We start from the raw sequence: 57,671 nt of genomic DNA, 5'->3' as shown, positions 1-57,671 counted from the left end.
TCAATGGCTTGCCAGAAAAGAAGGCCTCATCCCGGCCTTTGAAAGCGCCCACGCCTTTGCGCCGCTTCTAGAGAAGGGAAGGTACGCACCCGGTACCCGAATCTTGGTGAATCTCAGCGGTCGAGGCGACAAAGACATGGAGTCTGCCGCCCGTATCCTCAAACTGTAAGGTGCATGTGGGGCTCTACTGAGGAGCCCCATTCATCTCATCCGGCTCTAACTTCCTGTAAAGCACGTAGCTGTGTACAACAGGCGTAAGAGCGATAACAAACAACAGCAGGATAAGCGCCACCATAGGAACGCCAACCAGCCCCAAAAGCGCTCCCACAATCCCGCCCACAAACCACAGCCTGCCCGCCGCCCGATGCGTAGCATGCCAAACCTTCTCGCTGCTCAGAGTCCAAGGTGTCCGAACCCCCATATAGTAGTTCTGCTTCACCTTGCCAATCACATTGCCCAGTAGCGCAAAGAAAATGAACATCACAGGCATGGTCAGTCTCTTGATCTCCATCTCAGAGCCGCTCGATCCCCGCATGATGATCACATGTAGGGCGGCCATCATCAGCGAAACCAACACCATCACATAGCCATAGGTCGATTCAAAACTCTCGATCTTAAACTTCTTGGGAGAGATCTTGGGCAGCAGCAATGTAAACCCTATGTTGAAAACAAGCACGAGAGGCATGATCACCACGGATTCCCACTTGCTCCCATACCGATCTGGCTTCCCATTGATGCCCCAGTGCACCGGCACCACGTCAGGCATCCTGCTCGCGATCACAACGGAATAGATCACAAGCCCAAGCAGAATCGCAAACTGAACAATAATCGATTTTCGTAGACTCATTTTTCTTGCTCCACAGAGCCGAACATGTCCATGAACACGGTGATCAAGTCCTGCACCACCGTCGTGTTAAGCGAATAAAGGATCTGCTGCCCCTCGCGTCGGCCAGAAATGAGACCACCCTGCTTGAGAACCCCAAAGTGGTGAGACATCGAAGGCGCGCTAATGTCGAACTGCGCGCTGATCTCGCCAGCAGTCATCTCCTTGTCTCCGAGCATCCGCAAGATCTTCCTACGTGTAGGGTCTGCGAGAGCCTTAAATACTTCGTCGTTCAATATAGACATTTAGCCAACAATCTAAATAATACAACACAAATGGAAACGAGATAGGAAACAAGCCCTATCTCGCTAATAATTGCTATTCGCCAAAATCAATGGCGTCAGGAACGGAGCGGAGCTCACTCGGAACAAGCCCCAAATACTCCTTAACCGATTCTCGTAAGCCCTGGGTGGTTCCAAACCCACATGTGCTCGCAACAAGATCAACTGCGTTATCGGTCGTAACCAACTGCTCAACAGCCGACTCCGTCCGACATCGATCCACATACTCGTGGAATCCGTACCCAACAAGATTCTTGAAAACACGACTGAAGTGGAACGGCGAATATCCAGCCATATCAGCCGCATCCTTAAGAGGCCAAGGGTGCGCCGGGTTCGATCGAACCTTGGCAATCAAGTCCTTAATGGTCTCAGGGAGATCCATCGGCACCGACGCCAACTGAACCTGATCCCCACCACTCACCAACTTGGAGCAAACCTCGTACAGGAACGACACAACCAACGGCTCCATCATCTCTGCCGGACCAGAAATGGCCTTGTCAAAGCGATCGTAAGCGTCCTTAAAATAAGGATCAATCGGACGGCAAGCAATCGAGCGTGGAGGATTAACCGATCGATTCCCGAACTTAATCTGGATCCAGTTCTCCATCAACTGCGTTGCCGGCGTTGGCCAAGTCAGGAGAATCGAATGGTGCTCACCGCGAGCGCACTGCACAATCAGTTTGGACGTGCGTAAGTACGTAATGCTTCGTGGCGGAATCAGGACAAGCTTGCCTTGTGGCGCTGTCCTGGCAAGGATGGTCCCTTTAAGGTTGATGACGAGACCGTTAACACCCTGCGGCACCACGCAATATCCAGTAGCTGTTTTATTAACACTTCCTGTGATATTTTCGAGCCGTACATAGGCCATGCCTGTGCTTTCAGCCCGCTTGAGCGCGGTGGCGGAGGCTGCACAATCAAAATTGAGCTCAATCTGTGGTTCGTTTCCCTCGGATCGCACGCTTTTTCGCCTCCTCAGGCGTTGACTATACAACAATGCATAGGGGTTTTGCGGAAAGTGTCTCTCACCGGGTACACCCTACATGTGAAAAAAGATTTGCACGTTGCGATTGTAGGCGCAACGGGAGCGGTCGGAAATGAGTTTCTTCGACTGTTTGAAGAGCGTAATTTCCCTGTTGGATCATTAAGACTCCTTGCGAGTTCCCGATCTGTTGGCAAGACTGCAACATTTAAAAACCAATCCTTCACGATTGAGGAGGCCACCCCAGAGTCCTTCGAAGGTGTGGATGTTGCGTTTTTCAGCGCAGGAGCCACACGGTCTCGAACTCTTGCCCCGGCTGCCATAGCCGCGGGAGCCTTAGTCGTAGACAATTCTAGCGCGTTTCGCATGGATACGGGTGTTCCTCTTGTAGTTCCTGAAATAAATGCGGATGCCATCACTGATTCTCAAAGATTAATTGCAGTCCCTAACTGTACAGCGATCATCCTCTGCATGGCAATTGCCCCCTTACGAAAGCTAGGATCAATTAAAAGACTCATCGTATCAACGTACCAGAGTGCGAGCGGTGGCGGTGCAGCCGTGATGAACGAATTGGAAGAACAAACACGTGCTGTCCTTGCAGGTGACAAAGCAACTCCATCTGTTCTGCCACACCCTTACGCTTTCAACCTCTTCAGCCACAACACTCCCATCGGAGAAGGCGGCTACAACGAAGAAGAGCTCAAGGTAATGGAAGAGACCAAGAAAATTCTTGGGATGCCCGATCTCAAGATCAACGTCACGTGCGTCCGGGTCCCTGTTCTACGAGCCCACTCCGAGTCAGTCACCATCGAGTTCGACGGTCCAGCACCAAGCGAAGATGCAGTGCGAGCAGCCCTCACCGGCATCGATGGCGTCAGAGTCGTGGATGATCGACAGAAAAACCACTTTCCAATGCCCCTAGAAGCAAGTGGTCAAGGAGACGTCCTAGTAGGTCGAATCCGTCAAGACAAATCCGACCCCAACTCCATCTGCATGTTCATCGCAGGCGACCAACTCCTCAAAGGCGCCGCCCTAAACGCCGTCCAGATCGCCGAAACAGTCCTCGCCAGAGGCTAATTTCGGAACTTAGGAATCCGTGGGCTACGCCGCAACGCGTAGCCCAAAGACTCAGTTAAGGTCACTCCAAAGATTCCATTAATTTCCGAGTCTTTCAGCTTCTCGTGCTGGAACAACCGGGTCAGCACGTCTAATGACCGAACGGCTGCACCACGTAGAGCAATAAAAATTGTGAGTGCAAGAACAAGGCACCAAGGAACGAAAGGATAGGACCCTCGCCAAAGCGTCATCACAAGCCCTACGCCAGACCCAAAAATCGATAGATCCATTGCCCCCAACAATAACCAAGGCTTTACAAACGCTTCTGGATGCGGCGTCGAAGGGAAGTAAAACGGACTGTTGTCACGAGGGAAGTAACCACGTCTAGGCCAGTTGCTGAACTCATTTTCAAGTCCATTGACGGGGTATTCAATATCTCTTCCATCGGAGTTAATCGATTCATACGGCCAAAGGGCGATATCAAACTTATTCCCGTCGATCTCCGCGCTGAACGCGTAATCACACAGCGCAGCCAGGGGGACATAATGCCCGCGTTGGTTCCTCTTCTTAATGATCGCTGAAGTCTCGGATTGCTCCAGGCTAAACGAAGTCCTAAGCCCCTCAAAGTGAATCCATCCACCCTCAAAGGTAACAAAACCGTCGTCAGAGCCATAAAAAAGTGTTCCAGCCCAAATCTCAATCTCCACAGGAAGCTGGGGCCGCGACCCAGAAATCTCTGCCACGTTTCCCAGTTCTTTTCTTCTTATACATCTTGGGGTTTTCATGAAGTGAACAGGGAGAAAGACCAAGGGAAAGACGAGTGACCTTGCCGAAATAAAGAAAAGGGACGCAATTCCCGCTGCAACCAAAAGCGGCCACATTCGAAGCGGTCGCTCTCGGGCGAGTCGTAAGGTGCACCAAAAAGGGCTGTAGCGAGTCCCCGGATGAAGCTCCCACCGCCCCATCACATGCTGAGGCAACCGAGAGTCAGCTTCGCTTCTTGTGGGTGCGTCCGTAGTGAATCTATGCATAGCCTCGTCCCTTACCCAGGCGCCTTCAACTGCGCCCGATCCTTCCGACGCCTCCAAGCCGTAACGCCGATCCACAACATATCCAACACGTCAGGATGACGAATATCCAAAGGATCTGCTTCATCCTTCATCCGCTCCAAAGCCTGTACCTGGAACAAACCCATCCCGCGAACATAAACCCCCGCCACAAACATGATCAAAGCAACAAGGTAAGTCCAAGGTGTCACCGCCATAAACTGATCGCAAGTAAATAAAAACACCAGAGAAAGGAATGAAAGGAAGGTGCCAAAGTTCACACCAAGCCAAGCTTGGTCAACCATAACCGGTGACGGATCCTTCGGCGGATACACACAGATATCGCCGCCCCGAGGCTGAGGGCGATCAATCCACTCCAAGAGCACCTCGCGAAATCTCGCCGTCAACCCGGTCTCAACCAGCTCCTCGTTCTTGATCGCATTGTATGACCAAACTGTAACTTGAAACCGTTGATCATCGTCGCTAGATTCAAATATAAAGGCGTTGGACTTAGAGAGTTTCTCGTGGCTATCGAGAGGCTGCACCCCCAATCCACCATGCCTCAAACTGAAAGAGGTGCGAGCACCCTCAAAGTGAAGCCAGCCATCTACAAAGGAAAGAACACCTTCATCGTGGCCGTATTTGATGAGCGCACGGCGACCACGAGCTAAACGAACGTAGACAGGAAATTGCGTTGGAGGACGAGGCAAGTCCATCAATCTGGTCACACGTCCCCGAGCTGAGGCTCGCACTCCTCCAGAGAAGATAGGCAAAACGGCAAAAAACAAAAAGGTCTGGTGAGTGAAGTAGGCAATAGCCACAAAGACAGGAATTGCCAACGCCATCCCAAAGTACGGCCCCAACACCCAATCACGAATCCCAGCTAACAGAGCAGAGCGCTTGTCCTCAGGCAGTTCTTTCCACTCTGCGTACCGTGTATCCGCCACCCTCTGGGCATCAATCTGCCTCATCGTGCCCTCTTCTTAGCAAGCCTGTCCAGATTCCTGACGCCTGAGAGTCCTCGGGAGGCAAGAAACGCCCCAATAACTAATCCCCAAAAACCTTAAAACGACCCATACATCGCCGACACCCAAGTCAAGATCACCGCGCCCGTCGTCGCGATCACCACGGCTATCGCAACCAACCACGGCAACACGTAGGCATCCGGGTGAGGTCGAGTAGGGAAGAGAATCGATCTACCCTCTGGGGCATCTTCACTCGTACGCGGCCAAAGCCCCACGATGCGTCGTAACTCACTGTCAGGATACGAGAATCTATTGCTACCAACCTGCAAAGCGTGAATCAGCCAAACATCGACGGCGAAGTCCCGCGAATCGATCTCCTTAGAAAACGAATAGGGTGCCTCCGAGGGATTCGTATTACGCCTATCGGGCCAATAGTTTGAAGCGCATAGCTCGCACTGCTTCATGGCAAACGACGTCTGAAGCCCCTCAAAATAGACCCACCCATCGACAAACGTCATCAGACCCCGATCTTTCCCGTAGCGAGTCTTACCTTGCCGAAAAACGACACGCACCGCGAACTGATTCTCCAGCCGAGGCACATCGGCGATACTCTGAACAGATCGAGGTGCGTACGGTGTTCACCTTTTCGCCGCCGCCTATTCCACAAAAGGAACGTTAAAACAGTCACAGCGATGGGTAACTGCAACTCGTGATTCAAGAAGAGGCTCCCGATGAACAATGGGATTAGGAGCGAAACGACAGTAGCGACCAAATAGTCCGACAGCAAATAGCACTCAAAAGGTGTATACGACCGCTTAGGGTCAAGCTGCCAACCCGCTTCCTCCGGAACTTGAGCGACCTTCTCCGTTCGAATATTTGAGATCTGGTTCACATCAAACTCCGAAGATATTAAACACGCAAACTCAACAACACGTTTCACCTTCCCGCTAAACTAAAGCCGCATTCTTAATGCGGCAACCTATGAACGGCGAAGAACTCACCCCCTGGCTCATCCGCTACGCCTATGAACGCGGGGCGTTTCCAATGACCATGGAAGACGGCAAAGTCGAGTGGTTCCAACCCTATCACCGGACGCTTTTCCCAATCACGGGCATCCACGTAAGCCGATCCCTCGCCAAAACCCTCAAGAAAGGCAAGTTCGAAATCCGCTTCGACACCGCGTTCGAACAAGTCATGAACGGCTGTCTTCGCCCCGGCGATAACTGGATCAGCGACCACTTCATCCGTGTCTACACCCAAATCCACCTCGACGGTTGGGGCCACTGCAGCGAGTGCTGGCTCGATGGCGAACTGGTCGGCGGAGTCTACGGAATCGCCCTTGGTTCATGCTTTTGTGCAGAATCTATGTTCCACACCGCAACCGATGCCTCCAAAGTCGCGTTATGGGCATTAGTGAACCACTGTAGAGAACTCGGATTCACCATCTTCGACGCCCAACTCATGAACCCCCACCTCGAATCGCTCGGAGCATTTGAAGTCCCACATAAGGAATATATGCGGATGCTGGAGAGGGCCCTAAAGGACACGACGGAGTGGAGCGTGACAGCTTGATAAGAATCGTCTCAAGAAACTGGAAAAAGAAGCCCCAATTTACTTGGAGTGCTACCAAGCCGTTGGAGACGATCTGGCCGGATCCCGCTGGTAACGAAGAGATCTACCCGAGGAGGCGAAAGAAAGACTTCAGTCCAGAACACCCGTGCGCTGACGCTACCTACTTGCAGCTCAAAGATATCCAAATGACATTTACTGCATGTGTAGCAGACGGGGCGTCTCGCTCAGTTGAGGCGCTCCTTCGAATAGCCGACCAACAACTCGATTTTCGCGAAAAAGAACATACGACTCTTATCCTGATTGCTGCCGCGTTGCTAACTCTGCATCGAGCAATGTTTTATTTCGTATTGAGGGGTGAACTCGTCCGGGAGTGGCTAACCCTGGTCGGTTTGGGACTCGTATTACTAGTCGTATCATTCCATCCAAGTTTTAGGCGGCTGAGAGAAAAGCTCAATCCAAAGGATGAAACAATTCCAGACATCGAAACGATGCTATGCGAGAGCCTATCCCAGATTCTACAGGCTCGACCGGATGTCACTTTCAAGCTAAATCGCCGATCCCGATACCTTGTGAAGAGACTAGGCAAGAATCATCCAGACTTTACGGAAACCGCGGTAAGAATCCTCAACAATGCAATCTCAACTTAACCCTGAACAAGACGGCACCGGAGGTGGATACGGTAAGTTCCCAGGCATCCCCGTCGCCCAAATCGTCGAGACCTTCCAAACCGCCCTCGATGACGCATCCATGCGCTCCGTCTCCCTAGTCCTACGCATCACCCGAGAGCAGATCGAAGCCCGAGGCCACCTAGGCTCCTACCGATGGATGGCAGGCGTCGCAGGAGTCATCCTCGTCGTCGCCCTACCCCTATCGTTCATCCTCAAAGGCCCAATAGCAGACGGAGCACAAAAGACCGCAGGCGCCGGAGCCATCGCCTGTCTCGCCCTCTCAGCAGGCATCTACAGCACCCGTCACGCCACAGCAAACGCCATGGCCCAAGAGCAAGAGATCCGGAGACTCGCCATCGAAGCTCTAACCCAAATCGTTGCCTCAGAGGGCTTCAAACCCAAACCCCTCAACAACGATCAGCACCGAATCCTACAAGAACTCCTCAAGAAGACCAAGTGCCAAGACCCCGCCCTTCACGCCTTGCTCTGAACCGGCCATCCCATATATCGAGCATTCGGTTGGATCAAAAGCTCCTGATCACTCCGCAAAATATCCAACCAATTCTCATAAACATGATCGACCTCAATCTCTAACCCCGGCCGATAGCTCACCAAGAAGTTGGCAGCCATCGAACAGACCGGCCCACTCGCCACCACCCGAGCAAGCGGTGCCTCATCATCCTTCCCACCCACCAAATTGCGCACCGAAGCAATCAGCGTAGTCAGCCCATCCGCATTCAACCCAGTCGTTTCCCACCCAGAAGGGATCCCCGGCGCAGACAAGTGGATCAACTGAGCCACAACCTCCGGAACAGACAGCCCCAGAGCAAAGCACAGATCCTGCTGAATGCTCTCAAAATCAAAGTCCGAATCCGAAATCCGAAACTCCGCTCCCTCAAAAGCAAACTCAACCTTCCCATACTTCGCCCAAGGCGCCAGCCGACCGTGAGCGTCATAAGGCTCCGGATAAGGCTGTAGCAGAGCCTCCGCCAGCAGGCTATCCATCGAAACCGACTGCCGATCCCAAGTCGGAGTCACTAACATATCCTCCCGCTCGGCAGGCTCCGTATAGCCCACAGCCGGGTTATGCTTGCCGTCAGTCAAAGGCAGTTTCTCAGGCACATAAGTCCGCCGAGGTTGCCCCTGCAAGTGCTCGCAGAAGAACGCCAAAACCCCCTCGCGCATCCGCCGGTTGTAGTCGTGCTCCCCCTCCACAACCTCAAACCGAACAAGCTCCTCCTGCCGATGGTGCTTATAAATCGACTTCAACTTCTGAAAACTCTTCTCACATGCCGCCAGGGGATACTCCAAATCCTCGCTCGCACACACGATCATCACCGGGGAAGGTGCCCGCAAAGCCAGCAAGTCCGACCGATCTCCCAACGCCATCTGACCCGGTATCCGCAACCCACTCACCGGAGCCGTCTCCAAACTAGCCGCCCAACACACAACAGCCGCACAACCAATCCGCTCATCCAACGCAAACGCCACAGCAGAAACCAGCGCCCCATCGTCCTCGCCCGTAATCCCAACCTTCGTCAGATCCACCCGGGCGTCCCCTTGCAAAGCATCCAGCCCCCGGATCAAATCCCACGCGTAAACCCCCGCCACCGAAGACCCCATATGTAGCCAAGCGTTATCCTGCCGACCAAGAACCGCCCGCTCATCCAACACCGTATCCTCAGGCGGCTGACCAGGTGAGTCAACAACCAGCACAGCAAACCCAGCCAGCGCCAACCCAATCGCCGAAGCCTGCACCAACGGCTCCATCTTCTTGCCAACCCACTGCCCGTGAGGCCGCAAAATCAACGGAAACGGCCCCGCGCCCTCCGGACAATAGAGATGAGCCGTCACCAACAATCCAGGCCGCGACTCATAGCTCAACCCCTCCACCGAGTACCCCGGTTTCTGAAGCAACAACCTCGATTGCAAGTTCAAATCCGGGTGCGGAGGCAATGGCTCCAGCCCCAGCGACTTCATCAGAACAGACCGATCCGCCTCGACCCGTTGCCGATGATGATCCGGCGATCCAGCGCTCCTCCGGTTGGCTAAGTCTCGGATCCGTGCTAGCAAAAGTTGGTTGATCGCCTCAGAGTTCATGGCATTTCTATCCGTTCCTTGGGCAGTGTATTCAACAACGGTACAATTAGACGTGGATCGTATCGTTTTGGCAGCACCGCGGGGCTTCTGCGCCGGAGTTTCCTACGCCATCGAAGTGGTCAGTCTCGCACTGAAAATTCATGGAGCACCTATCTATGTGCGCCACGCAATCGTTCACAACGAGTGGGTCGTCAAGAGCTTCGAGAGCCAAGGCGTGATCTTCGTGGAAGACATCGAAGCCATCCCAGAAGGTGGAGTCGTCGTCTACTCCGCCCACGGCGTCTCCCCAGAGATCCGCACCCAGTCCAAACAACGCGGACTCACCATCATCGACGCCACCTGCCCGCTCGTCACAAAGGTCCACAACGAAGCCAAGCACTTCGCCGCCAAAGGCTATCTCATGATCTACATCGGCCACAAAGGCCACGTAGAAGCCGAAGGCACCATGGGAGAGGCACCCGACCGCATGATCCTGGTCGAGACCCCTGAAGAAGCAGAGCAACTCGTCCTTCCACCCCACGAAAAGCTCGCCATCCTCACGCAAACCACCCTCAGCGTAGAAGAAGTACGCGCAACCATGGCCGTCCTCCACCGACGTTTCCCACACATCGAAACGCCAGGCAAGGAAGACATCTGCTACGCCACCACAAACCGCCAGCTCGCCATAAGAGAACTGGCAGCCCAATGCGATCTAGTCCTCATCGTAGGCTCCACCACCTCCTCAAACTCCAACCGCCTAAGAGAAGTCGCGGAAACACTAGGTGTCGAAAGCCACCTACTCATGACCCCTGATCAAGTCCATCCCAACTGGAAAACCGACTACAAATCTATCGGCATCTCCAGCGGAGCCTCCACCCCCGAGCAACTGGTAGAAGACATCATCGGAGAACTCCTCCAGGGCCGCTCAGACGTCCCCGTAACCGTCCTAGAGACAGTCAAAGAAGACATGAGCTTCAAACCCTCCCGCGACCTCATCCAACTCGCTTTAGCGAAGGGCTAAACGCAAAAGTGCCGCGCAAAAGCGCGGCACCACAAAGAAGATTAGTTAGTCTTCTGGAAGTCAGGTCGGAACGCAACCGGATAGCAGTCCGAGGCAGTCTGAGCAGACTTGGTAGGAGTTCCGTCTGCAAGGTAGTTTGTCCAAGGATCAAGCTGCTGGTTGTTACCAGTCGGTGAAGCACCCAGCTGGCGGAACTTAGCATGACCGTCAGCAAATGCCCAGTTCTCGCCTTTACCAAAGCACCAAGCGGTTTCCTGGATGTTAGTCCCAAGCCCACCGTAGCTACCGTCGCCGGTGCAAGTGGTCGACGCGTTAAAAACGCAAGGCGTGTTGCTGTCACAACCAAGCCAAGGGTTCGAATAGTTCCATCCCTTATTAGCAGCCTGACCAAATCCAGGCCACCACATAGGCACGTCGGTTGGAGAGTTAAGCCCAGTCGCTGAGAATGCGTTCAACAGGCCGTTATAGGTGTAGCTAATAGCCTTGGGAGCAACGCCGGTCTTCGATGTATATCCGTTGTTGTAAAGCGTCTGATTAGCAACTTCCTTCGAAGCGCCAGGCATCAGGAACATGTCAAGATTCTTGGTGTAAGGCTGAGTGCTGTTGACCGGTTGGCTAACCGCAGCATAAACACGCGAATCAGTGTCGGGGGCAGTGGACCAGTCCGCTGGAACCAAGATTCTAGAGTTGTACTTCCACTTTCCAGTAGGAGATGACAGACCGCACTGAAGAGGGAACTGGTCGTCCACATCGCCCTGATACATCACGGTACTAAGGCCAATCTGCTTCAAGTTGGAGAGATCAGCAGTCTTCTTGGCTGCAAGCTTAGCCTGCGCAAACACAGGGAAAAGGATAGCCGCGAGGATCGCAATGATCGCGATGACAACCAAAAGTTCGATAAGGGTAAATGCAAGTCGGTTTCGTTTCATTTATTGGGTAAGACCTACCTTCTTAACATTTTTCAACACAGATGTGTTAAGAACCGAGGCCTTACCAGAATGTGGGCCAAAACATGCCTCCCATCAAGGCGAAACGTTCTCGTAAGTATCAAATGGATCCGGCATCTCCACATACGTGTGCCGGTCCAACGCCACCCCGTTCCAATCAAACATATAGAACCGAGCATTCTTCTTCTGAAGAACCTGCTCCACCAACTTGGACCGACCCTTAGCACGCGTATTCTGGGGCGGATCTGTCATCGCCATCACAATGTCCAAATCGTCCAACATCCGCTTGGTATTCCCCATCTGCTGCCAAGCGTGGAACAAACTGCTCTCAGGGTTGATGTTGTGATACTCCAAGTCCACCGACTGCAAGGCGTCATCGCCCCACTCCAACCCCTCCTCGCTCATGTACTGCTCAACAATCTGCCGCTTTGCTACCCAGTCAACACGGTCCCCAAGAGCCATCGGGTCAGATTCTAAACCATCCAAAATAGACGCCCAGTTATCCAAAATCCAGTCGGTCTGCTGACTCTCGCCCCGGTAAGCCTGAGCAATCTCCAAATACTTCCGCTGAAGATCAACTGCCCGAATCGTCGATCCATCCGACATGGTCACAACCCACTGGTAGCTCTCATCCCGTGAAACATCACGCAGAGCCTGCAATGGATGCTCTAACATGAAGCTCTCGGGAACCAAGAAGTCCTCCAGCATCCGGATCACTAACAACGTCGTACCAACTTTCAGCGCATACGCATACTCGTTCTGATTCGACTCGCCAAACAGCAAGTGCAACCGAGTCATCCCATTGTGCGAGTAGAAATGTTCCCACTTAGGATTGATCAAAGCACGGTTAAACCGAACCCGAGACGCAATGGTCTTGACAATATGATCCGCGCGCTGACTCAACTGGAACTTCACGCGCTCATCAGGAAACACGGAATACATCTGCGAAACCCAAATGAAGTCAACCGGGTTTTCCATCACCTCTTGATAGGATGGCTTCTTCCCGTCAGTAGATAAGATGTGCCCACCAACACGCCCCACCCCAGCAAAGATCTGCCGAGTAACCAAGAACGGATAGAACATGTGAACGGAGATGTTCAAGAAGTCATCATCCGCCCTCACCAGATAGTTCTCATGGCACCCAAATGTATGACCACCAAAATGGTCCACGGAGTTGTTGTAGATGCTCACCGCATCGTCCAACCCTAACTCCTTAATCGCCCGAACAATCTGCCGCTGTCCCGCCCGGTCGTTCGCCACCAAATCCTTAAGATCAATGCACTCGGCAGTCGCATACTCCAAGTGAGACCCCACGGCATCAATGTAAAGCCGTGCCCCGTTCATCAAGAACCCACCCGACTGGGCAGGCTCAAACACGTCGTCACGAGCATGCAGGTCAAGCGCACCCAACCGCAACTCGTAGAAAAGGTAGTCCTTAATAACCTCTACTGCCGCCTCGGGAGACCCAAGAGCTTCGTCCGAAACCAGACAGCCGAACTCCGTCTCAACTCCAAAAATGCGATCACCCGGATTACGCGCCATATGTTTGTTAGTCTACGTTTCTTGAACGCACTTGTTCAGGGGATTTAAGAGTTTGTATCTGGCTCGTCCACAATCTCGGTCGTCATCCGTGTATTTCGACTCAAACTGCCAGGCACGTAGGTCGCCTGAAACCGCTTCGGCGTCGTTCCAAAAGCAATACGAAACGCCCGCGTGAACTGACTCGGATCATGGATCCCCATCGACTCCGAAACCTCACGCACGTTGTATCCCATCAAAAGCCGATGCGCAGCCGCCAACATGCGCCGCTCCTGAATAATGTCCTTGACACCCTTGCCCAAGTGAAGCTCAAATCGCCTCAGCAAACTCCGAGGAGAAAGATGAACATGATCCGCCACATCCCGCACGGAAATCGCCTGAGAAATATTCGCGTGAATGTACTCCAGAGCGCGCACCACATCATTAGGCACAGGAGCGTCAACCGGCTGCTCATTGCTCGATTCAAGCGTCAAGCACTCCATCGCCTCCAAAGTAAACAACGTCACCAAACTCGACTGAGCCAACTGGTTCAGCCCACGCGATCGAGCTTCATTAGCCAAAAGCGTTGTGTAAGGAACCAACCGAGACGCATCTCGTGCCAACAAGCGATGCCCCGCGAGAAAAGAAGACAAAACGCGGTCAGCAGTTCCTTCAATCTCCCGATTGGCAAGCGGCTTGATCGAAAACGATACAAAGAAGATGACTAGATCCCGAGTCTCAAAAGAACTGATCTCGTGAAGCACCCTTGGGTCCGACACAAAAACATCGTTTGGCTGCAACTGGAAATCTTCACCGCCATGCGTGAACCGCCCAGTCCCCGAAGTAACAATGCTGATCTCATAAAAGTCGTGCTCATGACGAGAGTTCGTGGGCTCGTGCTCAAAGTGGCAGAAACCACCAAGCCCAATATTGACGACGTAGGCGTGCGACTCCGTGAGTAACATAGATGTCCGTTTTTATCAAGATACTGGCGGTTTATTTAGTTGGAGAATGCCAATCGAGTAGCTCATTATGTCTACAACAGAGTTGATTATGACAAGTGTTTTGCACAATGATAGCGCATCGAAAATCCATAGCGAATTTTCCGAAAACGGTTACTACATCGCAAAGGCTGTCTTCTCCCCAGAAGAAGTAAAAGAGCTCGAACAAGACTTCAATCGAATCGTCAATCAGATCACCAGCACCCAGGAAGTCACCAATGCGCGCTGGTCAGGGCCAGAAATGGACCGCATCGGCGCGAGCAACACCGTCGTAACCCACACGCATAACGTGCAGATGTATTCAGCAGCCTGGCACCGAGCGCTCATGAACGACAAATTCCTCGACATCGCCGAAGCGATCCTCGGACCAGACATCGTCCTCCACCACACCAAACTCTTCCAAAAGCCGTCCGAAATAGGCGCGCCGTTCCCCATGCACCAAGACTGGAACTACTTCCCAACCATCAAAGACACCATGATGGCGGGCATCATCCACGTCAGCCCAGCCACCGATGAGATGGGCTGCCTCCGCGTCTACCCTGGAACCCACAAACTCGGCCGCGTGGCCGGAACCCACGGCGCAGCCGAATCAGAGCTGCTCGCCCAATACCCACTCGAAGGAGCAACCCCATTGGAAGCCGAACCAGGAGACGTAGTCTTCTTCCACTACTTCACCATCCACGGCTCCATGCCAAACCGCTCAAACGCCACCAGAAAGACGGTCCTGGTCCAATTGCACTCCGGTGACGACCGAGTGGAAGACGGAATTCAACACCCCAACGAACGCCTCGTCCTACGCGGTTGGAACCATCACATCACCCGAAACTCGGCAAATGCCGACTAAAAATAGAGTCTGGGACGGCTGCGTTTTGAGCAAAACGTCAAATTTGCCGTCCCTAAAAGCCCCTACGCGGTATCCTTCTCATCTTGAGCAAACGTGAGCCGAACCGAACGGAAAACTTCTTGCAGTGCGCCGGCTGCAAAAAAATCGTGTTTTCTGTCGATTTCGAGCAGAACTTGCGGGTCTGTCCTTACTGCGGACACCATAGCCGCCTGCCCGCCCGTCTGCGTATCGATTTAACTTTCGACCCAGGGACATTTGAAGAGCTGGACGCCGATCTCAGATCGCTCGACCCCCTCACTTTTCCCGAATACGACCAGAAGCTACAGGCTGCCATCTCCAAATCTGATGCGCACGATTCCATGCTAAGTGGATTCGCTCAGATCGATGGCCTCCTCACTTCCGTCGCCGTAGCCGACTTCAGCTTCATGGGCGGATCCATGGGCTCCGTAGCAGGCGAGAAAGTCACACGAACACTGGAAAGAGCAGTAGAAATGAACTGCCCAGCCATCGTGTTCTGTGCCTCAGGAGGCGCGCGAATGCAGGAAGGTCTCCTGTCGCTCATGCAGATGGCAAAAACCACGGCAGCAGCACAGCGAGCAAGCAAAGCAGGCGTCCCCTACATCGCAGTCTTCACAGACCCAACGATGGCAGGAGTCCTTGCAAGCTATGCCAGCATCGCCGACGTCATCATTGCAGAACCCAAAGCACTCATCGGCTTCGCCGGTGCACGCGTAAGTAAGCAAGCTGGCGTCAGCCGAGTTCCAGACAATTTTCAGAGTGCAGAGTGGGTCTACTCACACGGAATGCTCGATCGCATCGTTCCGCGTAAGGAGATGCGCTCGACCCTTTCTACCCTGGTTAAGACCCTCGGCCACGGAGCACGCTCCAAGGCCGCCCTCTAACCAACCTTAATCGGAGAGACTTAAAAAGGCATATGGCTAACAATCACGACGGGTGGGAAGAACCTTTAAGAATCCTCGAAGAGGGCATTGATAAGCTCAAGGAGCGGATCAAAAAAGAGTCCGACCCATCAAAGCGAGCAGGCCTTGAAGACAAGGTCATCGAGTTTGAGAAGAAACGCGACGAATACATCGAAGTCGTCTACTCAAACCTCGGCCCCTGGGAGCGAGTGCTGGTCGCAAGAGCCAAACTCCGTCCCTACACCCTAGACTACGTTCAAGCGCTCTTCAGCAACTTCGTAGAACTAGACGGCGACCGCCGTGGCTACCAAGACCACGCCATCGTCGGTGGCCCTGCCATCTTCGAAGGTCAGCCAGTGATGATCGTCGGTCACCAAAAAGGCCGTAACATCCAAGATCGTCAATATCGAAACTTCGGAATGGCCAAGCCCGAGGGCTACCGAAAAGCCATCCGGCTCTTCGACATGGCGGAGCGGTTCCGCCTCCCAGTCATCACCTTCGTAGACACCCCCGCCGCAGACCCAGGCGTAGAAAGCGAATCCAGAGGAATCGCTGAAGCCATCGCAGCAGGAATGTTCAAGATGTTCGAGCTCACCGTCCCAAGCATCACTGTCGTCATCGGCGAAGGTGGCTCAGGCGGAGCGCTTGGTATCGCAGCCAGCAGCCGAATCCTCATGCTAGAGCACTCGGTCTACTCGGTCATCCCACCCGAAGGCTGTGCAGCCATTCTATGGCGACAACCCGAGCGAGCAGCCGACGCGTCCAAGGCGCTGAAACTCACCGCGCAAGACGCCCTCCAACTCGGCCTCATCGATGAAATCATCGAAGAACCAAAAGGCGGCGCACATCGAGACCTAGCCGAAGTCACAACCAGCGTTCGAGAAGCTCTGGTAAGACACCTCGACGAACTAAGCATCCAAACGCCAGAAGAAATCCAGTCACGCCGCTACGAAAAATTCCGCGACATGGGCGTCTTCACGACGATTTGACCTTAACCGAAGCGTTCCTCTGAAACAGCCAGTAGATGAGGGCGCTTCCCATCATTCCAAAACACGCACCCGCCATGGCATCCGTAGGCCAGTGAACGCCGCGATACACTCGGCTAACCCCCACCAGAGCCGCCCAAACCATCGCCAAAGGCCCAACCCACCGATACCGCGTGTTCCAAGTAAACAGCAAGATCATCGTCGCAACCGCAAACGACGTCGTGGTGTGCCCACTAGGAAAACTCTCCGAATGGAAATCTTCCAGCACATACGCGACACTCAAATTGCTGGGCCGATCGCGAAAAGTAGTCTTCTTCACCGCCTGAGCCAGTAGAAGCCCTGTCACCGGAATCGTCACCATCAAAGCGATGGCCAGCTTCTTAGTCTCTTCCTTTCGCAGTAGAAGCGCACTCAGAAGAAACTGAACCTGCCCCAAACCCGAATAGCTCAACGCCCAGAAGATCGGCGTCAGCAGGGAAGAGTGCCAGCCCACATTAATCGCCCGAAAGGTGTTCAGGTCGAAGTCATAGAGCCACTGCACGGTTAGATCCTACCTGCGCAGATTAACGCTTGTAGAAGATCACCTTCAACAATTGCTGATTAGGTTTCAACGTCAGCACTAAAGACTCAGTTGCCATCGCCGTCGTTTCCTTATCGTAAATCTCCTGGGCACTGGGCGACAACTGCGGTTCCCACCCCTCTTCTTTGAGCGAATTTCGGTCGATCTCTAAATCGTCGACAGACCGTTTGACCACACTGTCTTGACCCAGTGCAGCAAGACGCCCGGCGATTCGACTCCGCTCCTGAGCACTGACCCCATAAAATGCGACCACATACCCATCCAAGGTAGTCACCTTCAAGGGCTGAACCCCAAGAGAACCACTCGCCTTCTTGGCAAATTCGAGGCTACGTACCTCCACCAAGTCTACATATTTCACGCTGACTGTGTCCGGCCCATAGAAGTCCTGAGCCCCAGAAACGCTCGCAGACTCCTGTGAGCGTTTTGCAGGCAAGCCAAAAGTCTCGGTACTCCTTGCCTTCGCAGTGGCCCTCTCAGACTTCATTTCCATAACAGAGTCAGCAGACGGCGCAGTTGCACTCTTACTCGCCGAAGCAACCTCACGCTCCACAGAATCCGGCCGAAACGCCGCAGTCTTCGCAGCCATCTTCGCCTGACTAAACACAGGGAAAATAATCGCCCCAACAATCACAACGGAAGCTGTAGCAAGAGACAAGCCCCAAGCGAACCCGAGATTTCCAAACACCCAGTTCCCACGACGCTTCTGGAGGGCCTTCAGCGTATCGCCCAGACCCTCCACAGGAATCTCGGCGTGATGCCGCAGAGAGGAAGAGATCGCTTGATACAACTCAGCTTCAGAAGCTAACTCAGGGTCAGCCGCAAGCGCCGCCTCCATCTCCCGCATCTCTTCCTGAGAGAGCTCGGCATCCAAAAATGCCTTAAGGTTTTCGCGAGGATCCATCACCCCTGCACCTCCCCAACAACGAGATCGGCGGGGAACAACATCTTTCTCAAATTAATAAACGCATGGTGCAGCCGACTCTTCACCGTCCCGACAGGGACCCCAAGAACAACAGCCGCCTCCTCGTAAGTTAACCCCTCAACCTCATGAAGCCAAACAGCCTCACGGTGCTCTTCACTCAACCGACTCATCGCCTGAGAAAGAGCCTCCCGATCCACAATCTTAGATTCAGATGCAGTCTTGGGGTGCTCCAATTCAACATCAAGTGAACAGACTTCCATGCGGTTCTTTCTCTCGATGCGTCGACACTCGTTGAGCGCAATCCCAATGAGCCAAGTGTTCAAACTGGATTCGCCGCGGAACCCCGAAATGGACTTCTGAGCACTCAGAAAAGTCTCCTGAGCCGCATCCGCAGCCCGATCAACCCCTATCCTACGCGCACAAAACCGATACACCCCATCGTAATGATCGCGGGCTATCTGCTCCATATCCCACCCTTTCGGGTTTCCGGCACTACTCCGTGCTAAACGCATCTTGTTGTAGGCATAGGTGACCGACCGGACTTAAACCGTTCAAAGAACTTTCAAAAACTTCTAGTGAGCGTTCTGTACAGCCTCTTGGACCTTCGCCCGAGCCTCCGGACTCACACCCAACCCACTCAAAATCGTGTGAGCCATCACCTGATTCCCAGCGCCATTCATGTGCACACCGTCACTGGTAAGCAAGTTGTTCCGCCCACCCGTCACGCGCTGATAATCCGAAATCAAAGTCTTAAACGGCTTCTGAAAGTCGATGAACAACGCATGGTGCTTCTTCGCAATGTCCCGCAACGCAGCATTGTACTTCACCAACCGCTGATTCGGAGAACTCTTCAAATCCTCGTAAATCACCGTCGTCGAAAGCATCACCACACGAATCTTAGCCGCCTCAGCCTGGCTCACCATCGCTTCGACATTCTTGATATAAGCCTCAAGCGGCACCCGACGAGGCCCATCCCCCGAAGGAATCGGCGCGTAGCCATGGTCAAAGTCCGTATAGCCGTGCCAAACGTCGTTCACACCCACACTAATCGTCACAAGGTCAGGCTTCTTGTCCAAAACATCCCGTTTGAACCTGGCTAACATGTCGTTCGACTTATGCCCACCAATCCCAGAGTTCAAAACCTCAAACCCCTGCTCAGGATAGATGTTCTTCAAATAAGTGCGAAGTAGCCAAACATAGCCGCCTTTCGACTCACCACCCTGAGTGATGCTGTCCCCAAGGCAAACAATGCGCTTGACACCCTGCAGAGATGCCGGAAGAGGCTCGCCAGTCTGGGCAACAGCCCCGGCAGCGATGACGGAGAGAAGAGTAGTGGTAAGAATCATTTTCATTTCAGTAACTAGGAATGCAGTGTAACGTTGATGTAACTAAGCTTTTTCGATCGAACCTTCATGTCCGCAAGCTCCTTGGTGGCTCTGTTCAGCTCCTCATCAAGGTCCTTAATAATCGGAGCGTCATCGGTGAAATCTCGCAGGGCAGCGGTTCGCTTCTTCTTCAACTCCAGAACCTGCGCCTCCTTCTTGGTGATCTCCACCTCATCGTCGGTCACGTCATCCTGAACGTTCACAAACCCCGGATCAAACGACTCACTGACCGAAGCAATAGGCCCCATAGACGTCCGGATCTTCGTCGCCAACGAAGAACTCTTCTCCTTGGCAATCCGAATCAACAAAATCCGCCCGCTTGGCCCACCACTACTCTCAGAGTCCGCAGCAGAAACAATCCGCCCACCCGCATCCGAAACCAAAACCCGGATCTTCGCCTCCGCAGAGTGAAGATCTCCCCCAGGCACATGAACACCGGAAGAGTCAGGACGAAAAGGCTCCAGCGATCCCTGAAGCGGACCAGGAATAGGTAGTCGAGAAACACTCGGATCGTTGGGAGGGGTCTTGGCAACAGGTGTCGTACCAGATTTAGCTGCTTCAACTGGCTTCGGCGTGGTAACAGGAGCCTCCGGCGCACGAAGAGGAGCCTGAATGGGCACATAAGTATCCGCCACCAAGTTCGACTTAGAAATCTGCGCACCGCGCAAGTTCCATCCAATTGCCAACCCAATAAGAATCCCCAACCCAGCCCCAGCGCCCAAAGTCACCAGGTTCACCGTATTCTGTCCGCGAGGCTGTGAGGGAAGTTCGTTCATAACACTTTCGTAAAGTCCAACACCTATCGTTGAACGGACGTGCCAAAGCCGCCATCTGCCGCGTAACATTACGAGGCAAGTTCAATCTACCGCGCCGGACCAGCATTTGATCCCTCCCATCCGGCATCATCTATCAAGTGGTGAGGCTTCTTGGACAATAACTGGCTCGCATACGGAGGCGCCTACTGGGTGATCGGAATCTCGTGGATCGGTTTCGCCATCGTCCACTACATCACGGCACACCGTCTTGGCAAAGCCACACGGCTAGAACACGATGGCTGCTTGCTAGGCATTCTCAACATCCTCCTCACATTCCTAGGAGGCGGTATCGGACTGATGGTCCTCAAATATCCCTACTTCCTCATCAGTTCACTCGCCGGGGCCGCATTTCTGCCCGCAACCGCAACATTCCTCTGGATACGACGCACGGCACGCCACTAACACGCCATAATCTGAGTCCATGCCGCGAAAAATCGCCGTTTTGCCGGGCGACGGAATTGGCCCAGAAGTTACTGCCGAAGCTGTCAAAGTCCTAAAGGCTACGGGAGCCGAATTCGAATTTGAGGAAGCCCTAGTCGGAGGTGCAGCCTACGACGCCACAGGTCACCCACTCCCTCCTGCAACCCTTGAACTCTGCAAGTCTGCCGACGCGGTGCTCTTCGGAGCTGTTGGCGGCCCCAAGTACGACGCAATTCAGCCACCCGAGCTACGCCCTGAGATCGGAGCCCTCCTCGCTCTTCGAAGAGAACTCAATGTCTGGGCAAACGTACGGCCTGCAAAAACTCTCAAGCCACTCATCAAAGCAAGCCCGCTGAAAGGCACCCACGGCATGCTCGACCTCGTCGTGGTCCGAGAACTAACCGGTGGCATCTACTTCGGTCAACCAAGAGGACGAAGCAATGAAGGCAATACCGCCATCGACACATGTGTCTATCACCGACACGAAATCGAGCGCATCACCCTCCGAGCCTTCGAAATCGCCCGCAAACGACGCAAAGAAGTCGTCAGCGTCGACAAAGTAAACGTTCTAGAAACCTCCAGACTCTGGCGAGAAGTCGTCTCAGAACTATCCGCCCAGAACCCCGACGTCAAAGTCACCCACATGCTGGTCGATAACTGCGCCATGCAGTTGGTACGTGACCCAGGTCAGTTCGATGTAATCCTCACGGAGAACATGTTCGGAGACATCCTCTCTGACGAAGCCTCCATGCTCACCGGCTCACTGGGACTCCTGCCATCTGCATCTCTCGGTGACATCAAGCAGGGCGGTTCGACCTTCGGCCTCTACGAGCCAGTGCACGGCTCAGCACCAGACATCGCCGGACAGGGCAGAGCCAACCCAATCGCTGCAATCCTAAGCGCTGCCATGCTCCTCCGCTACTCATTTGGAGACGAGCGACAAGCCGACAGAATCGAGCGGGCCGTAGAACATGCGCTAGAAGCCGGATTAAGAACACCGGACGTTTACGAAAAAGGAGCTCGCCTGGTATCCACCAGCGAACTCGGTGATGCAATCGCCTTCAAGCTAGAAGCCACTCACTAGACAAAACCGATTGGGGAAGCTCTTTTCCCCAATTCAGGCCACAAAGACCATTTCATGTCTTTGTGGCCATTATTTTGTATATTCCTCTGATCTAACAAGTCTTTCGAGACATGGGTATCGAGATGGTTCACCAGGATATGCCTTGCGTTCTTACACAGCATTTGCACTCGCTATCGGATTCGATCGGATATCTGAAAATTGTTTGAATAGTGTTAAGGCGTCAGTAATGTGAAGGTTTTTCACTAAAAGATTAATACTCATCTTTTTTGAGTACCTAAAATGGAAAAATTGATGAACTCTTGAAGGTCATGCAGCCGTCTAGAGGGTTCATCTGTATTGCCTGCGGTACCATATGTCGGATTCGTGTGATCGAGAGCTGTTCTCGAACGTAAAATCCAAATAATGGTGGGAAGGGAAGTCGTAAAAGACGCTGACTCGTTCCTGAGTAGCAAAAATAGTCGGAATGAGAGCGCCGACTATGCTGCACAAGGATTCTGTTCGCACGATGATTTGAACCTAATTGCTTGTTGTTTCCAAATTATTTTGTATTGGGCATCAACTTGAATTAGGTGGTTTCAAATCTCGAATGTGCGGCATAGCAGGATCATTAGTTACCTCGAAGGTTAACAGAAAAATAGACGTCGACGCACTGGTCCAATCTCGCGACCTGATGGCAGTCAGAGGCCCAGATGATAAAGGCCTGTACATCAGTCCAAACGAATGTGTGGGGCTGGCCCATCGACGCCTTTCTATCATCGATACATCTTCCTTAGGCCACCAGCCTATGGCTAGCAGTAATGACAGGTTAATCGTCAGTTTCAATGGCGAAATCTATAACTATCTAGAACTCAAAAAGGACCTGCAAAACCAAGGAGTTCAGTTTAGGACTGGAAGCGATACTGAGCTCCTACTACATCTCTACCAACTGCACGGCAGAGAAATGCTCAACTATCTAAGAGGCATGTTCGCTTTCGCGATATGGGATGTCGAAAAGCAAGCCCTCTTTATCGCTACGGATCCGTTTGGAATAAAACCTTTGTACTACTCATGGGATGGTTCGAGCCTTCACTTCGCATCGCAGGTAAAAGCACTCTTTCCTCACAAGAATATCGATACTAGCCCCAACCCAGCGGGCCACGTAGGTTTCCTTCTCCTAGGATCCGTCCCAGAGCCTCATACACTCTATAAGGGAATCAAGGCAATCGGAGCCGGCAGCTACATCTGGGCCGATCTTGAAGGAACCTTCGAACACGGAAAATGGCTCAGCATGGAGCGAGAAATCGCCAAGCTTGGACAGCAGCAAAACAAGCTCACTCAGAAAGAGAGTCAAGAACTCTTCCGAGAAAGCCTCCTGGACTCAGTGAAGTGCCACCTTCTCTCCGACGTTCCGGTCACGGTGTTTCTCTCGTCAGGTCTCGATTCCACAACGCTCGCATCACTCGCGGTAGAAGCCAGTGCCGGCCCAGTCAACACAGTCACGCTCGCGTTCGAAGAATTCAAAGGCAAGGATCTAGACGAAGCACCCTTGGCCGAGAAGTTCGCTGCCGAACTAGGCACAAAACACTCCACCATTTACATCTCAATCGAAGACTTCCAATCGTCCTTCGATAACATCCTGGCGAACATGGACCAGCCCAGCATCGATGGGATCAATACCTACTTTGTCAGCCTGGCAGCGGCACGCAGTGGAGCGGTCGTCGGACTATCGGGTCTAGGCGGAGATGAACTCCTCGGCGGCTACCCCTCCTTCCACCAGATCCCAGGCCTGATCAACAAGATCGGACGCGTTCCATTCAGAAACGCTTTGGGCAGAGCATTTACAACTCTGGCAGCGCCCATCGCAAAACGGTCCAGCAAGCCGAAGTCAGCCGGCCTGCTTCAATACGGGGGAGATCTCGCAAGCGCCTACCTCCTTCGCAGAGCGCTCTATATGCCCTGGGAACTAACCGACATTCTCGACGCAGACTTTGCCGCCCAGGGCCTAAAGGAACTCAACCTCATCCCAGAGATGAACTCCACCATTCACGGCAACTCAAATCAGTTCCTCGAAATCTCCGCTCTGGAAACAAGTTGGTATATGCGCAATCAACTCCTCCGAGATTCGGATTGGGCAGGAATGGCCCACTCCATCGAGATTCGAGTCCCATTTGTGGACATCAACCTCTGGAGAAGTGTGCTCCCGCTCATGGGAAGCGCGCAAGGCCCAATGCTAAGCAAACAAGATCTGGGCGCGGTGACAAGACCCGCTCTGCCAGAGTTCATCAGCAACCGAGCGAAAACCGGATTTGCAATTCCGCTCAAAAACTGGTTAGCAACCACGGTCCTGAAAGACTCTGATCAACCAGAACTCCGTGCGTGGGGAAGATATCTCTACGATCATAGAGATGTGCAACAGGATGGAACCAATCGTTCCTTGGCAACCACCCGAAGAAGCCCATTCACTGATTCGCGGTTAGTATGTTAGTCGCCCGAATTCTTAAAATCCGTTAAGCCTCCAATGTGAGGCACGGTTATCGTAGAAACTATAAGTCTGAAGTCAAACCGTGACTTCAGACCAGATAATGAATTGCCCGCACCAGAGATTCTGGAGCGGGCCTTTTTTTATGCCTACTTCCTAGGTGCTCGCCTCTCCGAAACGCTGCCATACTCTTAACTGTGATAACGGTTGTCGGCGGTGGTTTCGCAGGCGTTGAGGCTGCGTGGGCAATCGCAGAACGCGGCATTCAGGTTCGGCTTTTCGAGATGCGACCCACTCGAAACACCCCAGCCCATACCACCCAATATTTAGCAGAGCTCGTCTGCTCCAACTCCCTCAAGTCCAAACTCCCAACCTCTCCAGCAGGCCAGCTAAAGGCAGAGATGGAAGGACTCGGCTCAGTGGTTCTCGCCACCGCCTACCAGCACGAAGTCCCCGCAGGCGAAGCCCTCGGAGTTGACCGCGACGAGTTCGGCAAAGCAATCACCGAAAAGCTCGCCTTCCATCCCCTCATCGACCTCAGAAGGGAAGAGTTCACCCCCCAGATGGCCGAGGACATGCTCACCAAAGGCGAATACTTCATCCTCGCCACCGGCCCCCTCACCTCCCCAGAACTCGCCGAGTGGCTAGCCAACAAGACCGGTAGAGCACACCTCTACTTTTACGACGCCGTCAGTCCCACCGTCGAAGCCAGCAGCCTCAACCGCGACATCATCTTCGCCCAAAGCCGTTACGACAAAGGCGAAGGCGACGACTACCTAAACTGCCCCTTTGAGAAAGACAACTACTTCGAGTTCGTGCGCGCACTCGTCTCCGCCGAGCGAGCACCCATCCACGCCTTCGAAGCAGGCGGTAAACGAGACCTAGAAAACGACGGAGTAAGCCTAGAAGAGAAGCTCCTAGAGAAGATCAAATACTTCTCCGGCTGCACCCCCATCGAGGCCATCGCAGAAAAAGGCGAGCGCTCACTGGCGTTCGGAAACTTTAAACCAGTCGGCCTAACCGACCCCCGCACCGACCGCCGTCCCTACGCAGCACTCCAACTCAGACCCGAAAACAAAGAGAAGACCCTCTACAGCCTCGTAGCCTGCCAAACCCGCCTCAAGTGGGGCGAACAAAAGCGCATCTTCCAAATGGTCCCAGGAATGGAAAACGCCGAGTTCGTTCGCTTCGGAGTCATCCACCGCAACACCTACATCGAAGCCCCCCGAGTCCTCCAGGCAGACCTAGAGCTCAAAGAACACCCCAATGTCTATGTTAGCGGTCAGCTCACCGGCGTCGAAGGCTACGTCGAAAGCGCTGCCATGGGAATCTATGCGGGCATCCAAGCCGTCCGACGCTACAAAGGCCTAGACCCAGTCATCCCCCCCCGAGCCTGCGCATACGGCTCCCTGGTAGCCCACCTACAAGACGACACCCCCCGAGAGTTCGCCCCCATGAACATCAACTGGGGCCTACTCCCAGACCCAGAAGTCCCCATCCGCGACAAAGCCGTCAAACGAGCAGGCAAAATAGCAGCCGCCAAAGAAGCCTACGCCACCTGGAAGACGGAAATCCTAGCGATCTAAAGCCTCAATAGCAAGCTCACGCATCAGCCGCCTGTAGCTTCGATAGTGAAAAATAAAGCACACATTGTGGTGAAGAGCTGAAGCCAACACCATCAAAGTCGGCGTTCCTCTTAATGCCGAAAAAAACAAGAACATCCCCACCTGGCCTGCGATAATGCCAACGATGGTCCCTCTCACATAATGGTCAATCTTTGGATTGAGACGAAGGGGAACCATCTGAAGCGGCGCAGACGATGGTGGTCGCGTCTCAGACCACTTAATAATCTCTTGCCACTCAGATGGAGACCCCCTCTTAGATCGAAATCCTGACAGCACAAGAGTCACTTTTCTGCAAGGATGCAAGATTCCTATGGTCAATTGGCCGATCGGTGGTGACCACGTCTTGCCAATCCGAGACGGATTGGTAACCGTTGGTACGTGATAAATCTGCTGTCCTCCAAGGACGAACGAAGTCTGCTCGCCGCTAAAATGCAGCGCGTTATTCTCAATCCAAATCTCACCAATATCTGAGCCAGTGATAATGCCTTCCTGAGCAATATCAATCTCAACGGTCCTGCTGAAACCCTCACTAATCCGGGCCAGTTCCCGAACGCGATTGTTGCGTCGTAGATGAAGCAAACCGAGAGCCGCGAGAGAATAGGCAGTTGCGAGCCCCAGGCACAATGACATGCCAAACAGCGTGGTAACGAAAGGCACCGAGTAGATCAACGAGAAGCCATATACGGCAGCCATTGCTGCTGTCGAATACACACAATGCGACCACAACTTTCGAAAATCCCGTTGTATAGTGGCGCTTCGCTCTGTATTGAACCACTCACCCGGTTTTGCTATCTCCGTTCGGAACTCCTGCCGAAGTGACTCACTTTCGCTCTGATATTGCTGCATCAAACCACTCGATCAACAAAGGGAGGCGCAGCGTAAACCGAATGACTAGGCGGATACTGCCGCTAACTGCTAGTCGGTACGCCACTTCTCAAGAACTGCTTCAAGTTGTCTTCAAACAACGCAACCGATTGCTTTCGACTGTCCGACTGAAACACCAGCGGCCTAACATCAATAACATAGACACCCGCCGGATGACCTAGACACACTCTGCCACCCTTTCCCAAACTGCTCAAATCCTGCGAACCAATCACAAAACTACTTCGAAAGCCGTTAAAACACAGCGCATCATTCGCGAACCAAGCAACGCCCCGATCCGCACCGAGCGGCTTTCCCTGAAGCGAGTATCGCACCTCAATGAGACACTGCGTCACATCATCCGGGTTCTCAAGAATCGTTAGGTCATTGCCACGCGCCACAATCCCAAAACTCGAATAAACCAACTCAGCTACCCGAACCACACAAATCAAAGGAACAAACATCAACAAGCCAGCCGCGGGGATCCCAGAGGCAACGCCGACAACTGACAACACCCCAAAAACCAAAGCAGCCATCCCACAGAACAGGAGCACGATCCGATGGTAAGCCACAAAAGCCTTGAGCTGAACCCAATCCGAACTCCCCAGATCAGCTGCTACGTGGTGCCACTCACTCTCGCGTGGCGAAGCCATTGTTTCCGCTTGTGGCACCAATCTCGTCTCGAGTTCAAACAACCGATTCTCAAGCGACCCATCACCCATCCTGATGCACCCGCTCAAAAGCACGAATCCGCCGCCGCGTTCGAATAGCCCTCACCCGACGCCACACACGTGAAAGCAGAAGGTAACCCCCTCCAACCCCAACGCACAGAGCCACAATCTTCACAAAGTCCCCAGGCTCGTTCCATGAAACTTGTCCAAAGAAAGCGGCAACCAGACCCAAGGCCCCTACGAACAAACCCACAAAGAGCAGCTCAAGCAGCAAATGCCCCGCAGTCGTAGACAGAGTCGCAGCACCCGGACCAAGTCTTCCAGGTGGCAACTGACCGCCACCCACTTTGGAATCACTCCAGATAAAATCGTGCAAGGCCGTTTTCAACTGAGATTGATGAAACGCATGATTGCCCGGCAGCCGCTCGTCATATCCAATGCTCACCACCCTGCTGCCAACAGGACCCCGCTTATCTAACGCCAGATTGTATTGGTTGTAAACACCATAAAACGAACGGCCACTCAAAAACAGATTCGCAGCACCACCAGCAAGGTCTTCACGCGTCAGTGCAAAAGAGGAGTACTGTCCCGAAAAGTAAAGATGGTCATCCTCCACCCAAACCACTCCAGAATCCGATCCGTAAACAAAATCCTCCTCCACATAATTAATGGAGACCAGCCAGTGTTTGTCGCTCCAGTCACCCGTATCGCTCGTGTTCTTCCACTTTTCACCATCCTGGATGCGATACCCCACGGACAGACATCGCGCCAGCGCCAAGCATGCAACGACGACAAGGATGCATAAAACATCTACACGATTTGAGCCGCCGCTTCCCAACAAGCAAAACACTGCAAACAGGAGCAGAGCAACGGCAAGGGGACTTTTCGTGAGCAGTTTCTTAACCAACCCAACATTCGGCCGAGTCGCCACCCACTCCTCGTAACTCACCAACCAAGCCGATTCCGAACCAGCACTATAAGGAGCTGCAACAAACTCAACAGTCTCCTTCGGCTCGGTTCTCCACATACCAAACTCATTATAAGGTGTCCCCACCCAACACCCCTAGGACCGCCGGCGCCGATCCTTCAACCGAAAACGAACCATCGTAAACGCCGCCAAAACCCACTTAGAAGCCGCGCTCACCGCTACCACCAAAGCACCATACGTAACCCACTCAGGCGGGTAACCGAACAAGATGCAACTGACGCCAGCCACCACAAAGCCAACAAAGGCTTTAGCAACCGTGTCCAGCGTCCCATCCACCAGCATCTGACCCAACGTAAAACTCCCCGGCCCCCGACTGCTAGGCGGCAACTGCCCGCGAACACCTGTCCGCCTCCTACGCTTAAACCCCAAAATAGCCTGACGAAGAAATACGTGGTCCCCCGTCGTATAGCCAGGACACCGCTTGCTATAGGAAATGCTGATCGACCGCTGCCCAACCCTCCCACGCTCCTCCAGAGGAATATCAATCTCGTGATAAACCGCGTTGGAACAAGGGTGCAAAAAGTGAAACAACCAAGAGGACCGAGCAACATCATCCGGAGTGATCGCAAAAGACATCCGACGCCCCGAGAAATAAAGTCGCCCATCCTCCAGCCAAAGCGCCCCCATATCCGTCCCCGTCACCAACCCCGCCTCAATCAGCCGAATCTGCACCATCCACCTCTCCTCATAGATAGCGGCCTCATACATATCCCGCGTATCGCCCCACTTGTCCTTCTCACAAAGCAACACCAGCGAGGTAATGAACCGAGCAATCAGAGGCACCAAAAGAAGCACCAAGACAATCGAGAGCAAGGCGGCGGATGAAGAGATAAAGTAACACAGAGCCACAATGCCGGCCCCAGATGCCAAAGCCCATAAAGCAGCATTCGCACGACGAATCGAAGTCGACCCAGGCTCAGACCCCACCTGGAGCCAGTCCTCATAAGTGACAATCCAAGGAGCCTCCCGAGCCACCAACTCCCCCTCCTCCTGAATCTGAATCGTCTCCATCAGAACCCCTATCTTAGTCCACTCAGCCGTCGCTTCCGAGCAATGTTCATCTGGCGATAAACACGAATGAACCGAGCCGTTCCACGATTGCGCATAGTGATGACCAGATCAGTAAGCGCCGGTACAAGAGCCCAAACCACTGCGAAACGAGTAGATCCAACCCAAGACCACGATTCAATAAAGATCATGCCAAAAAACCATCCGCCAGCACGAACACCAATACGGAACACCTCTTTGGCCACAACAACCCAGAATCTGTCCGGGGTCAGAGCACCAGGCCCAAGCTCCGTTGGTGGCAACTGCCCGTGCCGTCCACGATCCCCGAGCCACAAACACATATCGATTGCCTCAGTAAGGTCGTTGGATGCAAGTGTTGTGAAATCACGACACTCCGGTCCGAAATGCAAGCTAACCATCCGCTGTCCAAACATCCCATGGTCGTTCAAAATCAGGTTCCGTTCATGATGAATCCCAGGAATCGTCCTCATTTTGCGTTGGCGTAAACCTGCCTGGTCAGAAACATCATCTCGGGTCAAAACAAAAGATGTCCGCTTGCCTGTGAAGTAGATTCTCAAATCATCAATCCAGAGAACACCAGAATCGGATCCAGTAACACACTCACCGTCAAGGAAGCTTACAGCGACGTACCAGCTTTTGCCCTTAGGGAGGACCTCGTACATGTCACTGAACATCGCCCACCTCTCAGCCTGCATCAGGTTATTGGCTTCGCTCAAAAAGTAAGAACCAAAAGCAACCACAACAAAGAATGCGAAAGTCCATGCAATCACGTACTGACCGTTTACGTGACCGATCGCAAAACCGAGCACTCCAATAGCAGCGAGACTAATGACCGCAACATGCCTCTCACGTTGAAGCGTTTTCACAATCAGTTCCCGCCTTTCCAAGGCTCTCTTCTTCAGCCACTCCTCATAGGTCAAAAACCAAGGGGCCACCTCGGAATCAACGCTCACTTCCAACCCAACCGAGTCGCATAAATCCCCCGAACCCACCGGGGTCCGTGCAAACAGCGAAACGCCAAAACCGCTCCAGCAACCCCCACAACCAAAGCAACCGACCAAGGCGTCCCACCCGAATCCAAAAACACAGGCAGGCGAGACACACCCCAAGCCACCCCAACAAAAACCCCAACTGGAATCAAAAACACGCGCCTAGCCAACACCAAATACCCCGTCGAGCTCAGAGCCCCAGGTCCAATTGTCCTCGGAGGCAACTGCCCACCATGTCCAACAGGATTCAAATTCAAAAACCGATTCAGTGCTGAACTCAACTCCAGATGATCACGACCAGAGAACCGCCTGCAACCAGGCCCATACTCAATCGAAAGAACCCGTGAATCTCTCAACTGCAAGACACGCTCAAAATGCACACCCTTAAGCCGTTGAAACGAATGTAGGAACAAACCTGCCGATTCCCCCAGATCATCCCGCGTCAGAGAAAACGAAGTGCAATTGCCGTAAAAATAAAGCTGCGAATCGTCAAACCACAGCACCCCATAATCCGAACCCGTCACGCGATCCCCATCGTGAATTCGAACCCACACATACCAGTCCTGCAACCCAGACGTGTCTTCCTGAATCCGTTCAGACAGTGCTTTGAAATATCTCGCTTCAGTAGTACGGTAGTCGCTCACCAAAACGCACGAAACCAGGAGGCCGATCAAAGGAACCGTAAATCCTAACCAATCCACAGCCAGCGAAAGACCGCCAAGCACAACCATCAAAGCAAGCAAAGGCCACAAATCCCGCAAAACCTGACGCAAGAACTGCTTCCTCAAAGCGCGCTGATCACGCCGCCAAGCTTCGTAAGAGGTAAACCAAATCCCTTCCCGAGCAACGCTCGAACTCGCAGGAATCACACTCATGAGATCTTGTGATCAGGTGGGTACTGGCGAGCACGCGAACTCTTGGGTGTCTCCGCCCTAAACTTAGCAAACGACTGCTGGAACTTCCGATTAGCCCGCCAAGAAACATGACGCCCAGAGTCAACCGGCACCAGACTAATCCAAAACTTCGCCTCAGGATGAATCAAGGGAAGCGCAGTCTCTTTCCTATCCACATAAGGACCAATCGCTAGATAGACCCGCAACATCTTGGCCCCAATCACGTCCTGACCGCCCACCACAAACGAGCACCCATGTCCACTAAACATCACGCAGTTGTCCTCGAACCAACAAACACCCCGGTCTATGCCAACAAGGTCCGCGCCACGCCAAATCTCCAACGCAACCAAGCAACACTCCGAGTCGTCCCGATCCTCAAACAACGCTAGGTCGTACTCGCTAGTTTCATTCCCGCCAATGGTCCCAATCCGCGGAGCAGCCCAAATTCCAACGGCAGATTGAGCAAGCAACCCCCACATCCACCCAGGCTGCCCATGCAGTAACAGCCAGCCCACCAAAGAGAACTCGCTGCACATTAAAAAAAGGACGACCTTCGCAGCGACGATCCGGCGTCCGTAAACATCCGCCAACTCGGTATGACGGCGCTTAGCCGGTCCATTCCACTCGCCCATCACCACGCCAGACTCATGCCGTAAAGAGCCATTCGACACAAACTCGTCGCCATCCGATAAAAACTCAAATCCAACTGGAGGCCCGCTCATCCTAACTCTTACAGCCGCCCTTTCAGAATAGCGCAAGAACCCAAAACTCCAAATCTCATAAACAACAAAGGGCTGCCGAAGCAGCCCCCGTTGCTGTAACCTTCCTCAACTCCCGACCAAAGAAGCTGAGTATTTTCAATATATCCATTCCTGGATACTTAACAGTAACAACGAGCTAAACCACCAGTTTGCTTCAACTTTTGGAAATAGACCTACGCTCATGTTAAAGTTGTAATGTGCTTGCATTAAGTATAACGGCGTGCTGGATCAGCATCATAAACCCAACTACCACGGCAAACGAAACTGTCAGTGTGAAGTCACTCCTCCCACAAATGTGGGACATGCGGTATCTCACCCGCCCACCGAAACCCGCCTTCACCATGGCCCAAGCCAGCAGCTACGACCGAGCCTCCAACCCCGGCCCCAACCAAGACCCGTTCGCAAACGGAGATGCAGGTCAGTTCGTGCGTACCGAGACAACAAACGGACGCACTGAGCAAGTCATGGCCGACCTAAAAGGACCCGGAGCCGTCGTCCGAGTCTGGAGCGCCAACCCGCAAGGCACCATCCGCTTCTACTTCGATGGCGAATCCGAGCCCAGACTCGTCGCCCCGATGAAAGACCTCCTCACCGGCAAGCTCAACCCATTCCTACCGCCCTTCGCCTACATGGCCTCCGAGGGCACAAACCTCTATTTCCCCCTCCCCTACGCAAAGAGCCTCAAAGTAACCGCCGAAGCCACCAAAGGCCTCTACTACCACGTTGGCTACCGAACCTACGCTCCCAGCACCAAGGTCGAAACCTTCAACCCAACCACGCTCCCGAAACTCGCCAAACAAATATCCGAAACCGCCGACCACCTAACCAACCCCCCAGCCACAAAACCCAAGGCCGCACGCATCTCGGTAGAGCCAAGAAAAAGGGAACTCCTATGGGACATCCCAACCCCCGGCACCGCAACCGAATTCAAAGTCCGAATCCCGTTCGCCCAGAGCATCCGTGAGATGGACTGGACCGACCCCAATCAACCCCACAACGTCCTCCGGAACCTCCTCCTAGAAGTCGACTTCGATGGCGAACGCTGCATCCAATGCCCGCTCGGCGATTTCTTCTCAACCTCGCCAGGCATCAACCCGCTCAAATCTCTCCCCTTCGAGGTCCGTCCCGACGGCACCCTCGTCTGCCGCCTACCCATGGCTTTCACCCAAAACATGAAGGTCTGGCTCAACAACGTAGGCCCGGTCGGAGTAACCGCACAGTCCGAGCTCACGCTCGACAACCGAAAGCCAGCAGCAAACTCCTACCACCTCTACGCACAGTGGACCGCCGAGCACCAGCGAACCCGCCCCATGCATGACATGACCTTCCTCAACGTCAAAGGCGAAGGCTACTGGATAGGCTCCAACCTCCACATCGGAAACCCCGTTCCCGACTGGTGGGGCGAAGGCGATGAAAAGGTCTACGTCAACGGCGAAACATTCCCAAGCACCTTCGGAACAGGCAGCGAGGACTACTACGGCTACGCATGGAGCTCCCCCAAGCTGTTCCAAGACCCCTACCACGCCCAAACCCGATGCGACGGTCCCGGCACCCGAGGCCACGTCAACGTCCACCGCTGGCAACTCTTCGACCCCATCCCCTACACCTCATCCCTCATATTCGATCTCGAAATGTGGCACTGGGCAGACGTCAAAGCCTACGTAGCAAGAACAGCCTACTGGTACGCCAAACCTGGAGGCACCGCCCCAGCCAGAATCAACAGAGCCCTCCTAGCACCCCCCGAATACGCCAAGATGAAACCCGTCAAAGGAGCCATCGAAGGCGAATCGCTCCAAGTAGCCGAACAACACGGCGGCAAACTAGAGATCCAAGACGGCTTCTGGGAACTCTCCGACGGCAAACAACTCTGGTGGAAAGAAAGCCAACCCGGAGACAAAATCACCCTCAAACTCCCCATCAAAGAGTCTGGAACCTACGAGGTCATGGCCAACCTCTGCCACGCCAAAGACTACGGCATCCACAAAATCAAACTCAACGGCAGAGAAGTAAAAACCATCGACTTCTACAGCCCAAACCTAGAATGGAAACTGCAATCCCTAGGCACATTCCGCCTAGAAAAAGGCGAAGCGACCCTAGAAGTCGAATGCCAAGGCAACAACCCCCAAGCCATCCCCGCCCGAATGTTCGGCCTAGACTACCTACTCCTAAAACCTAAGAATGCCTCGCCCAATTAAGCGCATCACTGCTTCGCTGCTCACGGTCATTCCGTCAGCAGCGTTACCCCTTCTAATAGCCACTCGGACTGCTTATAAAGACAACTACAAGTTCCTCTAAGGCCACTGACCCCACCAAGTCTCGGTAGGCACAATCAAATTCCAACCCGACAAATTCGAAGCAGCCGACTCGGGCCAAGGAGGCGAAGAACGCTCGTACCGCTGGCAAACCAACGCAGAAGACCCAACGAAAATCTCAGAAGGCGAGCTAACAGCCCCAGCCTTCAAACAAACCAAACAACAAACAAACTTCAAAGAGTGGACCAACCACACCTAGTCCAAGTCAACCGCTGCACTCTCCTCCCACACAACCTCTGAACCAAATTCCGCCTCACCTGCGCAAAAAACTAACCCATCGCCAAAGACACGCAGCCACCACAGATAACCATCCAAACCTTGTCGATCGATCAACAATGCCCAAGCGCCCGTCAAGAAAACTCAGAGATAGTGCCAAACCCACAACTCACGTCCGGAAGCGCCAACGGCGCGACCTCATATAAGCCCAGGTCGGAGCAAAGCGCAGGCCTGGGAAAGCGCAGCTTTAAACCAGGGGTGGGTGCTGCGAATGCAGCACTGGGGCGGGAACGAAGCCGTCCCTTCCTCATAAAAACAACCTATCAACCTATCCGCCCAAACAAGTAAGCCCAGACCGGAGCAAAAGGCCTGCCCAGGAAAGCGAAGCCTACGTCCGGGGGGCAGTGCGGCGAACGCAGCATCAGGGCGAAACCAAAACTGTCCCATCCACATTCTCCCCAGCCCCGAATGGGGCGCTCCGTCCCAACCAAGGAGGCTGTCCTGAGATGAAAATCATGTCGAACTCAGATCTCCTGTGACGCTGAAGGCGTCCAACCCTTGGGTCGCCGACCCAAGGTGAACTCCCCCAACCCCGCACCCTGGCAGGGGTGCCAGAAGCCCCCAAGCCCCAACTATGCCCAACCATTTTGAAATGTATGAGGGCCGTCTCATTTAGTCAAGCCACACTCTCCCCAGCCCCGAATGGGGCGCTCCGTGCGAGCGAAGGACAAGCGAACGCGCAGTCCTGGTAACCAAACCACCACCAACCCAAAGTGCTGTATGCACGCTCCCCCTCCCCTCCAAAGCATCCCGAACCGGATACCGGACAGCAGATGCCACCCCCCTGAACCTATCCAAGCGAAACCGCAAACCACGTCCGAAAGCGCCAACGGGCGCGACCTTATACAAGCCTAGTCCGAATCGCGCAGGGCCAGGACAGCATCCTAAATCCTAAAGGAGTGGGTGCAGCAAATGCAGCACCAGGGCCGGAACCTCAAGAAGACAACCTACCCGCCCAAAGAAGGACGCAGCCTCACACGTTCGACCTAAAACACTGAAAAGAGCGACACCTTCACATCCATTCCGAGTGCCGCAGTCGTGAGACAGATCGAAAAAATCGTATGAGTCGCAAGCATTCTCGTGACGAGAATGCCTGCGTGTTTTCCTAGTTGCCCCGAAACTCTAGGGTGCCGCCTTGGGTTAGGGCTTGGTGGGAGATCTTGTGATTCTCCAGTTTTTTGCCGTTCCAGCGGACCTCTTGGACGTGGTCTTTGTGGACGTCTAGGTTCTTGGCGATGATGCGGATGGTTTTGCCGTTTTCTAGTTTGACGGTCATGTTGTTGAACATGGGGACGCCTAGGACGTACTCTCCGGAGGCTGGGTCTACCGGGTAGAAGCCCATGACTGAGAAGATGTACCAGGCGCTCATTTGTCCGGCGTCGTCGTTGCCGCAGAGGCCGTCGAACTTGTCGACGTACATTCGGGTTCGGACTTCTCGGATGTACTTTTCGGTGAGATCGGAGCGGCCGCCTAGGGTGAACATGTAGGCGGTGTGGTGGCTGGGTTCGTTGCCGTGGGCGTACTGTCCGATGAGGCCGGAGACGTCTTCTTGCGCGCCGATCGGGTGGTTATCGAGTGCGAAGGTGGCGGTGAGTTTCTCGATGAAAGGTTTTTCGCCGCCGTAAAGGCTGATCAGGCCCGGAAGGTCGTGCATGACGAGCCAGTTGTACTGCCAGGAGTTGCCTTCGGTGACGTAGCGTGGTTCGTAGTCCAGGCGGACTGGGTTGTAGCCTGGGACGAACTTGCCGTCGGCAGTTTTAGGGCACATGAGGCCTTGGGCTGGGTCGAAGACCTGTTTGTAGGCTTGTGCGCGTGCCCAGTAGGTTTCGGCGAGATCTTTTCTGCCGAGTTTGGTGGCCATTTGCGAGGCAGCACCGTTAGCATAGGCGAACTCCAGGGTTTTGGAGACCGACTCATCGGTTTTGTCGCTGGGGACGAAGCCGTATTTGAGGAACTCGGACTGGCCTCGGCCTTGGTGGAGGAGGGATGCATCTACGGCTTTGAGGGCGAGTTCAGGGTCGATACCCGGGTTGCCGTTGACGATGGCGTTTGCGACTGCTGGGACGGCCGGGTCGCCAATCATGCAGTAGGTTTCGCAGCTGGCAAGTTCCCAAACGGGGAGTTCGCCGCGGATCTTGTAGCGATCCAGCATGCCGTTGATGAACTGGGCGTTCTTGGATGGTTCGAGGAGCTCGAACATCGGGTGGCTGGCGCGGTACGTGTCCCAGAGGGAGTAGACGTGGTAGTACTCGGAGCCTGCGCTTGCCTGGTGGATTTTGTGGTCCATGCCCATGTACCTTCCGTCGGCGTCTTGGTAGAGGCTGGGGTGGATGTAGGCGTGATAGAGGGATGTGTAGAGGCTTCGCTTCTCAGAGTCGGAGCCGGTGGTGACTTGGACCGACTTGAGCTGCTTATCCCACGCGCTGTTGGCTTCTCGGACATACTTGTTGAAGTCCCAGTGTTTGGCGTCTGCTTCGAGGTTGGCCCTGGCTCCGTTGGGGTCGACGTTGGAGATGCCGACTTTGAGCATGACGACCTGGTCGTTGGTGGCGTCGAAGGTGGCGAAGGCGTCCAGTGATTTGAACTTACCTTCGGCTTCGGTTTTGCTTTGCTCCTGTTTGTTGTCGATGGCGATGCCGTAGGTCTTGGCTGGCCGCGAGAGTTTGGCAACGAAGAAGAGGCGTTGGTCGTTGGCCCAGCCGTGGGTGAAGATGGAGCCTTCGACCTCGGTGGGGCTGATCCACTTGACGGAGGAGTGGTAGCTGTTTTGTCCGCCGATGTTGTGGTTGATGTCGAAGGTGATGTTGGCTCTTTCCGTTTTGGGGAAGGTGTAACGGTGGATACCGTTTCGCCTGGTAACGGTCATCTGGGCGCGGACCTTGGGATCTTGGAGGAACACTTCGTAGTAGCCGGCTTTTGCGATCTCTTCTTTGTGGTCGAATCGCGATTTGTAGTCGGCTGGGCTGAACTTTACGTTATCGACATTAGGAGCGATGAGCACATCGCCTAGGTCTGGACAGCCGGTGCCGGACAGGTGGGTGTGGCTGAAGCCGAGAATCGACTTGTCGTCGTGGTGGTAGCCAGAGCAGTGCTCCCAGCCGTCGGTGCCCGTATCAGGGCTGAGCTGAACCATGCCGTGGGGCCACGTGGCTCCCGGGAAAGTGTGTCCTGGACCGCCGGTGCCGATCATTGGATCGACGTAGCGGGTGACTGATCCGGGCCCCATGAGGGCCAAGGCTGCGATGAGGGAAAGAGCCATTGAGTTGCAGTTTACTCACGCCGGAAAGCGATTTTTCGTATGCATAGTATGTGCATGTTATGGCTTACGAATGAGGTCTGTTTTGGTGTCCAAAGGATGAGTTTGGAGCCGGTAGTAGCAGGGATCTGTGGGCGAATTTGAATTTGAACGGTGAATATCGGGTGGTTCAAACGTAGATAACTGAGTGAGAGTAGCTGGCCTCCTGGCTCGGTATCTGTGGTGGTGGATGCTCTACTTTATGCGACGTCCCTGGATGAAGCATCTTCAGCGTCGGACGATGGAGGTGGTTCCTTCTTTTAATCGGGAGCGAACTCGTCGTTCGTTTGCTCAGCAGAATGCGTTCGCGCGCCGATATGGGTTGTTGCTGCTGACGATTGCGATGAATCTGTTGCTAGCGAGCATTATTTTGACCGTGTGTGTCGAGGTGGTGCTTTGGCTGGTCGATGGTGGCTATTTGCAGGTGCCGGACAATTTGCGGGAAAAGATTGATTCGGGTTCTTAGAGGTTGCGGCGGAAGCAGTCTTCTGCGTGGTCGTTGACCATCCCCACGGCCTGCATCCAGGCGTAGACGATCACGGGTCCGGCGAACTTGAATCCACGTTTTTTGAGGGCCTTGGCAATGTCTTCGGAGAGCGGAGTCTTTGTGGGGACATGTCCTGTTTGGTTGACGATGGGTTCGTTGCCGGCCATGGACCAGAGCAATGTTGAGAAGTCTTCGCCCCTCTCTTGCATGTCGAGGTAGGCCCGGGCGTTGCCGATGGTGGCCTCAATTTTGGCTCGGGACCGGATGATGCCGGGGTCTTCAAGAAGTCGGGCGACGTCCTTTTGGGTGTATTGGGCGATGACGACGGGGTCGAAGCCTTCGAAGGCCCGGCGGAATCCTTCGCGGCGTTTGAGGATCATCGACCAGGAGAGGCCTGCCTGGAAGCCATCGAGGATCAGTTTTTCCCAAAGTGCGCGGCTATCGCGTTCGGGGACTCCCCATTCTTCATCGTGGTAGGCCTGCATGAGCGGATCAGTGCCGACCCAGGTGCATCTGTTAACATTCATGTCTGTCGCTCATTGTAAATGGGGCTCGTGTTTTTTGGGATGCGATCATACTGCCCAGACGGCGCCACTGCAACTGAACTCATAAAAAAGCCCTGGTCCAGCTTTGGGAAGCCGGAACAGGGCATTGTCTTACCGACCAGGGATACCAGGCTCGGTGAGGAGGGCGGGGTCGAGGGCCTTTTTCAAGGTCTCCTCGTCTAACAGGCCCTGCTCTCGAACGACCTGGGGGATCGTCTTCTTCTCGGCGAGGGCGGTCTTTACCACTGCAGCGGCGGCTTTGTACCCGATGTATACGTTCAGCGCAGTAGCCAGCGACGGCGAGGTCTCCGCATAGTGAGCGCAGCGCTCTCGGTCGGCGGTGATTCCCTTCACACAGTTCTCGGTAAAGGTGTTGAGCGTGTTGGTCAACACCTGGATGGCGAACTGAGCGGAGAAGGCCATGCCTGGCATCATCACGTTCAACTCAAGCTGTCCTGCCTGGACACAGTAATCCAGTGACTGGCACTGACCCAGAACCTGGAAAAGAACCAAGTTGAGGTTCTCTGCCATGCTCGGGTTGATCTTGCCGGGCATGATGCTCGAACCGGGCTGTACTGCTGGGAGCGTGATCTCCGCGAGGCCCGTAAGAGGTCCACTGCACAAGATTCGGAGGTCGTTCGAGATTCGAGTGAGCTCAAGGCACAGAACTCGCAAACCGCTAGCAAGTGCGCTCATCGCGAGGTTGGACTGCATCGCCTCACGAAGATCCTCGGTTGCACGGAAATTGATGCCTGTGTATTCGCCCAACAGTTCGACTACTCGGAACCGATAATCGGGGTGGGTGTTGAGGCCCGTACCTGCCGCGCTGCCTCCAATGCCTAGCTCTTCTAATTCTTCAGCGGCGTAAGCAAGCCACTTTCGGGCCTTCCGCACAGCGACTGCGTAAGCTGTAAACTCTTGCCCAAGTCGGATGGGGACTGCGTCCTGAAGGTGTGTTCTTGCTGACTTGAGAATGTCATCAAACTCAACACCCTTCGCAGCCAAGGCGTCTGCAAGCGTATCGACGGCGGGCAGCAGGTCTTCCAACATGAGTCGAGCCATGATCCGCATCGAAGCTGGGAACGTATCGTTCGTGCTCTGACCGTAGTTCGGGTGGTCGTTTGGATTGACCTTCGCGTAGGTTCCAAGCGTGCCGCCAAGAATCTCCTCAGCGCGGTTTGCAAGAACCTCGTTGCAGTTCATATTGAAGCTGGTTCCAGCTCCCATATGGAAAACGTCAACAGGGAACTGATCTCGGAGCTTGCCAGAAAGGATCTCGGTGGCTGCCTGCGCAATGGCATCGCCTACTTCTTTATCCAGGAGGCCGAGTTCAGTGTTGGTGACCGCGCACGCCTTCTTGAGAAGGATGAATGCATCGATCATCTTGGGGTGCTCTGTAAGCCCCGAAATCTGGAAGAGGTTGCGCGATCTTTCCGCCTGCGAACCCCAGTAAGCGTTGGCCGGTACCTTAACCTCGCCAAGGCTATCCTTTTCGATTCTGTACTCCATCGTGAACGTAGTTTACTGCCTGCGATGCTTCTCTCGCTCCAGGCTGCTTCCACCCCAGAAAACGGTACGCTCCACCGCATGACGGCAGAAGAACTTGAGGAATATCTTCACATCCACATCCCTCTGTCTGCGCAAATGGGGGTTCAGGTTCAGCAACTGTCCGATGAATCCATCACTCTGCTAGCACCTCTTGCACCCAACATCAATCACCATCAAACGGCTTTCGGCGGGAGCATCACCACGTTGGCAACGCTGGCAGCTTGGTCGTGGCTGCACTCTCAGTTGAGGCAACAACCGGGCAAGTTCAGTCTGGTCATCCGGTCGGGCAACACCGAATATCTCAAACCCATAGAAGGGGATTTCGAGGCGGTCTGTTTGTCGCCGCAGACCGAGGAGCGGAACCGCTTCCTGGAAATCCTTCAAAGGAAGGGAAGAGCACGGTTAGAACTCCAATCTCAAGTTCGGTTTCGGGGTGAAACAGCCGCCGAATTTCGCGGTACGTTCGCAGCACTTGCCTTAACCGACTCACAACAATCTGGTTAGAGATGTCATAATGCCCCTGTCATGGACTTAAAGGAAGGTATTGATCAGCTGGCATCGTTGATGGAGGAGTTCCATCTTGATGAGGCATCCTTTGAGTTCGAGGGTGCTCGCGTTGCATTCCGACGAAAAGCGGCTGTTCAGAACGGCGTGCCAATGATGATGGCATCAGGCCTAGCTCCTGCGACTGAAGAAGCAGCCGAAGCCGAGCCATACGTAGAGCCGGCTCCAGAAGCCCCTAAGGGAACGCCAATCACGAGCCCGATGAATGGCATCTTCTACTCAACTTCCAACCCGTCATCACCTCCTTTTGTGAAAGTTGGCGACACCATCACAGCGGGTCAAGTTGTGGGCCTCATCGAAGCGATGAAGGTGTTCAACGAAATCCCAGCTACCGTAAGCGGCACGGTTCTCTCTGTGCTCTTCGAAAGCGGCGAAATCGTTCAACCAGGCGATGTTTTGATGTACGTCGGCTAATTCTCAGCTTTGCATGTCCCCCTGCTTCCATAATTGAGGTGTGGCAACGTTAGCACCTGTACGTACGCTCCGCGTCGGCATTCTGGGTTTTGGTACGGTCGGATCTGGCGCACATCGTATGATCTGCGACAATCAGGACGCGATTTCGCGCAAAGCGGGATTCAAAATCGAAGTCGTCAAGATCGGTATTCGTGACGCAAGCAAGTCTCGCGAACTCCCTGGAGACATGTTTACCACGGACCTCAAGTCCATCGTAGACGATCCTGAGATTGACGTCATCCTGGAGCTGATCGGTGGTGTAGAGCCTGCCGGAGAGCTCGTCGAGCGTGCTCTGAACAACGGCAAGAACGTCGTCACGGCTAACAAAGAGCTGATGGCAAAGCAGGGTTCTCGCCTAGTTCACTTGGCCAAAGACCTCGGACTAGACCTCCACTACGAAGCTGCGGTGGGTGGCGGTATCCCGCTGGTTCAGCCTCTCAAACACCAGTTGGCGGGCAACGATGTCCTCAAGATGATGGGCATCCTCAATGGCACCACGAACTACATCCTCACCGCCATGCAGGAAGAGGGAGCCGACTTCGCAGACGTCCTGAAGGACGCGCAAGACAAAGGCTTTGCCGAAGCAGACCCCACCAACGACGTGGACGGTTTTGATGCTTCATACAAGATTTCCATCTTGGCCTCCATTGCGTTCGGCAAGCAGGTTCCGCTCGAAGGTGTCTATCGCGAAGGAATCCGAAAGGTTGCGAAGCTTGATATGCAATACGCGAACCTCCTCGGATACCGAATCAAGCTTCTAGGCATTGTCGAACCAGTCTCGCCTGAGAAGATCCGAGTCCGAGTCCACCCAACACTCTTGCCCAAGAGCCACCCGCTCGCAAGCGTGAACGGTGTCTACAACGCCCTTTGGCTACATGGAGACTTCGTCGGTGACGTGATGTTCAGCGGGCGCGGCGCAGGTTCTGATCCGACTGCGTCAGCCGTCATCGGTGATCTCGTCGACATCGGTCGGAACATTGCGGCAGGCGGAAAGGGAAGCGCCATCCCCTACGGCTTCGGCATGGAACTGGAGGGCATCGACTCCGTTGTCACTGGCTTCTATCTGCGTTTAGTCGTTCCCGACAAGCCACTCATCTTGGGCGCTATCGCGACAGCGTTTGGCAAGCACGAGGTCTCTCTTGCTGCCATGGAAATGAAGACTCTGGGTGATGGCCTTGGTGAGATTGTGTTCCTCACGCACCCGTGTGTGGAATCGAATTTCCACGCCGCCATCCGAGATCTAGTCGATTCTGAAACCGTTACCGAAGTCGCAAACTGGTTCCGCGTCGAAGAATAAGCGGAACCAGGGCTCACATCCGCGCGTAACGAGAGATGTGAGCCTTCGCTATTTTCTCGGGGTCGTTCTGATGACCACCTTGGCGGCCTGTATGTACGGAATCGTACACGACCAGCTGACCATCCGAATCTGCCCCGAGTATTTCACCGTTTGGCATCCGCCCGTTTTTGTTACGGATGACCTCACGGTGCTCGCGCTGATCTGGGGAATCATCGCCACCTGGTGGTTCGGTGCAATCGTAGGCGTCATCTTCGGTTTCCTCGCCTCAACTGGATCTGCGCCAACAGTCTGCCCTGTCTGGATATTCCAGAGGACGTTACGTGCGTTAGCAGTCGTGGGAGTGGTCGCAGCCGTTTGTGGCTTGCTCACCTGGATGCTCCATGTGACGGCCCCTCCTTTTATCAGCGGGGCCGAGATTTCGAGCATGGGAGACGACCTTCAGCGCCGCTTCACGGTGGATCTCGTTGTTCACAATGTCTCCTACTTCGGCAGCGCGGTTGCGGCCCTCGTCATTGCCATAAAGATCATCTTAAGAAGAAGACGCATGATCGCATGTGAAGGAGAGACTTGTTCGTTAACGTCCTCTCCGAACCATACTTAGAGCATGCGTATTGCATGTGTTCAGTCCAATGTCGCTTTCGGTGATCCTCAGCAAAATACGTGTGCGGCGATGCACACGCTCCAGCGCCTCAAGCATGAAGGTGTTGACTTTGCAGTCTTTCCGGAGGCGTTTCTTACTGGCTACTGTGTGAGCTCAGCAGAAGAAGCCAGGGACATTGCACTCCGCTACCCCGATCCCGCTCACCTCAACACACTCAAGCAAACCTGCGATGACCTCAATATTCACGCAGTGATCGGTTTTGCGGAATGGGAAATCGACCCAGCGGACGGAGAGACTGTGCGGCTCTACAACGCGGCGATCTTCTATCGACCTGGTCATGCACCAACCATCTACCGAAAAACACACTTACCAGTTCTTGGCTACGACCGGTTTGCAGAGGTAGGTAACGAACTTCCGGTATTCGATACGAAGTTCGGCAAGGTCGGCATCCTCATCTGCTTCGACATGCGATACCCAGAAGCAGCCCGAACCCTTACAATGAAGGGTGCGGATATCATAGTTCTGCCAACCAACTGGCCAGAGGGTGCCGAGACCTCCGCAGAATTCATCTCCATCGCCCGCGCGGCAGAGAACCACGTTTTCATGGCAACCTGCAACCGCGTGGGAGAAGAAAACGGCTTCAAGTTCATCGGTAGAAGCAAGATCATCAACCCAGTAGGCAAAGTTCTTGCCGAAGCAGGTGCCGACGAAGAGGTGATTCAGGCCGACATCGATCTCACAGTCGCAAGAAATAAAACGAGGGTTTTGGTCCCGGGTGAGTATGAAACCCCCATCATTTCTGCTAGAAGGCCAGATTTATATAAATTTGAGCCTGAAACCGACTTGTGACCGAACATCATTCATAGGATAATCGTCGTACAAGTGCGCTTGGCCTGTTTAAGTGCGGCCCTCTCTTGCGCTTCCATTGGAGATCATGTCTAAGTTCAAACAACAATCAAGCCTTTGGGCAGTGTTCATTGCTGCTACTACAGCGGCCGTCGTAATCGGTTGTGGTGGCGGTGGAGGTTCCAGCTCTTCAGGAACAGGCACAAGCGCCGGTACATCTGCGGGAACCTCAGCTGGTACGTCCGCAGGAACTTCAGCAGGAACAACTGCTGGTAGCACAGGCGGAGCAACAGGCTTCCTTCCTAAGAATGTCGTGTACTACACCGAAGGTGCACAAGGCAATTTCCAGTTGCGCTACGTGAGTCCAGATGGCACGGGAGATACCCTCGCCGCAACAGTGAACGGTAACTTCCAGACCGCAGCGCCGAACCCAAATGTTGCAGGAGAGCTCGTATTCGCGAACGGTCCAGCTGGCGGTAAAGCAGGCATCTACAAAAACACATCACTGTCGCTGACCGGTTCCACCACCATCGTCGCACCGACTTACAACCTCGTATTCTATCTACAGGTTTCGCCAGACGGAAACACCGTGTACTTCGTGGCAGATGACGGCACAGCAACTCGGCTGTACTCCGCGCCAAACACGCCAGGAGCAACTCCTAAGCAGCTAGACGATGCGTTCGCAGCAAGCCTAAGCCCAGACGGAACGAAGATCGTGTACTCCAAGAACGCAAGCTCTGGCGAGGTGGAAGTCTTCAGCATGAAGTCGGATGGCACGGGCATTACACAGCTTACGAGCGGCACGGCAGGCACAGACTATCCACAGTTCAGCAAAGACGGCGCCAAGATCGCTTTCACTCGAACCGATGCGGCCACCAACTTCCTCACAGCTGGATACATGAACGCAAACGGATCTGGCCAAACACTGCTGCCGAACCCAAGCATGAATCTCTTCATGTCTGGACCTTCCTTCAGCTCCGACGGAACGCAGCTATCCTACGTGATCGCCGTTTCGAACGACGCTACGGTTCCAACAGGTGTTTACCGAAGCAAACTTGATGGAACAGGTCGAACACTCCTCAAAGCAAGTGCAACCCTCCTCTCCGAAAACTCAACCTACTGGACCACGCCAAACGGTAGAGGCGCTGGTGGAGTTACCTTCGGAATGAGTCTGAAGCACCCAAGACACTAAGCCTAAACGCAAGAAGGGCTTCCCCAAGTGAGGGAAGCCCTTCTCTGTTGGTCTTCTTAAACCAGTTCGTATCGTGTGTTTCTTCGGTGTGGCTGATAGCCCGCACCTCGGATCAACCGCTCGAACTCTTCGGCGTTGAGAATGAACTTGTTGCCTGCCGCCGAAACCACGTTCTCCTCAATCATCACCGACCCAAAGTCGTTGGCTCCATACTTCAGCGCCATCTGCGCGATCTTTGGCCCCTGAGTAAGGATCGACACCTGTAGGTTGTCGAAGTTATCCAGGAACAACCGAGAGACCGCTACAGTTCTCAGATAATCGAACCCACTAGCCTTCTTGGGAATGGCAAGCTGAGTGTCTTCCGGCTGGAAGTTCCAAGTAACAAAGGCGCGGAAAGGAGCACACTCGTCCTGGAGGTCGCGGATGCGCGTCAAATGCTCCACTCGGTCTTCCAAGGTCTCAACGTGCCCAAACATCATGGAAGCAGTCGAGCGGATACCGAGACCAGCTGCAGTGCGCATGCACTCCAACCACTCATCCGTCGTATCCTTGTTCGGAGCGATAATCTGTCGCACACGATCAACCAAGATCTCGCCACCTGCACCCGGAATGGAGTGAAGGCCCGAAGCATGGAGCCGCTGAAGGGTCTCCTTTACTGTCAGCCTTGAAATGTGGGCGATGTAGATGATCTCCGCCGGAGACAGGGCATGAAGAATGACGTCAGGGAACCGCTCTTTGATCTTCGAAAAGATGCCTTCGTAGTAATCGATCTTCAGCTTCGGGTTGAGTCCGCCTTGGAACAATATCTCCACGCCACCCTTATCAACGGTGTCCTGCACCTTCGCCAATATCTCCTCATCGGAGTGCAAATAGCCTTCTTCATGGCCAGGTACTCGGTAAAACGCACAGAATTTGCATCGGACCCAGCACACATTTGTGTAGTTGAGGATCCGGCCAATGATGTAGGTGACCGTGTCGTTCGGCACTTTCCGCTGGCGCTGAAAGTCGGCAAGCGCTGCTAGATCAAGCGGGTTAGAGTGGTGAAACAGGAACAACGCATCTTCCGGCGTGAGCCTTTCCGCGCTCTTCACCTTCTGAGTGATCTTTTCAATGGAGATGCCCTGCAACTTTTCCGATGTCTCTGGTGCCAAAACTGACATGACATCTCTATTCTACTCATTTAGATATGGAAGTTTCAGATATATTTGAAAGAATAGCAAGCCTTGGCTGGGAAGGATCTCTCCTTCCCAGCTCAAAGGTGATCAGGGAGTGAAGCTGACGCCCGCCGACATAATGCCGTTAGCGATGACGTACAGAGTGTAAGTCCCCGTTGTAACTCCCGCAGGTAGCGTGAAGTTGCAGGTAACAGTGGAAGTTCCCGTTGAATATCCCATCGTGCTGAAGTTGAAGCTTCGGCAGCGCTGGAAGCCGCCCGCTGTGCTGTAGAGCACTACGATCGGGTAGTTCGTATACGGGTTGGATTCGTCTCCATAGGAGGCACCATTGGTAAGGCCATTGAGCCTTTGACCGGAGAGCGTATAGGTGCTGCCTACCTTTGTGACGGCACTAACCACTGGCTGCCAAGCCGACGAAGCGCCTGTGCTCGAAGTGTAGACGTAGGCGGTCGAACCTGTACCCGTCAGTAGAATGCGCCCGTTCGGAAGCACAAGCATTCTCAACGCGAATGCAGCACCCATTCCAGTTGTAGGCGAGGGAACTACTGTGAAGGCGTTGGTAGCTGGATCGTACTCAAAGAAGTTGGTGACATTCCCAAATTCAGTGTTTGCTCCAACACACAGAACCTTTCCATTCACCTCAACCGCGCATGGTGTGTCTCCCATAAACGAGCATCCCGCAGGAGCATCTGGACCTGCTGCCCATGATCCCGCACCTGTCAGCGTGGTGGGCGGTGTATAGATCGCCGTGTGACCCGTACCACCAAGCACCAGTACCTTGCCGGTGTACAACATCACAGCCGGCCCAATCTCACCGGCAGAACTTACCAGCCCCACAGGAATCGATCCCGTGGCAATCCAACTGTTGGTAGAGGGAATGTACCGTTGTCCTACGTTGAAAACGGCAAGTGCACTGCCGTCCGGAAGCGTAATCCAGGTCTGCTCGTCGCCTGTGTCCTGCAAGAGAGAGCCAGAGGCAGTCCAGGTATTCGTGGTTGGGTTATAGATGTCGGTGCTTGCATTGCTCCAGTTGCTGGCAATCATCCGACCATCCGCTAAAACGGTAGATCCAGTGTCACCGAGAGCCGAGTAGAGGCTGTCGGGGCCAACCGTCCAAGTGTTCGCCACAGGATCGTAGATCTCGATTCCGTTGTGGTCGGTATATGGGGAAGTTAGATACTCGCCACCACCATAAAGAACGCGACCATCTTTAAACACGGCGGTCTGACCATAGAGTCTTCCGTTGTGCATACTTGCGGCTGTGGACCACGTTGCATTGACAAAGCTAAGGGCTGATGTGGGGGTCAGCTTAAACCAGTTGGTGTAGTTGCCATAGTCATGGACTAACACCGATCCATCGGTCAGTAGAAGAGCCGTTTCAGGGCTTCCTGGGCAGGCGTTTGCAAGAGCAGTCCAAGTCCCAGCTTGGCCGTGCGCTGCGACAGCGGAATATCCTATTCCGAGCATCATCACAGCTCCCTTTAACGCATTTTTAAGCGTAGTGATTGGCAAATAAGAATTAACTTTAGTCATCTTCGACTCCTGGATGCACCTATTGTAAGGCTCCAGGAACATATAAACCCAGTAAAAGAGCCGGTGAGCTTAAATATCTCTAAGGTACTTTTGATAAAAGTGATTTAATGTTGAATGACAGCCGTCAATGACTTAAACGGTTTACAAAAGGGGAATGAGTTGCTTCAATTCAGTGATGGTGATGACGGGCACAGGGCCATCTGCTGGAAGCGTCTCCATCTCTTTAGCACTGGGAGGAATATCGGATGGACGGCGAATCCAAGCTGTCTGCCACCCGAGCTCAATCGCAGGCTTAATATCGTGCCCAAAGCTGTTGCCCACCATCAAGAGCTGATCCGTCTCAACACCCATTGCCGCTTGCGCGCGCTCAAACACGGTTACCAGCGGCTTGCCCTCAAGCATTTCTCCCTCGATAAAGATGTGATCAAAGAAGTGCCCGATCCCAAGCGTGGCGATCTCCTGGCGCTGAATGTCCGCAGGGCCGTTTGTGATGAGTCCAAGCGGATACTTCGGCTTCAGGTACTCCAACACCTCAAGAGCGTCCTCAAACAACTCCAAGTGCTGGTCTCGGTGTTCCATGTAGCTCTGGCTGAGGTTGTAAGCAAGCTCAGGATCTTGGATGCCGATCCGATCGAGCATCAATCGCATCTGCTCAGTCCGAGTCGGCGCACCACTCTTCAAATACTGGTCATACCAGCCGGTCTTCTTTAAAGAAGGCGCAAATTCACGGAAAGCCGCCGCCCAATGCTCAACAATCTCATCAACTGACAGTCCACCCGGTTTGTGCTCATCGAAGGTTTTGCGGAGAGCAGCCTTAGAGGCGTCCCAGTAACCGCAGAGAGTGTCGTCGAGATCGAAGTAGATTGCTTTAACAGAAGATAACATTGGACAACAAAGGGAAAGTCTAGTGTACCGAGCCTGTCACGCTGACGGCACGTTCACCAAGGACCTGAGGCAGCTCCTCCATACATCTTTGGTTGCCAGACGTCGACCAAAGAGGCGCAACCTCAATTTCTCCCAGCATTGTCATGGTTTCGTACTCTCCAAGCAACATGTGGAGGCCGAGCACACACTCGCTCAACTTGGTTTCGTAATTGGACCGTTCCAACCCGTCCACGTAAATCAAAAGATCAGGCAGGGACGAATTCGGGTTCTCCACAAGAACAAACGAAAGATTGGCCAGACAGACTGTCGGCTGCTGACGTTGCCTGAATGTCACGATTTTCCAGCCGGGCAGGGCGGGGCTGTGCTTTCCTAACTCCAGCACATGAGAAATCAGTTCGCGATCGCCTGCGGCGCTGATCAGGAAGGTGTTGCCTGAGTCTGAATTTGCAATCTCCCACACCAAATCAGCATGAACCTCTGCAAGGCGGCTATTGAGCGCGGCAAAAGATTTGGAGGTGAGGGGGCGTTCGTACAGGTCCTGGTTCGCTTGAAACCAGGACCAGAACTTTTCGACGGGGGATCGTTTATCGAAAAGCCATCCGAACATGGTGTATCTAGGACATGCCCATCGCGGTCCGGACCAGATCCATCGTCTCCGATGCGACCGCCCGTGCCCGCTCAGCACCCTTCGTTAAAATCTCTTCTATGGTTGCGTCATCCAGTTCAGCGCGTCGCTCTCGCATGGGTCGCAAGAACTCATTCAGGATCTCCGTCAGCTCCTTCTTGTTCTGCATGCATCCGCGCTCGCCCTGCCGATCCTCGTTCCACTGGGTTTCCCAGTCGGGAGAATAAACCTTCAGGAACTGGCACACAGCGCACCCTTCTGGAATTCCAGGATCGGTCTTCCGCAACTTGGTAGGCGTGGTGAAGGCTCCCTTGATCTTTTCCGCAGTCTGGTCAGCTGTGTCGCTCAGGTAGATACAGTTGTCGTAAGACTTACTCATCTTCCTCATATCCAGCCCAGGAACTTTCGCGCGCAGCTCATCCTCAGGGATCAGATACTTGTAAGGCTCAAACACGTCTTTGTTGTAAAGCCGGTTGAAGCGAGCCGCAATATCGTTGCCGATCTCCAAGTGAGGAGCCTGGTCACGCCCCACAGGCACGCCATAAGGCCGATAGAGCAAGATGTCTGCAGTCTGTAGAACCGGATAACCCAAAAGGCCGTACGGCTCACGCTCGGCAGCGCCCATATCCTGCTGCTTCTCCTTATAGGTGGGAACCCGTTCCAACCATCCAAGCGGAGTGATCATGCTGAACAGCAGGTGCAGCTCTGCATGCTCCTTCACGTGAGACTGGATGAACACCACGGACTTCTCGGGGTCGATTCCCGCTGCAATGTAGTCCTTAGCCACTTCGCGAGCGTTGTGGCTGATCTCACTCGCGTTTTCGTACATCGTGGTAAGCGCATGCCAATCGGCAACCATGCAGAACATATCGTTCCCCTGGTTCTGGAGCTCTACCCAATTTCGAAGAGCGCCTTCATAGTTGCCAATGTGCAGTCGTGGATTCGACGACCGCATTCCGCTTAAAATTCGTTTGTTATTTGACATGCGTAGCCCGAAAGAAGAACTTAGAATACACCGTGCATGCCTGTAAGAAGGCCAAACAAGAAAGATACAGGTCCACGCGTAATGGGAATGTGAGCCATCTGAAGCATGATCACTGTGAAAAATAGCCCCGGCATACCGATGGTTTGGTTGAACTTAAAGAACGCATATCGCTGTTTTTCGGGCAACAGCAGACCCACGAGCCAGTGCCCATCAAGCGGACCAAATGGGATCAAATTGAACACGAAGATGGCACAGTTGATGGCAACTCCATAGATCATCAAGGCAAGCACAAACGATCGAACACCCTCGCTCGGCAATGCAGCGATAAGACCCGTCAGAAGAGTAAGTCGCAGCGCAACGGCATAGAGACATGCCTGCACCAAGTTAGAGACGGGACCCGCAATGACGGTCATAAAATGATCCCACCGGGGATTGCGCATCTTCGACGGATTGCAGGGGGCCGCACGCCCCCAGCCAATCCCAAACCCCGCCAGCGTGCTCATCACCATCATGAGGGTGCCCACTGGTTCAAAGTGCTTGGTCAGGTTCAGCGTGACGCGACCGTAGTAACGAGGCGTCGGGTCGCCTGCCATATCCGCAAACTTGCAATGGGCGTATTCATGCAGTCCTATTCCGAGGAATAGGACCAGAATCTGGGCGAGGATCTCCGGGATTGGAGGAAGGTTGTCAAACATGCTTATTTAAGATCACTTGGGACGATCTCTCGTGCGAACATCTCATCCCAAGTTTCTGTACGCTGAATTAGGGTGTGTGTGCCGTCCCCTCGTAGCAGAGCCGTCGCAGGTCGTTGATATCGGTTGTAATTGCTTGCCATCGCGCTGTTATAAGCACCCGTGCAAAGCACTTGAATCAAATCCCCAACAGCAAGATCAGAAGGCAGTTCAATGTTCTCGAACAGCTTGTCTGTTTCACAGTGCTTGCCGGAAACAGTAACCGTGTGCGTTGTCCCTGTGTTCGGCTTGTCCGCACGCTCAACAGTGTATTTCGAGCCGTACATCACTGGGCGAGGGTTGTCGCTGAGACCGCCATCGACACACACATAGGTGCGGTGCCCAATCTCTTTAGCCGGAACCGTCTTAATCACCCCAACCGTGTAGAGTGTGACGCCACTCTCAGCAATCATGGACCGACCTGGCTCTTGCGCAAGCTCGGGCTCGATTCCAGAACCTTCAAGAGTCGTAGTGATCGCTTCAACAATCAGCCGACAATACTCGGTCACGTCCATGGGAACGTCCGCGGAAGTGTAACGAACGCCCAAACCGCCGCCTACATTGAGTAGACCAGCGACATAGCCGTGTTTCTCCTTCATCTCAATGGCAAACTTGGCGATCAGCTCGCCACCCGAACGCTGCGCTTCGGGATCCAGCAATTGAGACCCAACATGGCAGTGGAATCCATAAAGGTTCAGACCCTTCTCCAGACAGAGCTGGGTCGCTTTCTCAGCCGATCCGTCCACGATGTTGAAGCCAAACTTGGTATCGGCCTGACCGGTGGAAATCTTGGCGTGGGTGTGAGGATCCACACCAGGTGCCAACCGAAGAACCAGCTTGGTAGCCTTCGCTTCAGGTCGATCTTTCAAGATTTCGGAGATCACGTTAATCTCATCGAAGTTGTCAACCACGATGTGACTGATGCCCGCCGAGATCGCAAACTCCAGCTCTCCGCGCTTCTTGTTGTTGCCATGCATATGGCAACGGCTTGCAGGCACACCAGCAGCAATCGCAGCTCGAAGCTCTCCCTCGCTTGCCACATCAACAGGGCAACCCTCTTGGCCAGCGATGGCTAGCAAAGCAAGAGTGGAGTTGGCTTTTGAGGCGTAGGTGACTTCGGATCGGTTATAAACGGATCGGAAAGCGTCGATGTAAGACCGGATTCGCTCTCGGAAGTGGGCCTCACTGATGACGTACAGAGGCGTGCCGTAAGTAGCGGCCAAATCACGGGCGGTCGACTCGTCAAGTCGAAAGCGGGTGTCTTGGTCAGGCGGGGCAATCATTTCTTGAGTATGGCATCGGCAGAATCCAGGGGCAGCCGCGAACTCACAAATTGACCCGTTACGCCACTCAAATCCCCACTCCATGTGGGAGAAAGCGCACTCATTCACATCAAATTTAACAGCACCCCCGCAAGCAAGCGCCGATCCGAGATACAATCGCCTCTAATGAAACGCGTCGTGGTTCTCGGCTCCACAGGCAGCATCGGGACCCAAACGTTAGACGTTATTGATCGCCATTCCGACGAATTGCAACTCATCGGTCTGGCAGCAGGACGAAACGCTTCACTTCTTCAAGAGCAGGCCTCCCAAAGGGGCGTCAAGCATCTCGCGCTATTCGAAGGAGACCCAAACGGTCCCGTTCCAACTGGAATGGACGCCCTTGTGAATCTGGCTACTCTCCCAGAAGCCGACCTAGTCGTAGTAGCGGTAGCCGGTGTAATAGGCCTCCTCCCGACTATGAAGGCGATCGAGGCAGGCAAAGCCATCGCCCTCGCCAGCAAGGAAGTCTTGGTCGCCGCAGGTGAGATCGTGATGCCAGCCATCCGCGCAGCCGGACTCTCGCTCACCCCTATCGACAGTGAACACAGCGCGATCTTCCAGTGCATCCAAGGCTACCGACCGGACCAGATCGACTCCCTCATCCTCACCGCCAGTGGCGGCCCTTTCCGAGGAAAAACGATCACGGATCTCCAAAACATCACGGTGGAGCAGGCGCTGAACCACCCAACTTGGAGAATGGGCGGCAAGATCACCATCGACTCTGCCACGCTGATGAACAAGGGCTTGGAAACCATCGAGGCCCGTTGGCTGTTCGATGTCCCCATAGACAAAGTGGAAGCCGTAATCCACCCACAAAGCGTGATTCACTCCATGGTGCGACTGACAGATGGCAGCGTCCTCGGCCAAATGGGCCACCCCGATATGCGGCTGCCCATCACCTACGCGCTCCTCTATCCGGAGCGACCGCCAAGTGGACTCAAGCCATGGAATCCCATCGAAAGCCCCAATCTCACATTTGAGTGTGTGGACGACGCAACTTTTCCGAGTATTAAACTAGCAAGGGAAGCAGTTAGGCTCGGCGGAACCATGCCATGTGCATTGAATGCAGCCAACGAAGAAGCGGCAAACGCCTTCCTGAGAAGTGAAATCGGCTTCTTGCAGATTGCAGAAATAGTTGAAGGAACAATGAGCTGGCACAAGGTCGTCGAACCTACGTTAGACTCTATTCTTGAGACCGACGCACAAAGTCGCGATTTTGCGCGTAACTTAATTCGAAGATAAGAACCTCTTATGATTCTCCACCTCATTCTGACGACCCTCACGTTCCTATTGATGATCTCGCTCTTGGTAGCAGCGCACGAACTGGGGCACTACCTCTTCGCTCGACTTTTTGGAATGGGAGTAGAGGAGTTTGCAATCGGCATGGGTGGCAAGCCGTGGATCTGGAAGCGCCGTACCTACACCATCCCCATCAAAGAGGGTGACGATCCCTACAAGGTTTCGTCAAACGGCGGAAACGGACTGGAAGGCGCATCTCTCATCTCAGATGCGGCCTACGAGCCTGACATCGTAGACACCCCAGAAGGCAAGGCGATTCGCGAGACAACCAGCTTTTCGATCCGACCCTTCCCAGTCGGTGGCTTCGTGCGAATCAAAGGCATGGTCCCCGAAGAAGATGGTAGCGAAGTCAAAATCGTCGGAGGCTTCTATAACAAGGCTCCCTGGAAACGACTCGTTGTCCTATTCGCAGGCCCAGCTTTCAGCGTCATCACTGGCATCCTCATCCTGACCGCAATCTACTGCAGCAATGGTATCTACAAGGCGAACAACGTCGTCAAAGACGTCTCAGCCAATAGCGCAGCCGATGGCCTGCTGCTTCCGAAGGATCGCATCATCCGCGTAAACGATCATGTCATCGCCAGCCATTACGACCTGATCTCCAACGTGCGAGACATGGCCGGCAAGAAGCTGACGCTTGGAGTGATTCGGGAAGGCAAAGAGATCGAAGTAAAGATTGTCCCAACGCTTTCCGAGAACGAAGAGCCGGTATTTGACAAAGAAATGATGCCGACAGGTGAGCAAAGACGGCAAGGCCGACTCGGCATCTTGCCAGATAGCGACAGGCTTCCAGTCAGCTTTGTCGGAGCCCTCTCCGAGGCATCTCTTACACCGGTGCGGGTTGTACAAGGTCTTGCCAGTATGGTGAGCCGACCAAAACGTCTCAAGGAAAACGTAGGCGGGCCAATCAGCATGGTGACGCAAACGTCTCAAGCCGTCAATCGAGGTCCGGTAGATGTGATCGCCCTCTGCTCCCTCCTCAGCATTTCTGTGGGCATCTTCAATCTTCTGCCCATCTATCCACTTGATGGCGGCCAGATGGTCGTGGCATTTGCAGAGATGTTCCGAGGCGGTAGGCGCCTCAGCTTCAAAATGCAAAATGCGGTGGGCGTACTCGGCCTTGCCACCATTCTGCTCATGGTCTTGAGCGTTTCCGCACTCGACATTGGCAAGCTACGCGAGAACAAGCCCGAGCCGAAATTCAAGTCTGCGATCAAACCAGACGCATCGAAGCCAAAATAATTGACTTCCAGCCCGCGATCAACCATCGCGGGCGTGCCAAACTATCCCCATGCGACGAGTAGGCATCGTTGGCGCCGGTGGCATGGGCAACGTTCATGCTCGACACTACCGCTCTATGGCGGACGTCGAGCTTTATTTTTATGATCGAAACGCCGAGCGCACTTCGGCATTTGTGGACCGGTGGGATGCAAAACCCTGCTCGGACTTAGACGATCTTCTCAAGCAAGTCGATGTCATCGACGTCTGCTTACCAACCCCCTCCCACCTTGAAACAGGTCTGAAGGCAATCGCCGCAGGAAAGGCTCTCTTCGTCGAAAAGCCTTTGGCTCTCTCATTCGCCGAAGCCAAGCAGCTTGTCGAGGCCGCACAAAAGAGCAACGTACCATTCATGTCCGGCCATGTTGTCCGGTTCTTCGCCGAGTACGCACTCGGACACAAGATGGTTCGAGACGGAGCCGTGGGCAAACCAGCAGCAGCAAGAGCGAGACGAGGCGGTATGGCCCCAACGGGTCTCGATTCATGGTTCCTCGATCACAGCAAGAGCGGGGGAGTTCTGCTAGACCTGGCGATCCATGAATTCGATTGGCTCCGCTGGACGCTCGGAGAGGTCACGCAGGTCTACAGCCGAAGCGTGGCCATCGAAAAAGGCAACGGCCCAGACTACGCCTTGACAACGCTTACGTTTGAGAATGGTTGTATCGCCCAAGTCGAATCCACCTGGATGGACCCAAGCGGTTTCCGAACGACATTTGAAGTGGCAGGCAGCGATGGCCTAATTCAACACGACAGCCGCCAGAACGTGGCCCTCCGCACAAGCAGCGTGAACAGCCAACCGGAGGTCGTGAAAGGCGCCCAATTGCCTCAGTCCGACAACAACCTAACATCCACAGATGACCCTTATTACAAGGAGCTTCGAGGCTTCATCGATGCCCTCAACGCGGGAACAGAAGTTCCTGTAACCGGATACGAAGGCCTCTGCGCTCTCGCGATCTCAGAAGCAGCTATCGAGAGCGCGAAGACTGGCAAAGTTACTGTTCCACAGCGACTTTAATCAATCCCGGATCCGAGCGAGAAAACCGCTCGGACCGGTACCCTATGGGAATGCGTCCCGACGGTCGTCAGCTTGACCAACTTCGCCCATTCACTCTCGAGAGAAACGTCTCCAAGTTCGCAGAGGGCTCGTGCCTTCTCAAACTCGGTGAGACTCACATGCACGTCACGGCAACCGTCGAAGATCGCGTACCCCCGTTCATGAAGGGCAAGGGAAGTGGTTGGCTCACGGCAGAGTACAGTATGCTGCCACGCTCGGGTCGACAGCGAAACCAGCGAGACCTGATGAAGCCCAACGGCCGATCCATGGAGATCCAGCGCCTCATCGGTCGAGCACTCCGCACAGCAATCGATCTGGAAGCGCTAGGCGAGAGAACCATCACCATCGACTGCGACGCGATCCAGGCCGACGGAGGCACGCGATGCGCCGCCATCACGGCGGGCTACGTCGCTGCATACGACGCCATCCGTTGGATGATGGATCAGCGAATGCTCAAGAAGAACCCAATGCGCGAACCCATCGCAGCAGTGAGTGTCGGTATCTACCGAAACCTAGAGATCCTAGACCTCAACTACGACGAGGACAGCCAAGCCGGGACCGACATGAACTTGGTCATGACCCAATCAGGCAAGTTCATCGAGATTCAAGGTACAGCCGAGAAAGACCCGTTTGCGGTCGACGTGCTAGCAAAGCTCCTCAAACTGGGTCAGAAAGGAATCAACGAACTCATCGCAGCTCAAACGGAAGCACTCGGCATCTAAGCGCTCTATGGCCTACACCAAACTTGTCATAGCAACCCACAACCGAAAGAAAGCGGGTGAGATGATCACGATCATCTCACAGCGCTTTCCAAACCTCGAGTTACTCACCCTCGCCGATTTCGAAGGTGCCCCTGAGCCGGACGAAACAGGCACAACCTACGCGGAAAACTCAGCTATCAAATCAGAGTCCGCAGCGCGCTTCACGGGACTCTTGTGTCTTGCCGACGACGCTGGCTTAGAAATCGATGCAATGGATGGAGCACCTGGACTCTACAGCAAGCGGTTTGCCGGAGAAGAAACGCCATTCCCAGAGAAAATGGCCAAGATTCTGGACATCCTTAAAGAGGTTCCTACAGAGAAGCGTACAGCCCGTTTCCGCTGCTGCGTGGCGCTCAGCGC

The 57,671-nt window shown here is 54.0% G+C and carries 58 protein-coding genes (2 of these 58 running past the window's edge); 26 read left to right on the top strand and 32 right to left on the bottom strand.

The genetic code is table 11. The features are described from left to right. Positions 1-169, top strand: partial view of a tryptophan synthase subunit beta gene (gene trpB, locus ACZ51B_RS03530; protein WP_464295853.1) — the 3' portion only. 1,013 nt of this gene lie to the left of the window's left edge; 169 of the gene's 1,182 nt are visible here — the last part of the coding sequence; its start codon lies beyond the left edge, outside the window; it ends in the stop codon at positions 167-169. Between the two features lie 15 nt (positions 170-184). Here the strand turns inward: trpB and ACZ51B_RS03525 are convergent, their stop codons facing one another. From ACZ51B_RS03525 to ACZ51B_RS03515, 3 genes are all read right to left on the bottom strand, one after another. Beyond that, positions 185-847: an SdpI family protein gene (locus tag ACZ51B_RS03525; RefSeq protein ID WP_464295852.1), complete on the bottom strand. Its 663-nt coding sequence runs from the start codon at positions 845-847 to the stop codon at positions 185-187. After that, positions 844-1,128 carry an autorepressor SdpR family transcription factor gene (locus tag ACZ51B_RS03520; protein ID WP_464295851.1) on the bottom strand — a complete coding sequence of 95 codons (285 nt, stop codon included), beginning with the start codon at positions 1,126-1,128 and terminating at the stop codon, positions 844-846. The genes ACZ51B_RS03525 and ACZ51B_RS03520 overlap by 4 nt, the downstream gene beginning before the upstream one ends. A 73-nt stretch (positions 1,129-1,201) precedes the next feature. After that, positions 1,202-2,122 (bottom strand): helix-turn-helix domain-containing protein, encoded by a 921-nt coding sequence (locus tag ACZ51B_RS03515; protein ID WP_464295850.1) that lies wholly within the window; start codon positions 2,120-2,122, stop codon positions 1,202-1,204. Between the two features lie 84 nt (positions 2,123-2,206). Between ACZ51B_RS03515 and ACZ51B_RS03510 the strand changes: the two genes are divergently transcribed. Then, the gene (locus ACZ51B_RS03510) at positions 2,207-3,220 is read left to right on the top strand and encodes an aspartate-semialdehyde dehydrogenase (protein ID WP_464295849.1); all 1,014 of its coding nucleotides are present in this window, start codon (positions 2,207-2,209) and stop codon (positions 3,218-3,220) included. Here the strand turns inward: ACZ51B_RS03510 and ACZ51B_RS03505 are convergent. The 3 genes from ACZ51B_RS03505 to ACZ51B_RS03495 all read right to left on the bottom strand — a co-directional run bounded on the left by ACZ51B_RS03505 (position 3,217) and on the right by ACZ51B_RS03495 (position 5,782). After that, positions 3,217-3,942: a hypothetical protein gene (locus ACZ51B_RS03505; protein WP_464295848.1), complete on the bottom strand. Its 726-nt coding sequence runs from the start codon at positions 3,940-3,942 to the stop codon at positions 3,217-3,219. The two genes, ACZ51B_RS03510 and ACZ51B_RS03505, sit on opposite strands and share 4 nt — an antisense overlap. 299 nt (positions 3,943-4,241) lie before the next feature. Beyond that, positions 4,242-5,216 (bottom strand): hypothetical protein, encoded by a 975-nt coding sequence (locus tag ACZ51B_RS03500; RefSeq protein ID WP_464295847.1) that lies wholly within the window; start codon positions 5,214-5,216, stop codon positions 4,242-4,244. A gap of 92 nt (positions 5,217-5,308) precedes the next feature. Then, the gene (locus tag ACZ51B_RS03495; RefSeq protein ID WP_464295846.1) at positions 5,309-5,782 is read right to left on the bottom strand and encodes a hypothetical protein; all 474 of its coding nucleotides are present in this window, start codon (positions 5,780-5,782) and stop codon (positions 5,309-5,311) included. A 409-nt stretch (positions 5,783-6,191) separates the two neighbouring features. Here ACZ51B_RS03495 and aat point away from each other — a divergent pair, with 409 nt between their 5' ends. The 3 genes from aat to ACZ51B_RS03480 are packed head-to-tail and all read left to right on the top strand — an operon-like array spanning position 6,192 to position 7,940. Then, on the top strand, positions 6,192-6,782 hold the full coding sequence (gene aat / locus ACZ51B_RS03490) for a leucyl/phenylalanyl-tRNA--protein transferase (protein ID WP_464295845.1): 591 nt from the start codon (positions 6,192-6,194) through the stop codon (positions 6,780-6,782). Beyond that, positions 6,779-7,429, top strand: coding sequence for a hypothetical protein (locus ACZ51B_RS03485; RefSeq protein ID WP_464295844.1), 651 nt, complete (start codon positions 6,779-6,781; stop codon positions 7,427-7,429). The genes aat and ACZ51B_RS03485 overlap by 4 nt, the downstream gene beginning before the upstream one ends. Next, a complete protein-coding gene (locus ACZ51B_RS03480; RefSeq protein ID WP_464295843.1) occupies positions 7,413-7,940 on the top strand; it encodes a hypothetical protein in 528 nt (175 codons plus the stop codon). The genes ACZ51B_RS03485 and ACZ51B_RS03480 overlap by 17 nt, the downstream gene beginning before the upstream one ends. Here the strand turns inward: ACZ51B_RS03480 and ACZ51B_RS03475 are convergent. After that, positions 7,925-9,550, bottom strand: coding sequence for an alpha/beta hydrolase family protein (locus ACZ51B_RS03475; RefSeq protein WP_464295842.1), 1,626 nt, complete (start codon positions 9,548-9,550; stop codon positions 7,925-7,927). The genes ACZ51B_RS03480 and ACZ51B_RS03475 overlap by 16 nt on opposite strands. A gap of 52 nt (positions 9,551-9,602) precedes the next feature. On the opposite strand from ACZ51B_RS03475, the gene ispH reads away from it, so the two are divergent. Then, a complete protein-coding gene (gene ispH / locus ACZ51B_RS03470; protein ID WP_464295841.1) occupies positions 9,603-10,550 on the top strand; it encodes a 4-hydroxy-3-methylbut-2-enyl diphosphate reductase in 948 nt (315 codons plus the stop codon). 41 nt (positions 10,551-10,591) lie between these two features. On the opposite strand, the gene ACZ51B_RS03465 is transcribed toward ispH, so the two are convergent. From ACZ51B_RS03465 to ACZ51B_RS03455, 3 genes are all read right to left on the bottom strand, one after another. Then, positions 10,592-11,479: a prepilin-type N-terminal cleavage/methylation domain-containing protein gene (locus tag ACZ51B_RS03465; protein WP_464295840.1), complete on the bottom strand. Its 888-nt coding sequence runs from the start codon at positions 11,477-11,479 to the stop codon at positions 10,592-10,594. A 93-nt stretch (positions 11,480-11,572) separates the two neighbouring features. Continuing rightward, complete coding sequence (locus tag ACZ51B_RS03460; protein WP_464295839.1) at positions 11,573-13,039, bottom strand: proteasome accessory factor PafA2 family protein; 1,467 nt, start codon at positions 13,037-13,039, stop codon at positions 11,573-11,575. A gap of 44 nt (positions 13,040-13,083) precedes the next feature. Further along, positions 13,084-13,980 carry an AraC family transcriptional regulator gene (locus ACZ51B_RS03455; protein ID WP_464295838.1) on the bottom strand — a complete coding sequence of 299 codons (897 nt, stop codon included), beginning with the start codon at positions 13,978-13,980 and terminating at the stop codon, positions 13,084-13,086. A gap of 88 nt (positions 13,981-14,068) precedes the next feature. Between ACZ51B_RS03455 and ACZ51B_RS03450 the strand changes: the two genes are divergently transcribed. From ACZ51B_RS03450 to ACZ51B_RS03440, 3 genes are all read left to right on the top strand, one after another. Further along, the gene (locus ACZ51B_RS03450; RefSeq protein WP_464295837.1) at positions 14,069-14,860 is read left to right on the top strand and encodes a phytanoyl-CoA dioxygenase family protein; all 792 of its coding nucleotides are present in this window, start codon (positions 14,069-14,071) and stop codon (positions 14,858-14,860) included. 83 nt (positions 14,861-14,943) lie between these two features. Then, the gene (locus ACZ51B_RS03445; RefSeq protein ID WP_464295836.1) at positions 14,944-15,762 is read left to right on the top strand and encodes an acetyl-CoA carboxylase carboxyltransferase subunit beta; all 819 of its coding nucleotides are present in this window, start codon (positions 14,944-14,946) and stop codon (positions 15,760-15,762) included. A gap of 32 nt (positions 15,763-15,794) precedes the next feature. Next, positions 15,795-16,769: an acetyl-CoA carboxylase carboxyltransferase subunit alpha gene (locus ACZ51B_RS03440; RefSeq protein WP_464295835.1), complete on the top strand. Its 975-nt coding sequence runs from the start codon at positions 15,795-15,797 to the stop codon at positions 16,767-16,769. Here ACZ51B_RS03440 and ACZ51B_RS03435 read toward each other — a convergent pair. The 5 genes from ACZ51B_RS03435 to ACZ51B_RS03415 are packed head-to-tail and all read right to left on the bottom strand — an operon-like array spanning position 16,756 to position 20,429. Continuing rightward, positions 16,756-17,307 (bottom strand): phosphatase PAP2 family protein, encoded by a 552-nt coding sequence (locus tag ACZ51B_RS03435; RefSeq protein WP_464295834.1) that lies wholly within the window; start codon positions 17,305-17,307, stop codon positions 16,756-16,758. The genes ACZ51B_RS03440 and ACZ51B_RS03435 overlap by 14 nt on opposite strands. A 22-nt stretch (positions 17,308-17,329) precedes the next feature. Next, a complete protein-coding gene (locus ACZ51B_RS03430; protein ID WP_464295833.1) occupies positions 17,330-18,247 on the bottom strand; it encodes an anti-sigma factor family protein in 918 nt (305 codons plus the stop codon). Continuing rightward, a complete protein-coding gene (locus ACZ51B_RS03425; RefSeq protein ID WP_464295832.1) occupies positions 18,247-18,780 on the bottom strand; it encodes an RNA polymerase sigma factor in 534 nt (177 codons plus the stop codon). The genes ACZ51B_RS03430 and ACZ51B_RS03425 overlap by 1 nt, the downstream gene beginning before the upstream one ends. A 60-nt stretch (positions 18,781-18,840) precedes the next feature. Beyond that, entirely contained in the window at positions 18,841-19,620 is a 780-nt protein-coding gene (locus tag ACZ51B_RS03420) for an SGNH/GDSL hydrolase family protein (RefSeq protein ID WP_464295831.1), read from the bottom strand. An 8-nt stretch (positions 19,621-19,628) separates the two neighbouring features. Next, positions 19,629-20,429 (bottom strand): hypothetical protein, encoded by an 801-nt coding sequence (locus tag ACZ51B_RS03415; protein WP_464295830.1) that lies wholly within the window; start codon positions 20,427-20,429, stop codon positions 19,629-19,631. A gap of 150 nt (positions 20,430-20,579) precedes the next feature. On the opposite strand from ACZ51B_RS03415, the gene ACZ51B_RS03410 reads away from it, so the two are divergent. From ACZ51B_RS03410 to trmFO, 4 genes are all read left to right on the top strand, one after another. Further along, positions 20,580-20,870 (top strand): hypothetical protein, encoded by a 291-nt coding sequence (locus ACZ51B_RS03410; RefSeq protein WP_464295829.1) that lies wholly within the window; start codon positions 20,580-20,582, stop codon positions 20,868-20,870. 19 nt (positions 20,871-20,889) lie between these two features. Then, positions 20,890-21,972, top strand: a complete 1,083-nt coding sequence (gene leuB, locus ACZ51B_RS03405) for a 3-isopropylmalate dehydrogenase (protein ID WP_464295828.1) — start codon at positions 20,890-20,892, stop codon at positions 21,970-21,972. Between the two features lie 586 nt (positions 21,973-22,558). Continuing rightward, complete coding sequence (gene asnB, locus ACZ51B_RS03400) at positions 22,559-24,436, top strand: asparagine synthase (glutamine-hydrolyzing) (protein WP_464295827.1); 1,878 nt, start codon at positions 22,559-22,561, stop codon at positions 24,434-24,436. A 191-nt stretch (positions 24,437-24,627) separates the two neighbouring features. Beyond that, entirely contained in the window at positions 24,628-26,016 is a 1,389-nt protein-coding gene (gene trmFO, locus ACZ51B_RS03395) for a methylenetetrahydrofolate--tRNA-(uracil(54)-C(5))-methyltransferase (FADH(2)-oxidizing) TrmFO (RefSeq protein ID WP_464295826.1), read from the top strand. Here the strand turns inward: trmFO and ACZ51B_RS03390 are convergent. The 7 genes from ACZ51B_RS03390 to ACZ51B_RS03360 form a co-directional block, all read right to left on the bottom strand. Further along, complete coding sequence (locus tag ACZ51B_RS03390) at positions 26,005-26,748, bottom strand: hypothetical protein (RefSeq protein ID WP_464295825.1); 744 nt, start codon at positions 26,746-26,748, stop codon at positions 26,005-26,007. The genes trmFO and ACZ51B_RS03390 overlap by 12 nt on opposite strands. A 215-nt stretch (positions 26,749-26,963) precedes the next feature. Then, positions 26,964-27,569: a hypothetical protein gene (locus ACZ51B_RS03385; protein ID WP_464295824.1), complete on the bottom strand. Its 606-nt coding sequence runs from the start codon at positions 27,567-27,569 to the stop codon at positions 26,964-26,966. 61 nt (positions 27,570-27,630) lie between these two features. Next, complete coding sequence (locus ACZ51B_RS03380; protein WP_464295823.1) at positions 27,631-28,614, bottom strand: hypothetical protein; 984 nt, start codon at positions 28,612-28,614, stop codon at positions 27,631-27,633. A gap of 36 nt (positions 28,615-28,650) precedes the next feature. Further along, a complete protein-coding gene (locus ACZ51B_RS03375; RefSeq protein ID WP_464295822.1) occupies positions 28,651-29,586 on the bottom strand; it encodes a hypothetical protein in 936 nt (311 codons plus the stop codon). Between the two features lie 8 nt (positions 29,587-29,594). Then, on the bottom strand, positions 29,595-30,491 hold the full coding sequence (locus ACZ51B_RS03370) for a hypothetical protein (RefSeq protein ID WP_464295821.1): 897 nt from the start codon (positions 30,489-30,491) through the stop codon (positions 29,595-29,597). 62 nt (positions 30,492-30,553) lie between these two features. Further along, a complete protein-coding gene (locus tag ACZ51B_RS03365) occupies positions 30,554-31,468 on the bottom strand; it encodes a hypothetical protein (protein ID WP_464295820.1) in 915 nt (304 codons plus the stop codon). Further along, positions 31,465-32,208 carry a hypothetical protein gene (locus tag ACZ51B_RS03360; protein WP_464295819.1) on the bottom strand — a complete coding sequence of 248 codons (744 nt, stop codon included), beginning with the start codon at positions 32,206-32,208 and terminating at the stop codon, positions 31,465-31,467. Before ACZ51B_RS03360 ends, ACZ51B_RS03365 begins: the two co-directional genes overlap by 4 nt. A gap of 311 nt (positions 32,209-32,519) precedes the next feature. Here ACZ51B_RS03360 and ACZ51B_RS03355 point away from each other — a divergent pair, with 311 nt between their 5' ends. Then, a complete protein-coding gene (locus ACZ51B_RS03355) occupies positions 32,520-34,442 on the top strand; it encodes a DUF2961 domain-containing protein (RefSeq protein WP_464295818.1) in 1,923 nt (640 codons plus the stop codon). Between the two features lie 1,498 nt (positions 34,443-35,940). Here ACZ51B_RS03355 and ACZ51B_RS03350 read toward each other — a convergent pair. After that, positions 35,941-38,094 (bottom strand): GH92 family glycosyl hydrolase, encoded by a 2,154-nt coding sequence (locus ACZ51B_RS03350; protein ID WP_464295817.1) that lies wholly within the window; start codon positions 38,092-38,094, stop codon positions 35,941-35,943. A 184-nt stretch (positions 38,095-38,278) separates the two neighbouring features. Between ACZ51B_RS03350 and ACZ51B_RS03345 the strand changes: the two genes are divergently transcribed. Beyond that, positions 38,279-38,596, top strand: coding sequence for a hypothetical protein (locus ACZ51B_RS03345; RefSeq protein ID WP_464295816.1), 318 nt, complete (start codon positions 38,279-38,281; stop codon positions 38,594-38,596). Here ACZ51B_RS03345 and ACZ51B_RS03340 read toward each other — a convergent pair. Beyond that, positions 38,593-39,144, bottom strand: coding sequence for a DNA-3-methyladenine glycosylase I (locus ACZ51B_RS03340; protein ID WP_464295815.1), 552 nt, complete (start codon positions 39,142-39,144; stop codon positions 38,593-38,595). The genes ACZ51B_RS03345 and ACZ51B_RS03340 overlap by 4 nt on opposite strands. 129 nt (positions 39,145-39,273) lie before the next feature. Further along, positions 39,274-40,671: an aspartate ammonia-lyase gene (locus ACZ51B_RS03335; RefSeq protein ID WP_464295814.1), complete on the bottom strand. Its 1,398-nt coding sequence runs from the start codon at positions 40,669-40,671 to the stop codon at positions 39,274-39,276. Between the two features lie 24 nt (positions 40,672-40,695). Here ACZ51B_RS03335 and ACZ51B_RS03330 point away from each other — a divergent pair, with 24 nt between their 5' ends. From ACZ51B_RS03330 to ACZ51B_RS03305, 6 genes are all read left to right on the top strand, one after another. After that, positions 40,696-41,214 carry a YiiD C-terminal domain-containing protein gene (locus ACZ51B_RS03330; RefSeq protein ID WP_464295813.1) on the top strand — a complete coding sequence of 173 codons (519 nt, stop codon included), beginning with the start codon at positions 40,696-40,698 and terminating at the stop codon, positions 41,212-41,214. Positions 41,215-41,235: 21 nt separating this feature from the next. Then, positions 41,236-41,688 carry an acetyl-CoA carboxylase biotin carboxyl carrier protein gene (locus ACZ51B_RS03325; RefSeq protein ID WP_464295812.1) on the top strand — a complete coding sequence of 151 codons (453 nt, stop codon included), beginning with the start codon at positions 41,236-41,238 and terminating at the stop codon, positions 41,686-41,688. Between the two features lie 40 nt (positions 41,689-41,728). Then, a complete protein-coding gene (locus ACZ51B_RS03320) occupies positions 41,729-43,024 on the top strand; it encodes a homoserine dehydrogenase (RefSeq protein ID WP_464295811.1) in 1,296 nt (431 codons plus the stop codon). Between the two features lie 37 nt (positions 43,025-43,061). Further along, entirely contained in the window at positions 43,062-43,625 is a 564-nt protein-coding gene (locus tag ACZ51B_RS03315) for a hypothetical protein (protein ID WP_464295810.1), read from the top strand. Between the two features lie 3 nt (positions 43,626-43,628). Then, the gene (locus ACZ51B_RS03310) at positions 43,629-44,474 is read left to right on the top strand and encodes a carbon-nitrogen hydrolase family protein (protein WP_464295809.1); all 846 of its coding nucleotides are present in this window, start codon (positions 43,629-43,631) and stop codon (positions 44,472-44,474) included. 85 nt (positions 44,475-44,559) lie between these two features. Next, on the top strand, positions 44,560-45,663 hold the full coding sequence (locus ACZ51B_RS03305) for a hypothetical protein (protein WP_464295808.1): 1,104 nt from the start codon (positions 44,560-44,562) through the stop codon (positions 45,661-45,663). A gap of 56 nt (positions 45,664-45,719) precedes the next feature. On the opposite strand, the gene mqnC is transcribed toward ACZ51B_RS03305, so the two are convergent. The 7 genes from mqnC to lysA form a co-directional block, all read right to left on the bottom strand. Then, a complete protein-coding gene (gene mqnC / locus ACZ51B_RS03300; RefSeq protein WP_464295807.1) occupies positions 45,720-46,823 on the bottom strand; it encodes a cyclic dehypoxanthinyl futalosine synthase in 1,104 nt (367 codons plus the stop codon). Between the two features lie 102 nt (positions 46,824-46,925). Beyond that, positions 46,926-48,308 (bottom strand): Kelch repeat-containing protein, encoded by a 1,383-nt coding sequence (locus ACZ51B_RS03295; protein ID WP_464295806.1) that lies wholly within the window; start codon positions 48,306-48,308, stop codon positions 46,926-46,928. 204 nt (positions 48,309-48,512) lie between these two features. Beyond that, positions 48,513-49,256, bottom strand: coding sequence for an HAD family hydrolase (locus ACZ51B_RS03290; protein ID WP_464295805.1), 744 nt, complete (start codon positions 49,254-49,256; stop codon positions 48,513-48,515). Positions 49,257-49,275: 19 nt separating this feature from the next. Continuing rightward, complete coding sequence (locus ACZ51B_RS03285) at positions 49,276-49,863, bottom strand: hypothetical protein (protein ID WP_464295804.1); 588 nt, start codon at positions 49,861-49,863, stop codon at positions 49,276-49,278. Between the two features lie 7 nt (positions 49,864-49,870). After that, entirely contained in the window at positions 49,871-50,866 is a 996-nt protein-coding gene (gene trpS, locus ACZ51B_RS03280) for a tryptophan--tRNA ligase (RefSeq protein ID WP_464295803.1), read from the bottom strand. Positions 50,867-50,886: 20 nt separating this feature from the next. After that, positions 50,887-51,561, bottom strand: coding sequence for a site-2 protease family protein (locus ACZ51B_RS03275; protein WP_464295802.1), 675 nt, complete (start codon positions 51,559-51,561; stop codon positions 50,887-50,889). A 2-nt stretch (positions 51,562-51,563) separates the two neighbouring features. Then, positions 51,564-52,880, bottom strand: a complete 1,317-nt coding sequence (lysA, locus tag ACZ51B_RS03270; protein WP_464295801.1) for a diaminopimelate decarboxylase — start codon at positions 52,878-52,880, stop codon at positions 51,564-51,566. A 165-nt stretch (positions 52,881-53,045) separates the two neighbouring features. On the opposite strand from lysA, the gene dxr reads away from it, so the two are divergent. The 5 genes in view from dxr to rdgB are tightly spaced (at most 50 nt apart) and all read left to right on the top strand, a layout consistent with a single transcriptional unit that may run on beyond the window. Continuing rightward, positions 53,046-54,161 (top strand): 1-deoxy-D-xylulose-5-phosphate reductoisomerase, encoded by a 1,116-nt coding sequence (gene dxr, locus ACZ51B_RS03265; protein WP_464295800.1) that lies wholly within the window; start codon positions 53,046-53,048, stop codon positions 54,159-54,161. Positions 54,162-54,170: 9 nt separating this feature from the next. Next, the gene (locus ACZ51B_RS03260) at positions 54,171-55,460 is read left to right on the top strand and encodes a M50 family metallopeptidase (protein ID WP_464295799.1); all 1,290 of its coding nucleotides are present in this window, start codon (positions 54,171-54,173) and stop codon (positions 55,458-55,460) included. A gap of 43 nt (positions 55,461-55,503) precedes the next feature. Then, positions 55,504-56,511, top strand: a complete 1,008-nt coding sequence (locus ACZ51B_RS03255) for a Gfo/Idh/MocA family protein (RefSeq protein ID WP_464297164.1) — start codon at positions 55,504-55,506, stop codon at positions 56,509-56,511. A 50-nt stretch (positions 56,512-56,561) separates the two neighbouring features. Further along, positions 56,562-57,272: a ribonuclease PH gene (gene rph / locus ACZ51B_RS03250; protein WP_464295798.1), complete on the top strand. Its 711-nt coding sequence runs from the start codon at positions 56,562-56,564 to the stop codon at positions 57,270-57,272. A 7-nt stretch (positions 57,273-57,279) separates the two neighbouring features. After that, positions 57,280-57,671 carry the 5' portion of an RdgB/HAM1 family non-canonical purine NTP pyrophosphatase gene (gene rdgB, locus ACZ51B_RS03245; RefSeq protein ID WP_464295797.1) on the top strand. Its footprint extends 220 nt past the window's final position, so 392 of the gene's 612 nt are visible here — the first part of the coding sequence; the start codon lies at positions 57,280-57,282; its stop codon lies beyond the right edge, outside the window.

This window comes from Fimbriimonas sp. LA-C6 (assembly GCF_055398105.1).
Note: the sequence above shows the minus strand (reverse complement) of the source record. Positions and strands in the feature narration are given on the sequence as shown.

Coding starts and splice junctions, on each gene's coding strand:
- ACZ51B_RS03275 (WP_464295802.1), bottom strand. CDS start 51,561: ATGTTTGACAACCTTCCTCCAATCCCGGAGATCCTCGCCCAGATTCTG.
- ACZ51B_RS03375 (WP_464295822.1), bottom strand. CDS start 29,586: ATGGAGACGATTCAGATTCAGGAGGAGGGGGAGTTGGTGGCTCGGGAG.
- ACZ51B_RS03425 (WP_464295832.1), bottom strand. CDS start 18,780: ATGCGTTTAGCACGGAGTAGTGCCGGAAACCCGAAAGGGTGGGATATG.
- ACZ51B_RS03390 (WP_464295825.1), bottom strand. CDS start 26,748: ATGGCTGCCGTATATGGCTTCTCGTTGATCTACTCGGTGCCTTTCGTT.
- asnB (WP_464295827.1), top strand. CDS start 22,559: ATGTGCGGCATAGCAGGATCATTAGTTACCTCGAAGGTTAACAGAAAA.
- lysA (WP_464295801.1), bottom strand. CDS start 52,880: ATGATTGCCCCGCCTGACCAAGACACCCGCTTTCGACTTGACGAGTCG.
- ACZ51B_RS03450 (WP_464295837.1), top strand. CDS start 14,069: ATGACAAGTGTTTTGCACAATGATAGCGCATCGAAAATCCATAGCGAA.
- ACZ51B_RS03365 (WP_464295820.1), bottom strand. CDS start 31,468: ATGAGTGTGATTCCTGCGAGTTCGAGCGTTGCTCGGGAAGGGATTTGG.
- leuB (WP_464295828.1), top strand. CDS start 20,890: ATGCCGCGAAAAATCGCCGTTTTGCCGGGCGACGGAATTGGCCCAGAA.
- ACZ51B_RS03290 (WP_464295805.1), bottom strand. CDS start 49,256: ATGTTATCTTCTGTTAAAGCAATCTACTTCGATCTCGACGACACTCTC.
- aat (WP_464295845.1), top strand. CDS start 6,192: ATGAACGGCGAAGAACTCACCCCCTGGCTCATCCGCTACGCCTATGAA.
- mqnC (WP_464295807.1), bottom strand. CDS start 46,823: ATGTCAGTTTTGGCACCAGAGACATCGGAAAAGTTGCAGGGCATCTCC.
- ACZ51B_RS03430 (WP_464295833.1), bottom strand. CDS start 18,247: ATGGATCCTCGCGAAAACCTTAAGGCATTTTTGGATGCCGAGCTCTCT.
- ACZ51B_RS03385 (WP_464295824.1), bottom strand. CDS start 27,569: ATGGCTTCGCCACGCGAGAGTGAGTGGCACCACGTAGCAGCTGATCTG.
- ACZ51B_RS03415 (WP_464295830.1), bottom strand. CDS start 20,429: ATGAACGAACTTCCCTCACAGCCTCGCGGACAGAATACGGTGAACCTG.
- ACZ51B_RS03360 (WP_464295819.1), bottom strand. CDS start 32,208: ATGAGCGGGCCTCCAGTTGGATTTGAGTTTTTATCGGATGGCGACGAG.
- ACZ51B_RS03525 (WP_464295852.1), bottom strand. CDS start 847: ATGAGTCTACGAAAATCGATTATTGTTCAGTTTGCGATTCTGCTTGGG.
- ACZ51B_RS03305 (WP_464295808.1), top strand. CDS start 44,560: ATGTCTAAGTTCAAACAACAATCAAGCCTTTGGGCAGTGTTCATTGCT.
- ACZ51B_RS03520 (WP_464295851.1), bottom strand. CDS start 1,128: ATGTCTATATTGAACGACGAAGTATTTAAGGCTCTCGCAGACCCTACA.
- ACZ51B_RS03480 (WP_464295843.1), top strand. CDS start 7,413: ATGCAATCTCAACTTAACCCTGAACAAGACGGCACCGGAGGTGGATAC.
- ACZ51B_RS03455 (WP_464295838.1), bottom strand. CDS start 13,980: ATGTTACTCACGGAGTCGCACGCCTACGTCGTCAATATTGGGCTTGGT.
- ACZ51B_RS03460 (WP_464295839.1), bottom strand. CDS start 13,039: ATGGCGCGTAATCCGGGTGATCGCATTTTTGGAGTTGAGACGGAGTTC.
- ACZ51B_RS03295 (WP_464295806.1), bottom strand. CDS start 48,308: ATGATGCTCGGAATAGGATATTCCGCTGTCGCAGCGCACGGCCAAGCT.
- ACZ51B_RS03475 (WP_464295842.1), bottom strand. CDS start 9,550: ATGAACTCTGAGGCGATCAACCAACTTTTGCTAGCACGGATCCGAGAC.
- ACZ51B_RS03285 (WP_464295804.1), bottom strand. CDS start 49,863: ATGTTCGGATGGCTTTTCGATAAACGATCCCCCGTCGAAAAGTTCTGG.
- ACZ51B_RS03465 (WP_464295840.1), bottom strand. CDS start 11,479: ATGAAACGAAACCGACTTGCATTTACCCTTATCGAACTTTTGGTTGTC.
- ACZ51B_RS03330 (WP_464295813.1), top strand. CDS start 40,696: ATGCTTCTCTCGCTCCAGGCTGCTTCCACCCCAGAAAACGGTACGCTC.
- ACZ51B_RS03335 (WP_464295814.1), bottom strand. CDS start 40,671: ATGGAGTACAGAATCGAAAAGGATAGCCTTGGCGAGGTTAAGGTACCG.
- ACZ51B_RS03380 (WP_464295823.1), bottom strand. CDS start 28,614: ATGTGGAGAACCGAGCCGAAGGAGACTGTTGAGTTTGTTGCAGCTCCT.
- ACZ51B_RS03420 (WP_464295831.1), bottom strand. CDS start 19,620: ATGAAAATGATTCTTACCACTACTCTTCTCTCCGTCATCGCTGCCGGG.
- rph (WP_464295798.1), top strand. CDS start 56,562: ATGCGTCCCGACGGTCGTCAGCTTGACCAACTTCGCCCATTCACTCTC.
- ACZ51B_RS03325 (WP_464295812.1), top strand. CDS start 41,236: ATGGACTTAAAGGAAGGTATTGATCAGCTGGCATCGTTGATGGAGGAG.
- ACZ51B_RS03350 (WP_464295817.1), bottom strand. CDS start 38,094: ATGGCTCTTTCCCTCATCGCAGCCTTGGCCCTCATGGGGCCCGGATCA.
- trpS (WP_464295803.1), bottom strand. CDS start 50,866: ATGTCAAATAACAAACGAATTTTAAGCGGAATGCGGTCGTCGAATCCA.
- ACZ51B_RS03310 (WP_464295809.1), top strand. CDS start 43,629: ATGCGTATTGCATGTGTTCAGTCCAATGTCGCTTTCGGTGATCCTCAG.
- ACZ51B_RS03500 (WP_464295847.1), bottom strand. CDS start 5,216: ATGAGGCAGATTGATGCCCAGAGGGTGGCGGATACACGGTACGCAGAG.
- ACZ51B_RS03340 (WP_464295815.1), bottom strand. CDS start 39,144: ATGAATGTTAACAGATGCACCTGGGTCGGCACTGATCCGCTCATGCAG.
- ACZ51B_RS03440 (WP_464295835.1), top strand. CDS start 15,795: ATGGCTAACAATCACGACGGGTGGGAAGAACCTTTAAGAATCCTCGAA.
- ACZ51B_RS03260 (WP_464295799.1), top strand. CDS start 54,171: ATGATTCTCCACCTCATTCTGACGACCCTCACGTTCCTATTGATGATC.
- dxr (WP_464295800.1), top strand. CDS start 53,046: ATGAAACGCGTCGTGGTTCTCGGCTCCACAGGCAGCATCGGGACCCAA.